The 57,671-nt window shown below is 63.7% G+C and carries 46 protein-coding genes and 2 pseudogenes (2 of these 48 cut by a window edge); 29 read left to right on the top strand and 19 right to left on the bottom strand.

The features are described 5' to 3' along the window. The 5 genes and pseudogenes from BGI01S_RS31070 to BGI01S_RS14990 all read right to left on the bottom strand — a co-directional run. Positions 1 to 224, bottom strand: a pseudogene (locus tag BGI01S_RS31070) (VOC family protein) (its annotated part extends 39 nt beyond the left edge of the window); the annotation flags it as partial. A gap of 34 nt (positions 225 to 258) precedes the next feature. Beyond that, positions 259 to 1,242, bottom strand: a complete 984-nt coding sequence (locus BGI01S_RS15005; protein WP_052400478.1) for a fimbrial protein — start codon at positions 1,240 to 1,242, stop codon at positions 259 to 261. 74 nt (positions 1,243 to 1,316) lie between these two features. Next, a complete protein-coding gene (locus BGI01S_RS15000; RefSeq protein ID WP_322786969.1) occupies positions 1,317 to 3,833 on the bottom strand; it encodes a fimbria/pilus outer membrane usher protein in 2,517 nt (838 codons plus the stop codon). 173 nt (positions 3,834 to 4,006) lie between these two features. Then, entirely contained in the window at positions 4,007 to 4,762 is a 756-nt protein-coding gene (locus tag BGI01S_RS14995; protein WP_042326534.1) for a fimbria/pilus periplasmic chaperone, read from the bottom strand. 79 nt (positions 4,763 to 4,841) lie between these two features. After that, positions 4,842 to 5,384: a fimbrial protein gene (locus BGI01S_RS14990; protein WP_084585376.1), complete on the bottom strand. Its 543-nt coding sequence runs from the start codon at positions 5,382 to 5,384 to the stop codon at positions 4,842 to 4,844. A 1,033-nt stretch (positions 5,385 to 6,417) separates the two neighbouring features. On the opposite strand from BGI01S_RS14990, the gene BGI01S_RS28995 reads away from it, so the two are divergent. After that, a complete protein-coding gene (locus tag BGI01S_RS28995; RefSeq protein ID WP_052400477.1) occupies positions 6,418 to 8,925 on the top strand; it encodes a hybrid sensor histidine kinase/response regulator in 2,508 nt (835 codons plus the stop codon). Between the two features lie 150 nt (positions 8,926 to 9,075). Here BGI01S_RS28995 and BGI01S_RS14980 read toward each other — a convergent pair whose 3' ends face one another. The 3 genes from BGI01S_RS14980 to BGI01S_RS14970 form a co-directional block, all read right to left on the bottom strand. Continuing rightward, positions 9,076 to 9,279, bottom strand: a complete 204-nt coding sequence (locus BGI01S_RS14980; protein ID WP_042326533.1) for a DUF3562 domain-containing protein — start codon at positions 9,277 to 9,279, stop codon at positions 9,076 to 9,078. A gap of 171 nt (positions 9,280 to 9,450) precedes the next feature. Then, a complete protein-coding gene (locus BGI01S_RS14975; RefSeq protein WP_042326850.1) occupies positions 9,451 to 10,518 on the bottom strand; it encodes a DMT family transporter in 1,068 nt (355 codons plus the stop codon). 88 nt (positions 10,519 to 10,606) lie between these two features. Continuing rightward, entirely contained in the window at positions 10,607 to 11,500 is an 894-nt protein-coding gene (locus BGI01S_RS14970) for a LysR family transcriptional regulator (protein WP_042326532.1), read from the bottom strand. A 210-nt stretch (positions 11,501 to 11,710) separates the two neighbouring features. On the opposite strand from BGI01S_RS14970, the gene BGI01S_RS14965 reads away from it, so the two are divergent. From BGI01S_RS14965 to BGI01S_RS31285, 8 genes are all read left to right on the top strand, one after another. Then, positions 11,711 to 12,331, top strand: coding sequence for a lipocalin family protein (locus tag BGI01S_RS14965; protein ID WP_084585375.1), 621 nt, complete (start codon positions 11,711 to 11,713; stop codon positions 12,329 to 12,331). Positions 12,332 to 12,407: 76 nt separating this feature from the next. Continuing rightward, positions 12,408 to 13,184 (top strand): DUF1295 domain-containing protein, encoded by a 777-nt coding sequence (locus tag BGI01S_RS14960; RefSeq protein ID WP_042326531.1) that lies wholly within the window; start codon positions 12,408 to 12,410, stop codon positions 13,182 to 13,184. Positions 13,185 to 13,240: 56 nt separating this feature from the next. After that, complete coding sequence (locus BGI01S_RS14955) at positions 13,241 to 14,335, top strand: SAM-dependent methyltransferase (protein ID WP_042326530.1); 1,095 nt, start codon at positions 13,241 to 13,243, stop codon at positions 14,333 to 14,335. A 370-nt stretch (positions 14,336 to 14,705) separates the two neighbouring features. Further along, the gene (locus BGI01S_RS14950) at positions 14,706 to 15,512 is read left to right on the top strand and encodes a class I SAM-dependent methyltransferase (protein WP_042326529.1); all 807 of its coding nucleotides are present in this window, start codon (positions 14,706 to 14,708) and stop codon (positions 15,510 to 15,512) included. A gap of 222 nt (positions 15,513 to 15,734) precedes the next feature. After that, positions 15,735 to 16,346, top strand: a complete 612-nt coding sequence (locus tag BGI01S_RS14945) for a cytochrome b (protein ID WP_042326848.1) — start codon at positions 15,735 to 15,737, stop codon at positions 16,344 to 16,346. 70 nt (positions 16,347 to 16,416) lie between these two features. Beyond that, entirely contained in the window at positions 16,417 to 17,868 is a 1,452-nt protein-coding gene (locus BGI01S_RS14940; RefSeq protein ID WP_042326528.1) for a glycosyltransferase family 2 protein, read from the top strand. 194 nt (positions 17,869 to 18,062) lie between these two features. Then, positions 18,063 to 19,325 (top strand): aromatic ring-hydroxylating oxygenase subunit alpha, encoded by a 1,263-nt coding sequence (locus BGI01S_RS14935; protein WP_042326527.1) that lies wholly within the window; start codon positions 18,063 to 18,065, stop codon positions 19,323 to 19,325. Between the two features lie 468 nt (positions 19,326 to 19,793). Next, positions 19,794 to 20,210, top strand: coding sequence for a rubredoxin (locus tag BGI01S_RS31285; protein ID WP_084585384.1), 417 nt, complete (start codon positions 19,794 to 19,796; stop codon positions 20,208 to 20,210). 146 nt (positions 20,211 to 20,356) lie between these two features. On the opposite strand, the gene BGI01S_RS14920 is transcribed toward BGI01S_RS31285, so the two are convergent. Together BGI01S_RS14920 and BGI01S_RS14915 are read right to left on the bottom strand one after the other, a co-directional pair. Next, positions 20,357 to 21,211: an oxidoreductase gene (locus BGI01S_RS14920; protein WP_042326526.1), complete on the bottom strand. Its 855-nt coding sequence runs from the start codon at positions 21,209 to 21,211 to the stop codon at positions 20,357 to 20,359. A 185-nt stretch (positions 21,212 to 21,396) separates the two neighbouring features. After that, positions 21,397 to 22,326: a LysR family transcriptional regulator gene (locus BGI01S_RS14915; protein WP_042326525.1), complete on the bottom strand. Its 930-nt coding sequence runs from the start codon at positions 22,324 to 22,326 to the stop codon at positions 21,397 to 21,399. A 113-nt stretch (positions 22,327 to 22,439) separates the two neighbouring features. On the opposite strand from BGI01S_RS14915, the gene lysA reads away from it, so the two are divergent. Further along, positions 22,440 to 23,678: a diaminopimelate decarboxylase gene (gene lysA, locus BGI01S_RS14910; protein ID WP_042326524.1), complete on the top strand. Its 1,239-nt coding sequence runs from the start codon at positions 22,440 to 22,442 to the stop codon at positions 23,676 to 23,678. Between the two features lie 25 nt (positions 23,679 to 23,703). On the opposite strand, the gene BGI01S_RS14905 is transcribed toward lysA, so the two are convergent. Continuing rightward, positions 23,704 to 24,624 carry a LysR substrate-binding domain-containing protein gene (locus BGI01S_RS14905; protein WP_042326523.1) on the bottom strand — a complete coding sequence of 307 codons (921 nt, stop codon included), beginning with the start codon at positions 24,622 to 24,624 and terminating at the stop codon, positions 23,704 to 23,706. 128 nt (positions 24,625 to 24,752) lie between these two features. Here BGI01S_RS14905 and BGI01S_RS14900 point away from each other — a divergent pair, with 128 nt between their 5' ends. Both BGI01S_RS14900 and BGI01S_RS14895 read left to right on the top strand, forming a co-directional pair. Then, on the top strand, positions 24,753 to 25,520 hold the full coding sequence (locus tag BGI01S_RS14900) for a transporter substrate-binding domain-containing protein (protein ID WP_042326522.1): 768 nt from the start codon (positions 24,753 to 24,755) through the stop codon (positions 25,518 to 25,520). A 39-nt stretch (positions 25,521 to 25,559) separates the two neighbouring features. Beyond that, positions 25,560 to 26,675 (top strand): succinylglutamate desuccinylase/aspartoacylase family protein, encoded by a 1,116-nt coding sequence (locus tag BGI01S_RS14895; RefSeq protein ID WP_042326521.1) that lies wholly within the window; start codon positions 25,560 to 25,562, stop codon positions 26,673 to 26,675. Between the two features lie 53 nt (positions 26,676 to 26,728). Here BGI01S_RS14895 and BGI01S_RS14890 read toward each other — a convergent pair whose 3' ends face one another. The 4 genes from BGI01S_RS14890 to BGI01S_RS14875 all read right to left on the bottom strand — a co-directional run bounded on the left by BGI01S_RS14890 (position 26,729) and on the right by BGI01S_RS14875 (position 30,315). Next, the gene (locus BGI01S_RS14890; protein ID WP_042326520.1) at positions 26,729 to 26,995 is read right to left on the bottom strand and encodes a cupin domain-containing protein; all 267 of its coding nucleotides are present in this window, start codon (positions 26,993 to 26,995) and stop codon (positions 26,729 to 26,731) included. A gap of 126 nt (positions 26,996 to 27,121) precedes the next feature. Further along, positions 27,122 to 27,349 carry a hypothetical protein gene (locus BGI01S_RS30205; protein ID WP_157004178.1) on the bottom strand — a complete coding sequence of 76 codons (228 nt, stop codon included), beginning with the start codon at positions 27,347 to 27,349 and terminating at the stop codon, positions 27,122 to 27,124. Between the two features lie 260 nt (positions 27,350 to 27,609). Further along, complete coding sequence (locus BGI01S_RS14880; protein ID WP_042326518.1) at positions 27,610 to 29,757, bottom strand: phosphocholine-specific phospholipase C; 2,148 nt, start codon at positions 29,755 to 29,757, stop codon at positions 27,610 to 27,612. 60 nt (positions 29,758 to 29,817) lie between these two features. Beyond that, on the bottom strand, positions 29,818 to 30,315 hold the full coding sequence (locus BGI01S_RS14875) for a hypothetical protein (RefSeq protein ID WP_232624427.1): 498 nt from the start codon (positions 30,313 to 30,315) through the stop codon (positions 29,818 to 29,820). A gap of 67 nt (positions 30,316 to 30,382) precedes the next feature. Between BGI01S_RS14875 and BGI01S_RS14870 the strand changes: the two genes are divergently transcribed. From BGI01S_RS14870 to BGI01S_RS14850, 5 genes are all read left to right on the top strand, one after another. Further along, entirely contained in the window at positions 30,383 to 32,377 is a 1,995-nt protein-coding gene (locus tag BGI01S_RS14870) for an amylo-alpha-1,6-glucosidase (protein WP_042326516.1), read from the top strand. 50 nt (positions 32,378 to 32,427) lie between these two features. Continuing rightward, entirely contained in the window at positions 32,428 to 35,259 is a 2,832-nt protein-coding gene (locus BGI01S_RS14865; RefSeq protein ID WP_042326515.1) for an MGH1-like glycoside hydrolase domain-containing protein, read from the top strand. A gap of 154 nt (positions 35,260 to 35,413) precedes the next feature. After that, a complete protein-coding gene (gene zwf, locus BGI01S_RS14860; RefSeq protein ID WP_042326514.1) occupies positions 35,414 to 37,024 on the top strand; it encodes a glucose-6-phosphate dehydrogenase in 1,611 nt (536 codons plus the stop codon). A gap of 63 nt (positions 37,025 to 37,087) precedes the next feature. Then, a complete protein-coding gene (locus BGI01S_RS14855) occupies positions 37,088 to 37,900 on the top strand; it encodes an ROK family protein (protein WP_042326513.1) in 813 nt (270 codons plus the stop codon). Between the two features lie 37 nt (positions 37,901 to 37,937). Further along, positions 37,938 to 38,501 (top strand): YbhB/YbcL family Raf kinase inhibitor-like protein, encoded by a 564-nt coding sequence (locus BGI01S_RS14850; RefSeq protein ID WP_042326512.1) that lies wholly within the window; start codon positions 37,938 to 37,940, stop codon positions 38,499 to 38,501. Between the two features lie 92 nt (positions 38,502 to 38,593). Here the strand turns inward: BGI01S_RS14850 and BGI01S_RS14845 are convergent, their stop codons facing one another. Beyond that, complete coding sequence (locus tag BGI01S_RS14845; RefSeq protein ID WP_042326511.1) at positions 38,594 to 39,589, bottom strand: aldo/keto reductase; 996 nt, start codon at positions 39,587 to 39,589, stop codon at positions 38,594 to 38,596. 457 nt (positions 39,590 to 40,046) lie between these two features. Here BGI01S_RS14845 and BGI01S_RS14840 point away from each other — a divergent pair, with 457 nt between their 5' ends. The 6 genes and pseudogenes from BGI01S_RS14840 (at position 40,047) to BGI01S_RS14815 (ending at position 50,216) form a co-directional block, all read left to right on the top strand. After that, on the top strand, positions 40,047 to 42,275 hold the full coding sequence (locus BGI01S_RS14840; RefSeq protein WP_042326510.1) for a TonB-dependent receptor: 2,229 nt from the start codon (positions 40,047 to 40,049) through the stop codon (positions 42,273 to 42,275). Positions 42,276 to 42,344: 69 nt separating this feature from the next. After that, on the top strand, positions 42,345 to 43,028 hold the full coding sequence (locus BGI01S_RS14835) for a Fe2+-dependent dioxygenase (RefSeq protein WP_042326509.1): 684 nt from the start codon (positions 42,345 to 42,347) through the stop codon (positions 43,026 to 43,028). Continuing rightward, positions 43,025 to 43,744, top strand: coding sequence for a PepSY-associated TM helix domain-containing protein (locus BGI01S_RS14830; RefSeq protein WP_042326508.1), 720 nt, complete (start codon positions 43,025 to 43,027; stop codon positions 43,742 to 43,744). Before BGI01S_RS14835 ends, BGI01S_RS14830 begins: the two co-directional genes overlap by 4 nt. Positions 43,745 to 44,172: 428 nt before the next feature. Further along, positions 44,173 to 49,088 (top strand): annotated as a pseudogene (locus tag BGI01S_RS14825) (response regulator). A 72-nt stretch (positions 49,089 to 49,160) separates the two neighbouring features. Next, positions 49,161 to 49,850, top strand: coding sequence for a nitroreductase (locus tag BGI01S_RS14820; protein WP_042326507.1), 690 nt, complete (start codon positions 49,161 to 49,163; stop codon positions 49,848 to 49,850). Positions 49,851 to 49,904: 54 nt separating this feature from the next. Further along, positions 49,905 to 50,216 carry a high-potential iron-sulfur protein gene (locus tag BGI01S_RS14815; RefSeq protein WP_042326506.1) on the top strand — a complete coding sequence of 104 codons (312 nt, stop codon included), beginning with the start codon at positions 49,905 to 49,907 and terminating at the stop codon, positions 50,214 to 50,216. 12 nt (positions 50,217 to 50,228) lie between these two features. Here BGI01S_RS14815 and BGI01S_RS14810 read toward each other — a convergent pair whose 3' ends face one another. Continuing rightward, positions 50,229 to 50,579 (bottom strand): DOPA 4,5-dioxygenase family protein, encoded by a 351-nt coding sequence (locus tag BGI01S_RS14810; RefSeq protein WP_042326505.1) that lies wholly within the window; start codon positions 50,577 to 50,579, stop codon positions 50,229 to 50,231. 58 nt (positions 50,580 to 50,637) lie between these two features. After that, the gene (locus tag BGI01S_RS14805) at positions 50,638 to 51,111 is read right to left on the bottom strand and encodes a GNAT family N-acetyltransferase (RefSeq protein ID WP_042326504.1); all 474 of its coding nucleotides are present in this window, start codon (positions 51,109 to 51,111) and stop codon (positions 50,638 to 50,640) included. Between the two features lie 664 nt (positions 51,112 to 51,775). On the opposite strand from BGI01S_RS14805, the gene BGI01S_RS14800 reads away from it, so the two are divergent. Together BGI01S_RS14800 and BGI01S_RS14795 are read left to right on the top strand one after the other, a co-directional pair. After that, entirely contained in the window at positions 51,776 to 52,048 is a 273-nt protein-coding gene (locus BGI01S_RS14800) for a DUF1488 family protein (protein ID WP_042326503.1), read from the top strand. A 776-nt stretch (positions 52,049 to 52,824) separates the two neighbouring features. Beyond that, a complete protein-coding gene (locus BGI01S_RS14795) occupies positions 52,825 to 53,298 on the top strand; it encodes a hypothetical protein (RefSeq protein WP_042326502.1) in 474 nt (157 codons plus the stop codon). Positions 53,299 to 53,414: 116 nt separating this feature from the next. Here BGI01S_RS14795 and BGI01S_RS14790 read toward each other — a convergent pair whose 3' ends face one another. After that, entirely contained in the window at positions 53,415 to 55,394 is a 1,980-nt protein-coding gene (locus tag BGI01S_RS14790) for a hypothetical protein (protein WP_042326501.1), read from the bottom strand. Between the two features lie 374 nt (positions 55,395 to 55,768). Here BGI01S_RS14790 and BGI01S_RS14785 point away from each other — a divergent pair, with 374 nt between their 5' ends. From BGI01S_RS14785 to BGI01S_RS14770, 4 genes are all read left to right on the top strand, one after another. Then, positions 55,769 to 56,122, top strand: a complete 354-nt coding sequence (locus BGI01S_RS14785) for a YciI family protein (protein WP_042326500.1) — start codon at positions 55,769 to 55,771, stop codon at positions 56,120 to 56,122. Positions 56,123 to 56,268: 146 nt separating this feature from the next. Then, positions 56,269 to 56,682, top strand: a complete 414-nt coding sequence (locus tag BGI01S_RS14780) for a YciI family protein (RefSeq protein ID WP_042326499.1) — start codon at positions 56,269 to 56,271, stop codon at positions 56,680 to 56,682. 102 nt (positions 56,683 to 56,784) lie between these two features. Continuing rightward, positions 56,785 to 57,312: an SRPBCC family protein gene (locus tag BGI01S_RS14775; RefSeq protein ID WP_042326498.1), complete on the top strand. Its 528-nt coding sequence runs from the start codon at positions 56,785 to 56,787 to the stop codon at positions 57,310 to 57,312. Positions 57,313 to 57,377: 65 nt separating this feature from the next. After that, on the top strand, positions 57,378 to 57,671 hold the 5' portion of the coding sequence (locus BGI01S_RS14770; protein ID WP_042326845.1) for a VOC family protein. The gene runs 120 nt beyond the window's last position; the window shows 294 of its 414 coding nt (coding positions 1–294); its start codon is at positions 57,378 to 57,380; its stop codon lies off the right edge, out of view.

Raw genomic sequence — 57,671 nt, 5'->3', positions numbered from 1 at the left:
GCCGGCGGGGTCGTACACGAACGCTGCATAGTAGTCGCGATGGTAGTGAACGCGGAGCCCCGGTTCGCCATCTGAACGTCCTCCCTCGGCGAGGCCGGCTGCGAAGAATCGACCTGTTCGCGCGACGCCGCCTTGAAGCACCAATGCCGCTTGTTCACGTCGATCCTGCCGGGCTCCAGGTACACGGCGAGGAATGTTGAATCCCGATCGTCGGACGTGCAACGATACTTGCTCGCCCGCTTTCGTCAAACGTCCCTTTTACTGATAGCCAATCGTGAACGTGGCTATGCCGTTCGCGGTGCCGGCGTTGATCGTAGCCGCTGTCTGCACGTAGCGCGCCGTCAACGGAATGTTGAAAGTGCCGTTACCGGTCTGTCCAGCCGCCCACTGGTTCTTGTTGCCAATCGTCTTGGAATCCGCGCCATAACTGACGACATTCGTGCCGTTCAGCACCTGGATACCGACGCCTTTGGCGGTTGACGCCGCCGTCAGCGATAGCGTGTCGGATACGTTCGACGGAGTCGTCTGGTCGGTCAAGGTCGTGTAGACGGTCGCCATGACACCTGTCGCACCACCTGTACAGTTCAGCCCGATATTCAGTGACTGCGCTCGCGAGGTCGAACCGACACCGGTGAACGAGTTTCGTGCAATGTTGCCTAGCGGCACCACGATGGACGGCGTCGTCACGGCACACGTGGGGATGGTCGGGTTAATGACGATCGGAGTACCGAGATAAACGTAGAGGATCGGATAGCTCCCACCCTGGGCCGCATACTGAACGATATTCCCGGTGATGGCGCCGCCCGAAGTCACCGTACCTGTCTTGATGACATCGATGTAGAAGGTAGCGTTCGTGGATAGCGAGTTGCTAGTTGACCAGACGGAAGTGTTGAGCGGATAGTACGATCCACTCGGGTCACTGATCCTCAGACCGATGCCGGGGACATTCGTCGAGAATGTCTTGTACGTGCTGTTGTACGAGCCCGTACCCGTCATGGTTACCGTGCCGAAGCCCCCGGTGCACGATAGCACGCCGGTGTCCACGGTGGCGTTGAGCATCGGCGAACTCCACAGGACCGTCCCGTTCGCCACGTCCGGCTTGAAGACCGGCACCTTGGGCTGGCCGTATACACTGAACGACTTCGGTGTGCCCGTGCACGCCGCCCAGCCCGTCGCAGGCAGGCAAAACGCCAGCATCAGGTAAAGCAAACCCGTCAATCTTCGCATCATCTTTTTCACCATTCAGTTATACAACCGGGACCATTCCATCCCGGCAGAACCGCCATCACGAAACAGGCCCCTGCCGCAGCGCGCGATTACCGGCACACCAGTTCGACCATGCTGTACCGCGCGCTCATTTTCCTGTCCATCTTCGGCAACGAGTAGTCCACCGAGCATTGTTCATCGGCGCTCTCGCCCCAGTTCACGAGCAGCTTGCCCGTGTCGTTCCTGAGGCCACGCGCAATCACCCGGCCGCCCTGTGCGACCGTGCCGATGCCCTGCCCCTGCTCGCCTGACACCTCCGCGCCAAACTGCATCGGTGTGCCGTCGGGTTTCCTGATGGTCAGGATCGCGGCGCGACCCGTGTCCTCGGTCTCGAACCTGACGCGCGTTATCGCGCCCGCGGTGGGGGCGATCGACTGTTGCGTCGATTTCAGTTCCACATTGATCGGCAGACCCTTCGGATCGATCTCGATCTGGTTGCTGGAAAACGGACTCAGGCTCGACACGATCGCGTGCCCCCACGGATCGACGCGCAGGCCGCTGCCATTGGCCACACGTGCTCCGGCCGCATCGCGTGCTTCGACGATGACCACCGTATCGCCCATCGACGGCGTGAAAGCCACGCCGCCCGAGTAGGCGACCACGCCGCCGCTCAACCCGACGCTGCCCTGGGTGTAGTTGCTGCTCCTGCTCACGCTTCCGCTCATCGTGGTGACTGGCGACATGTACGCCGCGTTCGCGCCCGCTGTCGTGTTGCTGCCTGCCCCGCCGCCGCCGCTGTGGCCCGCGTTCAGACCGTAGGTGAACGCGTAGTCGGAGCCGAGCGTGCCCGTGACGGTCTGCTGCACGCTGGCCGGCCCATTGCCGCCACCTTGCAGGGCGGTCGTCGAGTACGGCGCATGCGGACCGGAGCCGAGCGGAATGCCGACAGTCAGCATCGCGCGGTTGTCCCATTTGCCGGTGCCGACATTCAACTGGCGCGAGAACGCCACGTTGAAGTTAATCTGCCTGAAGCTGTTGTTGTAGCCCACCTGCAATTGAGTATCGGTGCCGCTCCGGTTCCAGTAGTTCTGTGTGGAGCCAGTCGCATAGAACGCCCCGAACCCTTGGGGCAGGGACTGGTTCATCGTGAGTTGCATGCGGTTACGCTGGATACCCTGCATGGCGGTGTTCATGCCGCGCTGATCGAGGTCACGCAGCGCGATCGCATTTGCCAGATCGAGATAGCCGCTGCTCGAATAGCGATAAGCCGCTACAGACAGGTTCGTGTCGGTGGACTCGATCAGCTTGCTATAGCTCAGGCGCAGACTTTGGCCATTGCGGCCGGGCTGATGATCGAAACGTGTGGTGGCGTGGGTGACGTCGAGGCCCACCGCACCCAGCTTCGTATTCAGCGCCGCGCCGATCTGCGCGGCCATATAGCCCGGTGTCGCGACGGCGCCACCGTAGCCCGTGAGCAGGTTCGTGAAGCCATGCTGAAGCGTGCCCTGGAACAGCAACGGGTGGTTATCCACCGTCGGATTGCGGTATTGGCCAACCGTCGCGCTAAAGCGCGTGATGCCGGCCCGCAGCGAATTCACCGCGGCCGCATAGGGCACCGTGAAAGTATGAACACGGCCATCGGCCTCGGTCACGGTCACGTCGAGGTTACCGCCGTAGCCGGTCGGATAGAGATCGTTGATCTCGAAGGCCCCCGGCGCCACGGTCGTTTCGTAGATGATGTTGCCGTTCTGGCGGATCGTCACTCGCGCATTGCTGTTGGCCATGCCGCGGATGACCGGCGCGTAGCCGCGCTGCGACTCCGGATACATGCGGTCGTCGCTGGCCAGTTGCACGCCGCGGAAACCGGCACTGTCGAACACCGCGCCATCGGTGAATGCGTCGCCGATGACCAGTTGACTTTTGAGCGGCGCAATCGAGCGCCACAGGTTGGTCTGCACGCTCTGGTAGTGGGTGCCGTCCTGGCTGCTGGACGTCAGGTTGCCGTTATGGCGAAAGCGCCACGAGCCGACATTGATCCCGCCGTTCAGCCCGACATAGGTCTGGGTGGAGTTCATGCCGGAGGAATCGGCATGATAGAGGTTGGCGTTGTACTGCAGGCGGGCGGCGTTCACTCCGTCGTCCCAGTAGCGCGGCTCAACATAACCGCGCGCCGTGCGGGCAAGCGCGAACTGCGGCACGCTCACATCGAGCCGCAGTTCGCCGTTATCGAATGTCACGGTCGCGCCCTGGATCAGCGACGGCAACGATGTACATGCATCGGTGCCCGCATCCAGACGCGCGACGGCTTCGGGCGGCAACTTCGTCAGATCCACGCCGACGCGCTCGAGCAATGCGCGATCGAAGCACACCTGCACATCGTTGCTGTCCGCGCCGGTCTGCTTCAGGCTGACCTGGGCGTGGCCAGTCAATCCGCCATTGACGTACAGATCGACCCGGTAGTCGCCGGGCAATGCAGCGTTACCCTTGTTGAAGCGCTTGAGGTCGACGCCCGCGGTACCGGGCTGACGGATAAACTGTTCGTTAAACTGAACCTCCGCGAGCTGGGTGGGAACGCCCGGCTCACCCGCAGCCCGCGCTCCGTTACTGGCGAACAGTGCCAGCGCCACTGCACCGATCGGTGACAGCGGCGGCGGGAAAGGACGAAATTGCGGTGAGCACATGGTTGATACCGTCGTTGCACGTTGTGTTCAAGACGAACGCTTCCCTGCTGCGCCGTGCAGCATGTTTCAAAAGGAAGCACCCGGATGTGTACGGGAGAGCCAGAAAGCCGGCTCGTGACTTACCTCGCCTGCGCTGCGTCGAGTACCGCGTCACCGTCGATGGCGCCGCCGTAATCGTTGATGGCGCGGTAACGCACCTTGCTGGCCGTGCCCTGGGACACGGCTGCGGAAAGAGGGAAGGTTTGGGTTTCGCCCGGTCTCACCATGCCGCTGTCTTCACTGCGAACCGTCTTGCCGCCCGCGCTCACCTCAAGCATCGAGAACGACACGTGGTACGGCGTCGGATTACGCGCTTCGAGCGCGGGATGGTCGCCGGCCTGAACCAGCCGCCAGGTGATCTGTGCGGGCGCATCTTCTGCACGGCCCTTCAGGCCTGCCGGACGGAAAAACATCTTGACGCGCGTGCGGAACGCCAGTTGCAGGTGGTTAGCGTCGGCCTCGCCACCAGCCTTGGGCGGCACTTCGAGAACGTTGAGCCAGAACACCGATTCCCGGTCCTGCGGCAATGCCTCTCCGGTATGCAGAATGCGCAACGTCTGTCCCTTGCCCGGATCGATGCGGGCAAGCGGCGGAGTAATGGTGAAGGGCACGTCGACGGCGGAAGGCGCCGCAGCCGGATCGCCCCTGTCGAGCCAGATCTGCGTCAATGCTGGCGACGTGCCTTCGTTGGTCAGCTTGACGGTTTGTTCGGTATCGCCGCCGCGATAGATGACCCGCGTGCCAGCGATGACGACGGCCGCCTGCGTCTGGAGCGTAGTCGCTAGTCCCAGCGCGAAAACACTGGCGGTCAGAAGAATTTTGAGCGTCTGTTTCATGTTGACTGTCGGAGCGGGAGCAGGAGAAACGCGGAGCGGATGACATCCGCCCCGCAACGCGGCGTGATTGCAGGACTGCTTATTCGTACGCGATGGAGTACATCACGCTCGAATTCGCTGATCCGGAACCCGCCACACCGGTTGTCACGTATTCCGCGAAGTACGGCAGCGTGGCTGCGCCGCCGACAAGGGCAACCGATTTGGAGCCTTGTGTACCGTCGGCAAAACCCGCCTTGATCGGTGAGGCATCGGAACCGTTCAGCACGCGGATCTTGACGTTGTCGGCACCGCCAGCATCCAGTGCGAGGTAGCCAGTGACCGGATCGGTCGTGGAACCCGATTCGAAAAACGTATGGACGTTACCCGTCGCCGTCGAGCAGCCCGACAGCGAGATGGAGAACGGCGTACGGCCGGCCGACAGGCCTGGGGCGGCAAGCTGGGACGACGAAACCGTCGGCAGGGTCACGGCAAAATCTTTTCCGCCCGTCGCGTTGATATTGCAGGTCTGGTCGGTAATGCTGCCGTTAAAGGTGATGGTGCCGTCAGCAGCATGTGAAACCATCGGCACGGCCGCAAACATGGCAACGGCTGCAGCGATGATCGCATTGCGATTGATTTTCATAAAAATCCTTTTTTCAAATAATGTTAAAGAGGACAGCGGAAAATGAAGTGCTTGCAATAGATCTTCTTTTGAAACTGTAAAAAAGTGGCAAAACTCAGGAAACAAATAGCACGAAAAACCGGCGATCCGCTTTCTCACGAATCGCGGAGCCTCACCGTCGTGAGCGCGATATTATTTTTTTATGTCGAGGCAGGACGCGGCTTTCGCACGGGCGCAGGAGGGTTCCACGCGCCACGCATGGCCCGCATGCCGCCGGCACAAAGGCAAACAGCAGCTATCTGATTTCACGAATACTTGAAGCTGCGGATTTGCTAAGCCTTGTCGGGCTTAACACGGTTTTCGTCGAAATCGAGATGGAAATCTCTGAGATGCTTGTCCGAAGCCATTTTATTGATACTAACGATTAATGCGCGTAATGTATCGGCTACCTGGAGGGGTGAATATCGAATCTTTTCGATTATGTCGTATCTGTTGCAATTTTGGAGTTATCTCGTAAATATCTCGCACGAAAATTCCTAAAGCGCTTTATCGCGGCCACCGTTTTCCTGCTGCCGTTATTAGTTGCGCGGTGCGCTGGTATTTCCGTTTTGCCGCCTGGCATCGCTTCACCGAGCCCACCGAGGATTCGTCCGCTTTCCGAGAGAATTCGCGCCGACGCTATTGCGTTGCTGACCTCGACGTGACAGCACCCCACCGAGTCGCAGCTCGGCGCGAGCCCCACCGATAGATGCTTTTTTACATTTCACGCGACGCTCTCCTCAATAATCATCTCTGTACAGGTGCTTCTGTACATTGACGAGCCGCACCTGGGGCACTGTTCTGAAAGAGTGCAGTGGCGCAGTCGTATCGAACGGCTCTCGGGCGTCCCGGCACTTTCGATCAACCGACGCATCGAGTCGTGTCATTGCCGCGTGCCCTCATTCATTGCGAGAGCTTTTGGAGGCTTTTCCAGTCCGCCGGATATGCAGTGCGCTTGTCACAGAAAGCACAGGACGCTTTGCTGCAAATTAATCCTGACCGGGAAAGAAGGCATATGAAGATGTCGGCCATCACGTGGGCGAAACTCCGTTCACTGCCACGCTACGTTTCCGGCGATTTCCGAACGTGGCGCCTCCGCCTGATTCATTCAGGCGCTGCGTTCCTGCTCGTGGGTTTCGCGATCTTCTGCGGCGCGTTGTCTTCGGCAGATGCGCAGACGTCAAAGGCGGTCGTCGTCGATCACAGCAGAGATACGATCGATCTGTGGAACAGCGTCGCTCTCCTGTCCGACCCAACCCACTCGTTGACGATCGACGACGTGCTGGCGAAGCAGGACCAGTTTCGCGGCCCGCTGCGCACGCCCCATGCGAACCTCGGCCAACGCAGCGACACGGTGTGGCTGCGCGCCGACATCGCCGTGTCCGAAGATGCGCCGCTCGACTGGTGGCTGAGTATCGACTTTATCTACCTCGACGAAATCGATCTGTACGTCGTGGAGAAAGGACGAGTCGTGCAGAGTATGTCGGTCGGTGAGGAGGAGGCCTCTGCGAAGCCCGCTTTCGCATTTCATCAACCGGTCTTTCAACTCGCGCTGGAGTCCGGCCGGCAATACGAACTGGTGATTCGCATCCGCAAGTATTCTCCGAATGCGATGCTGACGCCCATTTCGCTGATCCGAACCGGCAGCCTCATTGAGGACGAAGCGTCGACACAGTTCTGGCGAGCGATCATGCTGGGCGTCGGCGGATGCTTCGTTGCGTACGCGCTGTTTACCGCAGCGCTCAAGCGCGATCCGTTGTGTCTCTGGTTCGCGCTGTTCGCGATTTGCAGCACGGTATACGCGTCAGCCTATTACGGCTTTCTACACGCGCATTTGTGGCCGGGTTCGAGTGGTCGCTACGCTGACATCATCGCGCGCTATTGCATGCTGCTGCGCTCCATCAGTTGCTTCCTTTTCGTCGACCTCGTTCTCGACCTGCGAAAGCGAAGCCCGCGAACTAGCTGGCTGCTGAAATCGCTCACCGTTTTTTTCACGGTGTTGACCTCGCTGCTGGTGACCGGTCTGATCAGCAGAAGTCCGGTCGCATTGGCGTTCTCGTTGATCGGCACGTTGCCGCTGTTGCTGCTTGTGCCGTTCGTGTTGCGCCGCGCTGCTGAAGGCGATCCATTGTGGGACCGGGCGGTTGCCGGTGTCACGTGCTACGCGATCGGGATGATTGTCGGCGCCGGGCTGCACTACGGCTTATTCCCGTGGAACCGTTGGACCGAGAGCATCGAGCATCTGGGCGCCTTGCTCAACATGACGGCCTGGCTCGTGGTGATCAGCATACGAACGCACCGCCGGCAACGCGCGGCCGAAGTCACGGCGGTTCGCGAGCGGCAAGCCGTCGCGCGGCTTGCGGTCGACCTGAAGCGTCAAAAGGAAATTGCCGAAGAGGCGAGCCGCGCCAAATCGCGCTTTCTCGCCGCGGCGAGCCACGACCTTCGCCAGCCAGTTCACGCGATGAGTCTGTTTATCGGCGCGCTCCGCAATGTCCCGATGAACGACGAAGGGCAGCATCTGATCCGGCAGATCGAAATGTCGGCGGACGCAATCGACCGCTTATTCGCCGCGTTACTGGACATTTCGAAGCTCGATGCAGGCGTCGTGAAAATTTGCCGCCAGGCGTTCCCGATCGATACCGTGCTGGCCCGCGTCTGCGACGACTACTCGACTGAGGCCGCGGCCAAGGGCTTGACGCTCTCGTATGTGCGCAGTCGTGCGATCGTGGACTCCGATCCGGCGCTCGTCGAGCGGATTGCACGGAATCTCATTTCCAACGCGGTTCGCTATACCGATGCCGGCAGAATCGTCGTGGGATGCAGGCGGCGAGGTTCGTCGGTCGCGATCCAGGTGTGGGATACGGGCCGGGGCATTCCCCTCGATCAACAGGAGCTGGTGTTTCAGGAGTACTACCAGGTCCACAATCCCGAATCGGACAGAGCGAAAGGACTGGGACTCGGTCTCGCGATTGTCCGGCGCGTTTCCGACCTGCTGGAATGCGACCTGCGCCTGCGTTCGACGCCCGGGCAAGGCTCCTGTTTCGAAATCGCGCTTCCTCGTGTGAGCGAGGCGGTCACGCCAGTCGGCGAATCCGTCGACGAGCCCAGCGCGACGTCGGCAAGCGGCCTGGTGGTCGTCATCGACGACGAAAAAGCGATCCGCACGGGTATGTCCGCTTTGCTGAGCAATTGGGGTTACGAAGTGCTGACCGCCGGTTCGGCCGACGAAGCAATCCAACTTCTCGCCGGTCACACCGCGATACCGGATCTTCTGATTTGCGATCTGCGTTTGCGCGATGGCGAAAACGGTATTGAAGTGATCGAGAGACTGCGTACCGAATACAACTCAAGCATCCCCGCGATGCTGATTACTGGCGACACGGCCGCCGATCGTCTGGTCGAGGTTCAGGCGAGCGAGTTACTGGTGTTGCATAAGCCGGTGCCGAACAGCAAATTGAGGGCGGCGACCGTGCACCTCATGACGGCTGCGGCTTTATCGCGGGAAGCCAACACGGAATGAAGCGACACGCGCCGCGAGCAATTCTCCGCTCCACGGTTCAGGCTCGGAATCTCGCGGCGGCGCAAAGTTGGGTACGTGTGCGCAGGAAGCGGCTAGCCGGTTCGATGCGAAACATCGTCGGGAATACGGTGGTCTCTGTGCGCTGCCGTGTCAGTGTTTGCGGTTCGCGCCGTGGCGAAGCTGATCGCGCACCTTCTTCGCGGCGAACAGCGGCACATAATCGAATACGCGCGCATCGTGCCGGTAGTCGGCCAACGTGTCCGCGTACATGCGCGAAACCGTTTCGGTCGGCGTGTCGGTTTCTTCAGCGATGCTTTTCACCACTTCGTTGATATCGGGCTCGGGCTGCGACATGGATCTCTCCGGATAGGCCGGCAGGTTGGACGGAAATGCGGACAACAGGTGTCCATTACAGGATGCGATCCGCGAGCACGCCAATTGAATCGGTCTATCGCGCGATACGTTTCACAGAGATTTTTTTCTTGCGCTGCGCCAATCGCTGTTGCGGTGCGCCAGTGCACCAGGTCAATGCGTATGCCGGTGGTGAATGTCCGGGAAATGCGCATGAGCATGAGTGATCGGCCCATGGTGGTGCGGATGCGTGTGCGGCTCCTGCCCGTCCCACGCGAAATCGTGCTCGTGCTGATGATGCGCGTCATGCCGATGACGATGCGTGTGCGCGAGCGGCTCGTGCGTATGCGCATGCTCGTGACGTTCGCGGATGTGCAGCCACACGCCGAGCGTCATCAACGCGGCGGCGACCCAGAACAGCGGCGGCGGCCATTGCGGCCAGAGCAGCCATGACAGCGTCACGCCGAAAAGCGGCGCGACCGAGAAATAGGCGCCGGTACGTGCGCTGCCGAGATTGCGCAGCGCGACGACAAACAGCACGAGACTGACGCCGTAGCCCGCAAAGCCCGTGAGCATCGCGAGTGCGACGCTCGACAGCTGCGGCCAGCGCGCGCCGAGAGCGAGCGCGAGCGTCACGTTGACCGAACCGGCGACCAGTCCTTTGACGCAGGCAATGAACATCGCGTCATGCGTCGACACCTTGCGGGTGAGATTGTTGTCGACGGCCCAGCATGCGCACGCGCCGGCCAGCAGCAGCGTGCCGGCCGGCAAACCGGCCGCGCCCGGTTGCCACGACAAGGCCACGCCGCCCGCGACGATCGCGGCCATGCCGAGGAACACCTGTACGTCGACGTTCTCGCGAAACACGATCCACGCGATCAGCGCCGTGAATACGCCTTCGAGATTCAGCAGCAGCGAACCGGTGGCGGCCGGCGTCGTCTGCAGACCCAGCATCAACAGCGCAGGCCCGGCGATGCCGCCCGCCGCGATCGCGCCGGCCAGCCAAGGCGCCTCGCGCAACGGAAAGCGAGGATGAGCGGATTGCGTGTCGACGGCGGCGCGTGGTTTGAAGCGCCGCGCCAGAATCATGATGACAAGCCCGCCGCCGCTGCCGAGATAGAAAAGCCCGGCGAGCAGGAACGGCGATAGCGATCCGAGCAGCGCTTTGGCGAGCGGCGTGGTGGCGCCGAACAGCGCGGCAGCGAACAAGGCCGTGAACGCTGCGCTATGGCGGGAAGACATGGGCGGACCCTTGATGAGAACGGCGGCGACACGCACACGATAGCGCTTTCAGCGGACGACATGCGATGCCGTCGCATGATGCCCAGGGCTACGCTTCGCTGAACAGCCGCTCGGATAGAAAATCCACGAATGCCCGCAGCTTGGGCGAGAGTTGACGGCTCGACGGCCACACCACCGAAAACTGTCCCGCTTGCGCCAGATGGTCGGCGAGCACGCTGCGCAGCGTGCCCGCGCGGATCGCGTCGCGCGCGAGGAAGTCGGGCATATAGCCGATGCCCAGGCCGAGTTCCGCCGCCGCGCGCAGCGCCTCCATGTTGTTGCAGGTCAGCGCGGTCGGGAAGCGCGCGGCGGCGTCGTCGGGCAAGCCGCGCAACGCCCAGGGCTGCAACTTGCCCGAGGTCGGAAAGCGGAACCGCAAGCACGCATGCTGCGTGAGATCGGCGGGCGTGAGCGGCTCGCCGCGCCGTTGCAGATAGGCCGGCGACGCGCACAGCACAAAGCGGAACGGGCCGAGCCGGCGCGCCATCAGTTGCGAGTCGGGCAGTTCGCCGCTGCGGATCGCGGCGTCGAAGCCGCCTTCGATCACGTCGACGATGCGGTCGTTGAAATCCAGTTCGAGGTCGATCTCCGGATAGCGCTCGGCGAATTGCGGCAGGATCGGCAGCAGAAAGCGGTAGCCGATGGTCGGCAAGCTCACGCGCAACCGGCCGCGCGGCGCGGCGTTGGCTTGCAGCATCATCGATTCGGCTTCGTTCAGCGCGTCGAGAATCTGCCGGCAGCGCTCGTAGAAGCGCTCGCCGTCATCGGTCAGACTGACGCGCCGCGTGCTCCGCTGCAGCAGCCGCACGCCGAGATGCTGTTCGAGCCGCGCGACGCTCTTGCCGACCGCCGACGGCGACAGGCCGAGCCGCTGTGACGCGCCGACGAAGCTGGACGCCTCGGCCGTTTGCACGAAGGCGACGATGCCGCTCAGGTTTTCCATTCGTTTGATTCAGGAGCTGAAGTCCGGAGTGGGGTCAATGTAGCACTATTTGCGGGGTTTCATTCCGCTATGGGCGCGCGTTTAAGCGTGGTTTCGGGCAAGGTAGCGCGCAGGCTCAGGCACGCCCGTCGAATCATCATCGCCGTGCGCATCCATCCGGCAGGCTCGAACGTAATAGTTAGCACCAACGCTATGTCCGAGGCCTTCGCCATGCGCCGCGCCGTTTATGCCACCGCCACCGTTGCAGTCGTCGCCGCCGCCGCATCCGTGCTGCTGTCGAGCATCGCAGGCTGCTCCAACGGTCCGCCGAACCCCAACCCGCGCGCGGGCGAGCCGCTGTCGACGGTGCCCGTCGACTTGCCGCGCTACATGGGGCGCTGGTACATCATCGCGAACATTCCGTATTTCGCTGAACGCGACATGGTGGCGAGCCGGGCGGAATGGACCTTGCGGCAGGACGGCAAGATCGACGATTCGTACTACGCCCGCAAGAAGACCTTCGACGCGCCGGAAAAGCACTATCAGTTCCTCGACACGCCAGTGCCCGGCACAGACGGCGGCGAATGGCGCGTGCAACTGTTCTGGCCGGTGCGCGTCACGCAACTGACGCTGTACGTCGATCCCGACTATCGCTACACGATCCTCGGCTATCCCGGCAAGAACCTCGGCTGGATCTTCGCGCGCGAACCCGACATCGGCGACGACACGTACCGTGCGCTGCTCGCCCGGCTCGACGCGATGGGCTACGACACATCGCGTTTCAGGCGCGTGCCGCAGCGGCCGGATCAGCTCGGCAAGGAAGGATTTGCTTCACCCGGCGACGCGGACTGAAAACTGCGGCTGCCGTGCCGTGCCCTGCCCGCCGGGATTCACGCAACCGCATCGTCATCGAACGAATGGGAGTCACATGTCGCCACTTGCCGTCGTCGTGATTGCGTTGGTTGGGCTCGTCGCGATCTTCAGCGGCGTGTGGGCCTGGCAATTGAAGACCGAAAACGCCGGCATGATCGATCCCGTCTGGGCGTATTCGCTCGGCCTTGTCGCGGTGCTCTATGCGGTACTCGGCACCGGCGATCCGCTCGGCCGCGCGCTGGTTGCGCTCGGCGGCCTCGTATGGGGCGTGCGGCTCGGCACGCACCTGTGGAAACGCAATGCCGGCAAACCGGAAGACGCGCGCTATCGGCGCTTTCGCGAGCAATGGGGCGACAAGGCGGCCAGCAAGATGTTCTGGTTCTTTCAGTTGCAGGTCGCGATCTCGATGCTGTTGTCGATCGCGTTCCTCGTGCCGGCATACCGCGGCACGCAAGCCGCGCCAGCATGGCTCATGCTGGCTGCCGCGCTATGGATCGCGTCGGTGGCCGGCGAGGCCAGCGCCGACCGGCAACTGCGACGCTTCAAGGCCGACCCCGCCAATCGCGACGCCGTGTGCCGGGTTGGCTGGTGGCACTACTCGCGGCATCCGAATTACTTCTTCGAGTGCGTGCATTGGCTCGCGTATATCGCGTTGTCGATCGGCACGCCGTGGGGTTGGTTCACGCTGTTGCCGCCGCTGCTGATGGCGTTTCTGTTGCTGAAGCTCTCCGGCATTCCGCTCGTCGAAGCGAGCATGGCGCAACGGCGTGCCGGTTACGCCGATTACATGCGTACCACCAGCGCGCTGGTTCCGTGGCCGCCACGGCACTGAAGCGCCTGTTCGGAAAGCCGCCAATAGCCTGCCAACCACGCCAGGGAGCCGACGCGATGAGCCTGTCCACCACCGAACACCGAACCATGCCCGTCAAGTCCGCCGACGGCTGGCTCATCCGCGGCTGCGAGCGCGGCTGGCTGCCCGATCGCGCGATCCGCTTCGGCATGCGGCAGTTGCTGCGCCAGCGTCTGCGGGACGAAGCGCTCGATGACGGCGAACAGCGTTCGCAACGCCTGAACCGGCTGCTCGACGATTTGCGCGCGAGTCCGATCGCCATCGAAACGCAAGCCGCCAACACGCAGCATTACGAAGTGCCGGCCGCGTTTTTTCACGCGCATCTCGGGCCGCATCTGAAGTACTCGTGCTGCCTGTACTCCACCGGCAACGAGACGCTCGCGCAAGCCGAGGCGGCGATGTTCGAGCGCTACGCGGAGCGCGCGGAACTGACCGACGGTCAGCGGATTCTGGATCTCGGTTGCGGCTGGGGTTCGCTGTCGTTGTGGCTGGCGGCGCGCTATCCGCGCGCGCGGATCGTCGCGCTGTCGAATTCGCACGGACAGCGCGCGTTCATCGAAGCACGCGCGGCCGAGCTGGGTTTGCACAACATCGCGGTGGTCACGGGCAACATCGTCGATTTCGAATTCGACGACGTGCAGATCGGCGACGGCTTCGATCGCGTGGTGTCGATCGAGATGTTCGAGCATATGAAGAACTATGGTTTGCTGCTCGCGAAAATCGCGCGCTCGATGCGCGCCGGTGCGAAGCTGTTCGTGCACATCTTCGCGCATCGCACGCTCGCGTATCACTTCGAGGTGCGCGACGGCGGCGACTGGATGTCGAAGTACTTTTTCACCGGCGGCACGATGCCGTCCGAAGCGCTATTGCTGAACTTCCAGGACGATTTGCGAATGGAGCGGCAGTGGTGGGTGAGCGGCGGGCATTACGAGCGCACCGCGAATCACTGGCTCGCCGCGCTCGATGGCGCGCGCGACCGGGTGATGCCGATGCTCGCCGACACGTACGGCGCGCGCGATGCCGCTGTGTGGTTGCAGCGCTGGCGCATGTTTTACATGGCGGTGGCCGAGTTGTTCGGGTACGCGAACGGCAACGAGTGGGGCGTCGGGCATTACCGCTTTGTGAAGCGTTGAGCGGCGATGGGCCGATTCGCCTAACATGACGCGCAGTGTCGCGAGCGAGGTGCGGGCGCGAGTCGTCTTTCATTCGGGTTTCGATTGGGGTGTTAAGGGCTTACGGTCGCCGCGAATTGCCGGATGCCGGAAACTGCGCGAACGCGGAGCCATCAAACTGCATACGTTGCAGCGTGGGACTGCTGATCGAATGGCCTGCTTCGGGCATGGGCGTGAAGCCGAGCAGCGGGCGCGTCGAGCGCCGTAGACGCACCGGGCTTTGACCCACCGGGCCTCGTCGCAGCAATGGCTATAGCATGCTGTCCGCCGCTCTCGCAGCCACCTCGCAAGCGACCCTTGCCGCTCCCCACCCACCCGCCAGGAACCGCCCATGACCGCTCCGATTCCCTTCATCCCCGATCGCTTCAAGACCAATGCCGCGCACTATCTCGCCGGGCGTCCCGCGTATTCGCCGCAACTGATCCGGCGCGTCGCGCAGGCCTGCGGGCTGAGCGGGTCGCATCGGCTGCTCGATCTCGGCTGCGGGCCGGGGCAGTTATCGCTGGCGTTTTCGTCGTGGGTGGGCGCGGGTCTTGCGCTCGATCCCGAAGCCGAAATGCTGCGCGTCGCGGCCGGCCTCGGCGCGGGCATTGCGCCGAACATCGAGTATCGCGAGGGCAGTTCGTACGATCTGTCGCCGGCGCTCGGACGCTTCCGGCTGGCCGTCATCGGCCGCGCGTTTCACTGGATGGATCGGGCCGATACACTCGCGCGGCTGGACGCGCTGATCGAACCGGAAGGCGCAGTAGCGCTGTTCTCGACGGCCATCGTCACCGACGCGCCGATTGCCTGGCTCGCGCCGTATCACGCGTTGCTGGAGGAGTACGCGCAGAGCGATCCGGCGCGCCTGCAGCGCAAAGCCGACGACTGGGAGAGCCACGACGCGGTGCTCGCGAAGTCGGCGTTCGCGGCGCTGGAGCGTGTGTCGATTGTCGAAACGCGGCGCGTGTCGGTCGAATCGCTGAGCGCGCGGCCTTTGTCGATGTCGAGCCTGACGCGCGAGCGGCTCGGCGGCCGGCTCGACGAACTGCTGGCGCGCATCGCGGAACTGCTCGATGCACATGCAACCGATGGCTGGCTCGACGAGCGGATCGAATCGACCGCGTTGATCGCGCGGCGTGCGGGGGCGCGCAGTTAGATGGCAAGCGCGACAACCGCACTTGCAAGTCACGCGCGTGACAATCGCATTCGCACGGCACGCGTCGCCGAAACAATCGGAAATATGCCGTTAAGCGTGTGGAGGAATAAACCGGCACACTGAGGCGTTAGCTTGATACCGGCTGCGCGTGTGGCGCCGCCGCGTGCGGGCCGGATTTTCGCCGCTTTCGCAGCACGTACCGTACTCGTGAACCAAACCACCATGAACACTCACGCCGATTCACTGACCGATTCACTGACCGATTCGACCGGCGCGCCGCTGCCGACCCGCTACACCCGCATCGCGATCACGCTGCACTGGCTGATCGCGCTGCTGATGATCGGCAACGTCGTGCTCGGCCTGAGCGCGGATTCGTTGCCCGACGACTGGGTGCGTCCGGTGATCGATACGCACAAGTCGATCGGCATCACGGTGCTCGGGCTCGCACTGCTGCGCATCCTGTGGCGCCTGTCGCACAGGCCGCCGCCGTTGCCGCGCGAGTTTCCGTCGTGGGAGAAGATCGCCGCGCACGTCGCGCATTTCCTGCTGTATCTGCTGATGATTGCATTGCCGCTGTCCGGTTGGCTGCACGACTCCGCGTGGAAAGATGCGGCGACGCATCCGATGCATCTGTTCAACCTGTTTCCGTGGCCGCGCATCGGCTACGTGATGAATCTCGATCCGGCGCTCAAGGAGAGCCTGCACGACCGCTTCGGCGCGCTGCACACATGGCTCGGCTATGCGCTGTACGCATTGCTGGCGATGCATATCGGCGGCGCGCTCAAGCATCAGTGGATCGACCGCAAGTCGGTGCTCAAGCGCATGGTGCCGTGAGCATCAGCGCCGCGCCGCTTGCATGTTTCCTTTCCCGACAACCGCAGCATCGACGAACCCGGCAGCCACTTTGAAGAAAACTCTGGAACAGGCGCTCGCGCTCGCATCGCCGCGCATCCTGCCCCGTCCCGCGACATTGTCGAGCACGTTGATTCATGTCAGCGTCGTCGCCGTGTGGCTGCTGCTGTTCGCGCGCGCGTTCTTTCTGAAAGGGGCGCTGGCGTGGTCGACCGGGATTGCGTATGTCGTCTACGACACGCTGCTGCTCGCGTTCGTCACGTGGAAATCGCTGCCGCTGATGCGGCGCACGGCGCCGCTCGAAGCCGACTATGAACAGCGCGACTTGCCGGGCATGGGCGTGATCGTCGCGTCGCATAACGAGGCGGCGGTGTTGCCGGTGACGCTCGCCGCGCTGCTGCGTCAGACGCACGGCCCGGCGCAGATCGTGATCGCCGACGACGGCTCGACGGACGCCACTCGCGCGCTGCTCACCGAACGCTTCGGCCTCACGCCCGCGGCCGACGGCGTACTGAGCGCGGCGAGTTCGCTGCATCCGAACCTGTACTGGCTACGCGTGCCGCACGGCGGCAAGGCGCGCGCGCTGAACGCGGCGATCAGCGTGATGACCACCGACACCGTGATGACCGTCGACGCCGACACGCTGCTCGACGACGATGCCACCTACGCGATGCGCGCCGCGTTCGCGAGCGAGCCGAAGCTGGTCGCCGCGGCCGGCATTCTCGTGCCGGTCTGCGGCAAGTCTGTGTCGGGGCGCGTGTTCCAGTGGTTCCAAACTTATGAGTACATGCGCAACTTCATCGCCCGCTTTGCGTGGATGCGCGCGGACAGTTTGCTGCTGATCTCGGGCGCGTTCGCGTCGTTCAGGCGCGACGCGCTGCTCGACGTGGGCGGCTTCGATCCGCAATGTCTGGTCGAAGACTACGAGCTGATTCACCGGCTGCGCCGCTACTCGGTCGATCGCAACCTCGGCTGGGACGTGCGGGTGGTCGGCGAAGCGCATGCGCACACCGACGCGCCGGATAACCTCGGCAGTTTTCTGCGGCAACGCCGTCGCTGGTTCGCGGGCTTCCTGCAAACGCAGTACTGGAACCGCGACATGACCGGCAATCCGCGCTACGGCGCGCTGGGCATGCTGATGCTGCCGGTCAAGGCGATCGACACGATGCAGCCGATCTACGGCCTCACTGCGTTCGTGTTGCTACCTGGGTTTCTGTTCGGCGGGCATGGCGCGATCGTGGTGTCGATCTTTAGCGTGATCGGCGTGAAGACCGCGATCGATCTCGCGTTCTACCTGTGGAGCATCCATCTTTATCGCCGCTGGACTGGCGAGCGCAGCGGCAACAGCCTGGGGATGGCGATGCTCGCGGCGATCGCCGAGCCGTTCACGTTTCAGCTCGTGCGACATGTCGGTGCGGCGCTCGGCTGGCTGCAATTTCTGCGCGGCGGACGCGCGTGGGGCGTGCAACGCCGCTCCGGGCTGGTGGCGCGCGACGAGGGCTGACGGCGCCGCGCGGATTCCGCAACGTGCAAGCGCGCGGACCGGCGCGCTCGCACGCGAGCCAACGCATCGTGACCACCGCCGCGCGTGCCGTGGTCCGACCCGGACGGCGGCCGCTTCGAGTAGACTGGCGACGATGCCGGCCTCGACATGCAGGGCGGCGACCTTCTATCTGCTCGTGCATGGAGGCTTCACGTATGCATGCTGTTCCCCCGCTCGAACAAGACACCGTCGATGCAACCGTCGATGCGGCGCCTGCTCAGGCAGCGTCGCAGAATGCCGCTTATGCCGCCGCTCAAGCCGCCGCGCCCGCAGCGGCTCATGCGCACGCACCCGCCCAGGCCGCCGGCGGTGCGCCGGTGCGCGATCTGCGCCGCGTCGGCATTCACCCGGACTACTGGTATCCGCTCGCGTGGTCGCATGAAGTGAAGCGGGGCAAGACGCATGGCGTGACCTTCGCCGGCGACCCGATCGTGCTGGCGCGCACGGAGTCCGGCAAGGTGTTCGCGCTGGAGGATCGCTGTGCGCATCGGCAGGTGCCGTTGCATCAGGGCGTCGTCGAGGGCGAATCGATTCGTTGCGGCTATCACGGCTGGACTTACGACTGTTCGGGCAAGTGCATCGACGTGCCGTACCTCGGGCGCGAGCGTCTGCCGAACGGCGTGCGCTCGTATCCGTGTCAGGAGATCGAAGGGTTGATCTTCGTGTTCCCCGGCGACGCCGAACTCGCCGAACAACGGCCGCTGCCCGCGTTCACCTCGGTGGCGGACCCGAAGTACAAGACGCGCCGGTTCGGCCGGCCGGTGAATTGCCACTATTCGTTCATGCACGAGAACCTGATGGACATGAACCATCAGTTCCTGCACCGCAAGCAGATGGGGCAGATGCGCGCGCGTTCGCTGGGGCGGCGTAAAGGTGAAGGCTGGGTCGAAGTCGATTACACGTTTGCGCGCATGGCGGGTCAGCAGCCGATCGGCGAAGCGATCGTGTTCGGCCAGAGCCGCAAGACCGGCGGCGATAACGACAAGGACGTGATGACGATCCGCACCGAGTATCCGTATCAGACGCTGCAGATCCGCACGTCCGAACAGACGCTGGTGATGGATCTGTGGATCGTCTATGTGCCGCTCGATCGCGAGCAGCGCATCAACCGCACCTTCGGGTTGCTGTCGATTCGCAAGCCCGGCATTCCCGGCGTGCTGAATCTCGCCTGGCCGCTGCTCGTGTGGTTCACCGAGCGCATCTTCAAGGAAGATCGCGAGATCGTCGAAGCCGAACAGCGCGCGCACGATTCGCAGGGCGCCGACTGGAACCACGAGGTGTTTCCGGTCATCAACGACCTGCGCGCATTGCTGCGCGAACGTGGCGCGCCCGATCAGGTGGTGGGCGCCGGCACCGGCGACACCGCGGTGATCCGTTTCTGGGATTCGCGCCAGGGCAATCCGCTGGCGAAGACCTGAGTTGCGTGTTGTGTGACACCGCGCACGTCGAGGCGCGGTGCGGGGTGTGGGGTGCGGGGTGCGTCGCCACGCTCGCCCGCCATGCGGCGAGTCGGCGCAACGGCAGGTGAGCTTTGCGCCTCTTCCGGAATTAATCCATCTCCACACGGTGAGCAATGCAACGCGCGCGAGCGGCGATAATGTCGGCCGATACGCGCGGGTTTGCGCTAATCGGCATGTGCCGCGCTCACACCCGTGTACCATTTCGCTTTTTCCGACTTTCAAGAATCTCTCGTGAACACGCAACAAGCCACTACCGCACCGCGTAAATCGCTCACTCTGCTGCAATTGCTTGGCCTCATCGGCGCTGCCGGCCTGATCGCCTCCATCCTGCTGAACCATCTGGTCTAAATCCACCGCCTGCCTGCGCATCGCGCGTGCGGCTCCATGCCGGCACTCGTTGCCGGCTTCATCGATATTCCGAGTGCCATGTACAAGAAGGGCGTAGCCGTAGAAATCCAGTTTTCCCCCGCGCGGCTCAACGACGGCGCCGGCGATCCGTACTGGATCGACCTGACGCAGGACGAAGCGCAACGCTTGCTGGAAAGCTTGCAGGCGCGCCTCGCGAGCGGCGGCGGTGGCACGGTCGCGCCGCTGGTCGTGAGCCTCGACGACACGCCGGTGCAGCCTGCGGCAGAAGCGCCAGTGTCGGCAGCCGACCAAGCCGTTTCGGCGGACGACTTCAAGCAATGGGTCTGCGTGATCTGCGGCTGGGTCTACGACGAAGCGGCCGGTTTGCCGGAAGAAGGCATCGCGGCGGGCACGCGCTGGGCGGACGTGCCGGCCGACTGGCGCTGCCCGCTGTGCGACGTGGGCAAGGAAGATTTCGCGCTGGTCGAGTTTTAAACCCGGTAGACGGGTTTGACGGAATCGGTTTGGATTTGAGCAAATCAAACCGGCTTCGATAACGACCGGACCGAACGGTCCGGTGCTCCCATCGCTCGATTGCAACGGCGCGGCCCCTGTTGAAGAAGCCGCGCGAGCCCGCCTGATCAGGCGCTGCCTTCCGGATAATCCGCGCCTTCGCTCGCGGCTTTCCACGTGTCGAAGTCGCCGCGCATGAAGTCGAGCTTCTTGTACGCGAGATCGACTGCGGTCTTGCCGAGCAGCAGACGCAGCGGCGGCTGCTCCGACAGCGCGGCGTCGATGATCGCCTGCGCGGCCCGCACCGGATCGCCCGCCTGCTTGCCGCTGCGCGCTTCGGTCTGCTTGCGGCGCTCGCCGGCGGTGCCCGCATAGTCGTCGATCACGGTGGCCGATTGTTTGATCGACGGTCCCGCCCAGTTCGTGCGGAACGGGCCGGGCTCGACGATCAGCACGTCGATGCCGAGCGGCTTCACCTCCAGCGCCAACGATTCGGACAGACCTTCCACCGCGTACTTGGTCGCGTGGTAATAGCCGGTCGCCGCGAAACTCGCAATGCCGCCGATCGACGACACGTTGACGATCAACCCGCTGTGCTGCTCACGCATGATCGGCAACACGGCCTTCGTCATGTCGATCAAACCGAACACATTGGTCTCGAACATCGCGCGGACTTCGTCGTCCTCGCCTTCCTCGATCGCGGCCAGATAACCGTAACCCGCGTTATTCACGAGCGCGTCGATGCGGCCGAAATGCTGCTTCGCTCGTGCGACCACGTCCTCGACCTGCGCGCGGTTCGTCACGTCGAGCGGCAAAACCAGCGCGCGTTCGCCGTGCGCTTCGGCGATGTCCTTTACTTTCGACGCGTCGCGCGCGGTAACCACCGCACGCCAGCCGCGCTCCAGCACCAGCTTCGCCAGTTCACGGCCGAAGCCGGTGGAACAGCCGGTAATCAGCCAGACGGGATTGTCTCGATTCATCATTTGGGAAACTCCTGTTGATGGTCTACGAAGAGTGAAGAGTCCGTCACGACGCGATGGCGCGATGTGCGCCGTTCGCGTTCGCGATCGGTTTGCTAGTGATGTTCAGCATGAAGCGTGCGCGGCCTGATAGCGGAGAGAATCCGCGCCGGCTCGCGCAAATGCGCGTGGTTTTGCGGGCAATACCGTTATTGCCGCCTGGGTCCGGTATGGCATTTCAATTGTAGCCGCAGCGCGGCAGCTTCGCTTTGCAGCGCCGTGACGAACGCGCCGGCCAGCGGGTGGCCAGGACGGTGCTCCGGATGAATCACGCTTACGCGAAATGGCAGCGACACGGCGAGCGGCCGGATATGCAGATGACGATCGGCGAAATCGACAGCGGTCAGCGGATTGACGATCGCGATACCGAGTCCCTGGCGCACGAAGCTGCATACGGAGACGGCGGTCGGCGTCTCGATGAGCTGGCGGCGCGCAATGCCCGCTTGCGCGAAGGCTTCATCGATCTGAAGCCGGTACGGATCGTTCGACGACAGGCTGATGAAAGCCTGATCCGCGAAATCCTTCAACGCGAGCACGCGCTTCTTGAGCAACGGATGCCCGTCGGGCAACACGCACACCTCATCGACTTCGAGCAAGGGCGTGAGCCGCGTGCCGGGCGGCGGCGCGCCGTGTTCGGTCAGGCCCAGGTCGTAGCGCTGCGCGCTCAGCCATTCTTCGAGAAACGGCGACTCCTGCGTGGCGATCGACAGGCTCACGCCCGGCTGCGCGTCGTGAAAGCGCTTCGACGCGCCCGGCAGGATCGAATGCGAGAACGCGGGCAGCGCGATGATCGAAAGCTGGCCGCCCTGGAATTCGCGCAGGCTGGCCGCCGTCGACGCCACCCGTTCGAGTCCGACATACGCGCGCTTGATTTCGTCGAACAGCGTCAGCGCGGACATCGTCGGACGCAGGCGGCCTTGCGCACGCTCGAACAGCGCAAAGCCGATGCTCTGCTCCATGCGCGCCAGTTCGCGGCTGACGGTGGGCTGCGACGTGAACAGCATCTTGGCCGCTTTGGTGACGCTGCCCGCTGTCATCAACGCGCGGAAGATTTCGATGTGTCTGTGCGTGAGCGCCATGACGGGTATATCAGCAATGAATGGGGGAGCGAAGAATTGGTATTTTACCGAATGACCGCTTCTCAGCATCATATCGGTCACCGTAATGTTTCGACACCGAGAGAAGAAGCGTGATGCCATTCAACCCCCGACAACTCGTCAAACTCGCCCAGCAGCACGGTACGCCGCTGTGGGTGTACGACGCCGACGCGATTCGCCAACGTATCGCCGAGCTCCGCAGTTTCGACGTGATCCGTTACGCGCAGAAGGCGTGTTCGAACGTGCACATTCTGAAGCTGATGCGCGCCGAGGGCGTGGTGGTCGATGCGGTTTCGCTCGGCGAAATCGCGCGCAGTCTCGCAGCGGGTTTCTCTCCCGACGGTGACCCCGAAGGCGTGGTGTTCACCGCGGATCTGCTCGACCACGCGACGCTCGCCGACGTGCTCGAACATCGCGTCACGGTCAACGCAGGCTCGCTCGATATGCTCGAACGGATAGGACGCCATGCGCCCGACGGCCACCGCGTGTGGCTGCGGATCAATCCGGGTTTCGGTCACGGCCACAGCAACAAGACCAACACCGGCGGCGAGCACAGCAAGCACGGCATCTGGCTCGACGACGTACCGCGCGCGCTGGAACTGGTGCGTCGCTATCGCTTGACGCTCGTCGGGCTGCACATGCACATCGGCTCGGGCGTCGACTATGCGCATCTGGCGCGCGTCTGCGATGCGATGGCCGATGCGGTGACCGGTCTCGGCCACGATATCGAAGCGATCTCGGCGGGCGGCGGCTTGTCGGTGCCGTATCGCGACGGCGAGCCGCGTATCGACGTCGATCACTACTTCCGGCTTTGGGATGCGGCGCGTCGGCGGATCGAATCGCACGTCGGGCATCGCGTGCGGCTCGAAATCGAGCCGGGGCGCTTTCTGGTCGCCGAGGCGGGCGTGCTTGTCGCCGAGGTGCATGCGTTGAATCGGCGTCCGACGCGGCAATTCGCGCTGGTCGACGCGGGCTTCAACGACCTCGTGCGGCCGTCGTTTTATGGCAGCCACCATCGGATGAGCGTGGTGAAACGCAGCGGCGAGCCGAGCGCCGCAGCACTCGACTCGTTCGCGGTGGCCGGCCCGTTGTGCGAAGCGGGCGATGTGTTCACGCAGGCCGAAGGCGGCGTTGTCACGAGCCGGTCGATGCCCGCGCCGGAAGTGGGCGACTTCGTCGTGTTCCATGACGCGGGCGCGTATGGCGCGTCGATGTCATCGAACTACAACAGCCGGCCGCTCGCGCCCGAGGTGTTGCTCGACGCGAGCGAGGCGCGGTTGATTCGCCGCCGTCAAACCATCGGCGAATTGATCGCGCTCGAAAACGTGGAGTGAGAGTGCGCGGAAGTCCCCGCTAAAGTCACCTTGCGCGCACCGTGCGCGTGTACGACGCGATCATCGTCGCCAACTCCTGCGCGGCGGGCGTGAGCGGAATCGCCGCGCGTTGCAGCAGACACACGTTCTGTTCGACCGCCCGCTCGCGCACCGCGATCGACGCGAGCGTGCCCGCCAACGGCCCGCGCTTCGCCACGATCGACGATTCCAGCGACAGGCAATCCGTCGCGCCGACCAGGTGCAGCGTCTCGTACAGACCTTCGACCGTCGCGATGATTTTCGGCGGCGGCAAGCCGTGGCTTTCGAACAGATGACTCAGGCGGTTCACGTGCGGCTCTTCGGTGAGATTCGGCGAGCGCGTCGCGACCCACGTGCAGTCGACCAGTTCGGCAAGCGACGTCGCGCCCGCTTTCGGATGGCCCTGGCGGCATACGATCACCGGATCGGACGGGTACAGCGGCGTGACCGACAGGTCGGCCGTGTCGGTATGCTTCGACACCAGCGCGACCGCGAAGTCGAGCGTGCCTTCGCGAATCCACGAAATCATCATGCGCGACGTGCCGGTGCGCAGGTGCACCGCGACCCGCTCGAAACGCGTGCGAAAGTCCATCAGCACGGGGGCGAGCGCATCGACGAGCGGCTCGGTCGTCATGCCGAACGTCACTTCGCCGACGTAATCACCGCGCAATTGCTGCACTTCCTGCTCGGCGCGCTCGCATTCGCCGATGATCGCGCCGGCCCGTTGCAACAGCCGCTGACCGAGCGCGGTCAGCGCAATGCCACGATTCGTGCGGATGAAGAGCGTCGCGCCCAGCATCGATTCCAGGTTCTGCAACTGCTGCGTGATGCCGCTCTGCGCGATGCCGAGCGCGCGCGACGCCGCGCGGATGCTGCCGTGCTCGGCGACCGCCGTGAACGCACGCAGTTGGGAGATCGTCAACGCCATGAGGATTCCGTTCGATGATCCGGTGATCGGTAAAGGTGATCATGATAGTTCGAATGGGCCTTCTTTGAGGCGCGGCGGCGTCATACGATGGCGCGGTCCTCCTCCGTCCCTCCCACACTCGGTCTCCCATGAAAATTGCGCTGATGATCCTGAGCGCCGCGCTGACTTTCAGCAGCGGTGCGTTCGCCGCCGACGCCGGCACGCTGCGCCTCGGCATCGACCCGAGCTATCCGCCGATGGACGCCAAGGCGCCCGACGGCAGCTTCAAAGGTTTCGACGTCGACCTCGGCAACGAAATCTGCCGGCGTATTCACGCGCGCTGCCAGTGGGTCGAACTCGAATTCTCGGGGATGATTCCGGCGCTGCAGGCGCGCAAAATCGACGCGATCCTGTCGTCGATGGCGATCACAGAGAAGCGCGAGCAGCAGATCCTGTTTTCGTCGAAGATCTTCCAGTTCAAGTCGCGATTGATCGCGCGGCAGGGCTCGCCGCTCGCGGGCGGCACGAACGCGCTGGCCGGCAAACAGATCGGCGTGCAATCGGGCACGCAGTTCGAGGGCTACGCGCTGAAGAACTGGGCGCCGCTCGGTGCGCACGTGACCGCGTACAAAAGCCAGGACGAAGTGTTCGCCGACTTGCAGAACGGGCGGCTCGACGGCGCGTTGCTCGGTTCGGTGGAAGCGGACATCGGCTTCCTGCGCACGCCGGCGGGCAAGGGCTTCGCGTTCGTTGGCGAGCCACTCTCGATGGGCGATCGCGGCGTGGGCATCGGCCTGCGCAAGGACGAGACCGCGGTGCAGGCGTCGATCAATGCGGCGATCGCGTCGATGCTCAAGGACGGCACGTACGCGCAGATCGCGAAGAAGTACTTCGACTTCGATCCGTACGGCAATTGATTCATCGACTCCCGACACTTCTTCTTCAGGTTTCCGTTCATGAACAGGCAATCGATTCCGCTTCTCTCGCCGGCTATCGGCACGCACCGCGAACTGGTGTCGTTTCACTTCGGCCCGACGAATAGCGGGCAGAAGATTTATATCCAGTCGTCGTTGCATGCCGACGAAACGCCCGCGATGCTGACGACCGTGTTGCTCAAGCGCCGCCTGCTCGAACTGGAAAAGCAGGGCGCGCTGAACGCGGAGATCGTGCTGGTGCCGGTGGCGAATCCAGTTGGGCTCGGACAGTACGTGCTCGGTCAGTTTCTCGGGCGCTTCGATCTCGGCAGCGGCAAGAACTTCAATCGACACTTCCTGCAGTTCTCGAAGCTGGTCGCGCGCGCGAAGGAGGCATTGGGTTCCGATGCGACGGAGAATCGGCGTATCGTGCGTGAACTGATCGCGGCCGAGTTGGCCGAGCAGAAGCCGCTGACTGAATTCGAGTCGCTGCAACTGGCGATGCTGAAACTCTCATTCGATGCGGACGTGGTGATCGATCTGCATTGCTCGCTCGAAGCGGCGATGCATCTGTACACGAGCGAAGCGGCGTGGCCCGAGTTCGAGCCATTGTCGCGCTATCTGGGCGCGCAGGCGTCGTTGCTCGCAACCAACTCGGGTGGCGAGTCGTTCGACGAAACCCATAGCCTGCTGTGGTGGACGTTGCAGCAGCAGATGCCGGCCGGCAAGCCGGTGCCCACCGGCACGATTGCGGTGACGGTGGAGTGCCGTGGTCAGCGTGACGTGTCGTACGAAGTGGCGCAACGGGATGCCGACGCGCTCGTCGATTACCTCGTCTGGCGCAATGCGATCCGGCAGGACGCGCGGCCTTTGCCCGCGTTGCTGTCGCCGGCGACGCCGCTCGCGGGGAGCGAGCAGTTTTACGCACCTGTCAGCGGGATTCTGATTCATCGCGCGAAGATCGGCGAGACGATTCGTGTCGGGCAGGCGTTGTTCGATATCGTCGATCCGCTCACCGACGAAACCACCACGATCACGAGCAACACAGAAGGCGTGCTTTATATGCGCCGCGCGATCCGCTTCGTGACGGCGGGGGCGCCGCTGGGGCGCGTGACCGGAGCGCGGCCGTTCAGAACCGGCGTGTTGCTGGGAGCCTGATTTGTTACGCGCGGCGCGGTACTTCTCTAGCCGCGCATACGCCGCGCGCCTTTCTATTTCCTTCCGACCAGATAAGTCACGCCATTCGGACCGTAGCGTTCCGAATGCGCTTTGTCGGGCGGCAAATGGAATACGTCGCCGACCCGATAGGTTCGTTCTTCATCGCCAATGCGTATTTGCAGTTCGCCTTCGAGGATCAGCGCTTTGGCCTCGAACGAATGCGAGTGGATGTCCATCGCGGCGTTGGCTTCGCGCGTGACGACCACGGCGTCGGGAAAGCCGTCTTTCGTCAGGCTTTCGGTGAAGGTGTTGCGGTCCATGTGGGTCTTCCTTGGCGGGGCGATGGGGGGAGGACTTAATGTAACGCTATGCGGGGGATTTTGCAGGGGATGCTTTTGATGTGGATGATATACAGCCGGGAAGCGTACGAGTGCGGGCGAATCTTTCTAACTGCCGGGCAGAAGCAGGCGGTTGAGGAAGGTAAAAAATTTGCTCAACGTGCCTACGCTGACGTGTGGGCTCGCGATGCCGCCCTCGTTCAGCGCGTGCGCAACTTCCTTGGCGGCAACTTTCACTGGCACGGGCGTCTTTTGCAACGAGGCACCGACCTCGAGGTTATCCAGACCCTTTAGTCGATGATCCGTGGCGAGAGCGTTGTACTCGTTGCCGAGCAATCGCGCTCAGGCGGCTCGACTGCCACCATGACGCAGCCACCCGTAGCAATGCCCAGTTTTCGCGAATCGTTGATGACCGGCTACGGGATGACTTACGAAGCGGCATCGAATTACATCGACGGTTATAACGCGATGGTGGATCGCGGCAGGAAGGTGGCGGCGCGTTATGCGAACAGGGCTGTGTCGTTCATGCCGCCGCCGAACGCTTCCAGTCGGGGCTCCGCTCACGCATCGCGGCAGCGAAGCCCCCGCCCCTCACCTCAAACCAGCACCGGCGCCACCGCCGCCGGATCGCTGATGCTCGGCCGCCCATTCTCGACGTGACCCGCGAGACGCCGCGAGAAGCTTGCGTCGTCATTGCTCGTCACCGTCAGGTCGTACCAGTGATGACTCGCCGCGAGTACCCATCCCTCTTCGATATGCACGCCGGCCGGCACGAGCACCGGACGCGTACGCGCGCCGTACGCGTTGTCGGTCACCGTCAAACGGGCGATACCGCCGCCGCTGTTGCTGAACTTCAGGAACAGGTTGCCATTCGCGACGTCGTATTGCGCCTTCACCTCGGGCTGCGCCGGCTTGTTGTTGCCAAACAGGCCCAGGCCGTGCGACGGATGCGTGGTGGTCTGCTGCGTATTGCCCGCGAACTTGCGCACGAAGCCGTTCGGCCCGAACACTTCGAACGCGTACACGCCGTTCGTCGTCGTCAGGTCGAACGTTTCGCTGAGCGACTTGCCCGCTTCGACCGTATAACGCCACGGACCGTCGGTGCGATTCGTCGAGTACACGTAGAAGTGCGCGCCCTGGTCGCCCGTATTGCCGAGCGAAATCTGGAACGTGCCCTTGTTCGCGTCCGCTTCGCCGTTTACGTGCAGCTCGTACGGCAACGCGCGCGCGAACCGAATCCCGCTTTCCTGCGGATCGACGACGCCCGGCGTCGCGGGTACGGTCGGCTTCGGCTGCGTCGCGCACTGGTTGTCGGCGATGCTCTTGTAGTTGCTCGTGTCCGGCAGCGGCGGCACTTTCGAGTCCGGCGTGCGGAAGTCGAACGCGGTGGTCAGGTCGCCGCACACCGCGCGGCGCCACGGCGTGATGTTCGGTTCGTGAACGCCGAAACGCGTTTCGATGAAGCGAATCACCGACGTGTGATCGAACACCTGCGAGCACACGAAGCCGCCCTTGCTCCACGGCGACACGATCGTCATCGGCACGCGCGGGCCGAGACCGTATGGCAAACCGTCAGCGGTATAGCTGCCGCCGCGCCCCGGATTCACCACCGTGTGAATTTCGCCTTCGGTGCTGACCGTCGACTTGCCTTGCGCGGCCGTCGTCGCCGGTTGCGGCGGTACGAGGTGATCGAAGAAGCCGTCGTTCTCGTCGTACATGATGAACAGCACGGTCTTGCTCCACACCTCGGGATTCGACGTCAACGCATCGAGAATCTGCGACGTGTATTCGGCGCCGTATGCGGGCGTATATTGCGGGTGCTCGGAGTACGCGGCCGGCGGGCACAACCACGACACTTGCGGCAGCTTGTTCGCGAGCACGTCGGCTTTCAGATCGTCGATCGTGCGCACGGTTTGCGCGCGCTCATACAAAGGCGAGCCCGGTTGCGCGTTGATGAAGTTCGTGAAGTTCTGCAGGATGTTGGTGCCGTAGTTGCCGTTCAACGGATCGGAGCCCGACGTGCCCTGCTGATAAACCTGCCACGAGATGCCCGCCGCTTGCAGACGCTCCGGATACGTGGTCCACGAGAGCAACTGATAATTCGGCGGGCCGTCGCCGTCGACCCAGTCGTTATTGTCGAGCAGCGGCCCGCCGAGCGTACCGGTCGGATCGACCGTGCCGCTCATCAGATACGAACGGTTGGGGTGCGTCGGTCCCGGCAGCGAGCAGAAGTACGCGTCGCAGATGGTGAACGCATCGGCCAGCGCGTAGTGAAACGGAATGTCGCTGCGCAGGTGATAGCCCATCGTCATGTTGGTCTTGTTGGCCGGCCACTGATCGTAGCGGCCGCCGTCGATCGCGGCATGGGTCTTGTACCACGAGTGATCCAGGTCGCCGACGCATTGAGCGCTGGTGGTCGACGTGTCCAGATGGAACGGCAGCACCGGCTTGGTCGCGTCCGCTTTCGACGGCTGATACCAGACCGGCTTGCCGTTCGGCAGCGGAATCGGGAAGCGGTCGTTGTAGCCACGCACGCCGCGCATGTGGCCGAAGTAGTGGTCGAACGAGCGGTTCTCCTGCATGAACACGACGATGTGCTCGACATCGCGGATCGTGCCCGTGCGCGAAAACGCGGGCACGGCCAACGCATTGCGAATCGACTCGGGCAGCGCGGTCAGCGCGGCGGCAGCGCCGGCGGAAGATGCGACGGTCTGCAGGAAACGGCGACGGCTAGTTGATGTCATCGAATATCACCTTCTGCGGAGGGAAAGAATAGCGCGCGTCGGCGCGCGGGGAAAAGCAGGTCAGTTGTTGCTGGCGTTGTCGCCGGGTGCGTAGCGCATGACGGGCGTGACTTGCTGGCTATCCGCCGCGAGACTGGCCTGCATGTTTTGCGTGATCGGATCGGATGCGGCGGCGGCGACCGCCGCGAGCGGCGCCGAGGCGTCTGGCAACGCGGCCGATAAAGACGCCTGACGTGATGCGGCGTTGCTTGCTGCGTTGTTTTCCGCGTTGCTCACCGAGGGGTTCGCCGCATCGTTCGCGGAAACGCCAGGCGACGACGTCGCCGTCGATGGAGAGTCATCCGCGCCGCAAGCGCTCAGCGCAAATGCCGTGAGTGCGAGCAACACGACACTCGCGAGGCGTTTGTCTCTTCTCATGTCTGCATCCGTTTTGTGAAAGCGGGTGCAGTCTCTAATCCTTTCAAGAAATAATTGTGAAACGTTTGCGAGTAGCAGAACTTTCGCGCATTCGTTTGTTTTTCGAAAGGGAATGGAAAGTGATAAGAAGGACAATGTCACCGTAATGCCATAGGCGTGATGCTTTTGGCATACCGAACGATTAACGGCTTTGCATAACGGTTAGTCCATGACACGCATCGAACGACCCTTCGACCTCACGCGTCTCGAAGATGAATGGCTGGAAGCGGACGGCTTCGGCGGTTTCGCATCGGGCACGGTGGGCACGTTGCGCACGCGGCGTTATCACGCGCTGCTGTTGAGCGCGACGCGCGCGCCGGGTGGACGCATGGTGCTCGTCAACGGTGTCGAGGCGTGGCTGGAGGCGGGAGGGCAGCGCTATCCGTTGAGTATGCAGCGGTATGTGCCGGATGTGATTTATCCGGACTTGAGCGCGAGTCTCGTCGGATTCGACACTATGCCGTGGCCGACATGGCGTATTCAATGCGAGTCGTTTGGCGTGGTGAAGGCGGAAGTCTTCGTCAGCAAAGCGACATGCGAAACGGTTTTGCGGTGGCGGCTCGCGGGCGCTCTGGCAGCGGCGGCGGCTGCTGAAACGAATGCGCTTGTGTTGAAGGTCAGGCCGCTGTTGTCGGGCCGCGATTATCACGCGCTGCATCATGAGAATGGCGCGTTCAACTTCGACGCACACACCAGCGACGATCGCTCGTGCGTGAACTGGCAACCGTATGGCGACTTGCCGGTCATTCATGCCGCGACGGATGGCGTCTACACGCATGCGCCCGATTGGTATCGTCACTTCTGCTACGTACGCGAACAGGAACGCGGCCTCGATTTCAGCGAAGACCTCGCGACGCCAGGCGTATTCAGCTTCGACCTGAACGAGCGCGATGCGGTGATGATTCTCAGCGCGTCGAGCGCAACGGAATGCGCCCACGCGCGAGCTACCACCAAGCCCAGCGCAACTCACGCCACGGAGCTCGCCCGTCTCGAACAAGAACGCCGCACGGGATTGGGCTCGCGTCTGCAACGTTCCGCCGACGCCTACGTCGTCTCGCGCAACGAAGGCCGCACGATTCTCGCGGGATTCCCGTGGTTTACCGATTGGGGCCGCGATACTTTCATCGCGATGCGGGGCCTGCTGATCGCAACGAACCGACTCGACGAAACCGCCGCGATCCTGCTCGAATGGTCGGGCACGCTGTCCGAAGGCATGCTGCCGAACCGTTTCCCCGACTACGGCGACACGCCGGAATACAACTCCGTCGACGCATCGTTATGGTTCATCGTCGCGGTGCACGACTATCTGGCCACGGGTCACGCGAACGCCGGGACCCGCGCGCGTCTGCAACAGGCCGCCGACGCGATCCTCACCGGCTACACGAACGGCACGCGCTTCAATATCCAGGCGAGCACCGGCGACGGCCTGCTGAGCGCCGGCATCCCCGGCGTGCAACTCACGTGGATGGACGCGAAAGTCGGCGACTGGGTGGTGACGCCGCGCATCGGCAAACCGGTCGAAGTGCAGGCGCTGTGGATCAACGCGTTGCGCATTGCAGCAACATGGAATCCACGATGGCAATCACCCGCGGAGCGAGCGTCGCAAGCGTTTCAGCAACGCTTCGTCGATCCAGCCACGCAAGCGCTGTTCGACAACATCGACGTCGATCACGTGCGAGGCGCGATAGACCGCTCGATTCGCCCGAACCAGATATTCGCGGTGGGCGGTCTGCCGTTTCCGCTACTCGACGGCGCGGCGGCGCGCGCGGTGCTCGCGCAGGTCGAAGCGCAGTTGCTCACGCCGCTCGGTTTGCGAACGCTCGCGCCGACCGACCCCGCGTATCGCGGACATTACGGCGGCTCGCCGTTGCAACGCGATGGCGCCTATCATCAAGGAACCGTCTGGCCGTGGCTGCTCGGTCCGTTTGTCGACGCTTGGCTGCGGGTTCACGGCAACACGGCGGAAACCCGCGCGCAAGCCAGGGCGCGTTTTCTCGACCCGCTCTACGCGCATCTCGATCACGCGGGCCTCGACCATCTGTGTGAAATCGCCGACGGCGACGCGCCCCATGCACCTGCGGGCACGCCATTCCAGGCGTGGTCGCTGGGCGAGTTGCTGCGCGTCGAAAACCTGCTTGCGCGGTTGGAGCCCATCGCCGCGTAAACCGCGCTACGATGTGTGTCCCGCCGCCAGGCTGAAGCAAGGACGAAGTCATGCCACCGCTGCGCGCTGCCAATCTGCTCGCCACCATCGAAGGCTCACGCCTGCACTCGGCCGATTGCGCCCACTGGCAACGCTGGGGCCCGTATCTGAGCGAGCGCCAATGGGGCACGGTGCGCGAGGACTACAGCGCGGACGGCACCGCCTGGGACTCCTTCCCGCACGACCATGCGCGCAGCCGCGCGTATCGCTGGGGCGAAGACGGCATCGCCGGTTTCGGCGACGACAAGCTGAGCTGGTGCGTGTCGCTCGCGTTGTGGAACCGCAAGGACCCGATCCTCAAGGAGCGCCTGTTCGGCCTCACCAACTCGCAGGGCAACCATGGCGAGGACGTGAAGGAACTGTACTTCTACCTCGACGGCACGCCGACCCACTCGTACATGCGAATGCTGTACAAGTACCCTCACGCCGCGTTCCCGTACGAAGATCTGGTGCAGGAAAACGCGCGCCGTGGCGGCGACATGCCGGAGTACGAGATTCTTGACACCGGCGCGTTCGACGACCTGCGCTATTTCGACGTGCAGGTCGAATACGCGAAGCACGCGGCCGACGACATCGTGATGCGCGTGACGATCGACAATCGCGGGGACGAGTCCGCGTCGCTCGACGTGCTGCCGCAAATCTGGGCGCGCAACTCGTGGTCGTGGAAGGAGAATAAGGACAAGCCGTCGCTGGTCGCCGGCACGGACCATAACGGCGACGCGCACCTGATCGGGCGTCAGCACGGTCACGAGCCGATTGTCGTGACGGCGTGGTCGAAGGACACGCCGCAACTCGCGTGGCTCTTCTGCGAGAACGACACCAACGTCAAGCGTCTGTTCAACATGGACGGCGCGGGTCCGTTCAAGGACGGCTTCAACGACTATCTCGTGCACGGCGATCAGCAGGCGATCCGTCACGACGCCGGCACCAAGGCGGCAGCGCATGCCGCGCTCGAACTCGGTCCGCATGGGCGCGCGGTGGTGTACCTGCGCTGGCGTCCGCAGTCGGCGCCCGACGACGTGCGGTTCGACGCCGACGCGCTGTTCGCGCGCCGCATCGCCGAGGCCGACGAATTCTATGGCGCGTTGCAGCACGAGATCGCCGATCCCGACGCGCGCCTCGTGCAGCGCCAGGCCCTCGCCGGCATGCTGTGGTCCAAGCAGTACTACCAGTACGACGTGCAACGCTGGTTCGAAGGCGATCCGCTGCAGCCCGCACCACCCGCGAGCCGCAAGCACGGCCGCAATGCGGACTGGCGGCATCTGTGCAATGCGGACATCGTATCGATGCCCGATAAATGGGAGTACCCGTGGTACGCGTCGTGGGACCTCGCGTTCCATGCGACCGCGTTCGCGCTGATCGATCCGGCGTTTGCGAAGCGTCAGTTACTGCTGCTGGTGAAGGACCGCTATCAGCATCCGAATGGTCAGCTGCCCGCGTACGAATGGGCGCTCAGCGACGCCAACCCCCCGGTGCATGCGTGGGCCGCGTGGCGCGTGTATGAGATCGATCGCGCGCTGACCGGCAAAGCGGATCGCGATTTCCTCGAACTGGTGTTTCATAAGCTGCTGCTGAATTTCTCGTGGTGGGTAAACCGCAAGGACGCCGATGGCCACAATATTTTCCAGGGTGGCTTTCTCGGGCTGGACAACGTCGGCATCTTCGATCGCTCGTCGCCGCTGCCGACCGGCGGTCATATCGATCAGGCCGACGGCACCGCATGGATGGCCGCGTATGCGCTCGACCTGATGCGGATCGCGCTCGAACTCGCGTACGCGAACCATGTGTTCGTCGATATCGGCGTGAAGTTCTTCGAGCACTTCCTGTACATCGCCGAAGCCGTGAGCTGCGAAGACGGCTGCGATACGGGCCTGTGGGACAGCGAAGACGAGTTCTTCTACGACAAGCTGCGCCTGCCCGACGGCAGCAACGTGCCGATGCGGGTGCGCTCGATCGTCGGGCTGATTCCGCTCTTTGCCGTGCACGTGCTCGAAGAACGTCTGCATGGCGGCTTGCCGTGTCTGCGCGAGCGGCTCGTGTGGTTCCTCGAACATCGGCCGGATCTCGCGCGGCTGGTGTCGCGCTGGAACGAGCCCGGCAAGGGCAACGCGCTGCTGCTGTCGCTGCTGCGCGGTCATCGGATGAAAGCGCTGCTGCGGCGTGCGCTCGACGAAAGCGAATTCCTGTCCGATCACGGCGTGCGGGCGCTGTCGCGCTTTCATCGCGATCAGCCGTTCGTGTTCAATCACAACGGCAACAGTTTTTGCGTCAAGTATCTGCCCGCGGAATCCGACACGCGCGTGTTCGGCGGCAATTCGAACTGGCGCGGTCCGGTGTGGATGCCGGTCAACTATCTGCTGATCGAATCGCTGTACGAATTTCACCGCTATTACGGCGACGAATTCCGCGTCGAGTACCCGACCGGCTCGGGGCAAAAGTTCTCGCTCAGCGAAATCGCCGACGAACTCGCGCGCCGCGCGACCACGCTGTTCCTGAAGAACAAGGACGGCGAGCGGCCGGTGATGGGCGCGTATCCGCTGTTGCAGGCCGATCCGAAGTCGGCGGATCTGGTCCTGTTCCACGAGTACTTTCATGGCGACAACGGGCGCGGTGTCGGCGCTTCGCACCAGACCGGCTGGAGTGGGCTCATTGCGTTGCTGCTGCAACCGCGAGCGATGGCGGCATCTGGCAATGTGCCGTTGGCGGGGGAACCGGCGCGGGCGCCTATTCCTACAGCGCCATCCACCGCGACGACGGCTGCTGCGCAAAGCGTCGCGCCAGCGTGCGCAACCGAGCCCGCGCCTGAACCGGCGTCCGCATTCGCCACCCCGGTGACAAAGTAGCGCGTCACGGCCGACTCGCATGCGGCGAGGTTACATCGGCCCTACAACGCAGCGTGCCGTGCAATTCGCGTGATCGTTTTTGAACTGTGCGGGTTCAAGCGTGGTCTTTCATGTACCGCCACGTCCGTTTCATTGGCTTCCTCAAGTGAATCCCATGTCGACTACACCGAACACCCAGACCTCCGATCACGCCGCCGCCCAGGCTCCGAGCTGCAAGGTCAGCGCGGGTCCGCACGATGCGCCCGCGTCACCGCCCGGCAAGCGGCCCGCGCCACCCTGCACGCTGGTGATCTTCGGCGCCGGCGGCGACCTCACGAAGCGGCTGCTGATGCCCGCGTTGTACAACCTCGCGGTGGACGGCCTGCTCGACGGCGCGATGAAGATCATCGGCGTCAATCATGGCGAGCGCGAGACGGCCGAGTGGCGCGAAGACCTGCACAAGTCGTTGCAGCAATTCGCCGCCGACAAAGCCAGCACCTTCCACGCGGGCAAGCTCGACGACCACGCGTGGGACTGGGTCGCGCAACGCCTCGAATACGTGGCCGGCGAATTCGAAACCGACGACACCTTCACGAAGCTCAAAGAGAAGCTCGCGCGGTCGCCCGGCGGCAACGTGATTTTCTACCTCGCGGTCAGCTCGCGCTTTTTCAAACCGATCGTCGAGCATCTCGGCAAGGCGGGTTTGCTGAAGGAAGCAGAAGGCGAGAGCGGCGGCTTCCGCCGTCTCGTGATCGAGAAACCGTTCGGCACCGATCTCGCGACGGCGCGCGATCTGAACGCGCACATCCTGTCGTACGCAAAGGAAGAGCAGGTGTATCGCATCGATCACTTTCTCGGCAAGGACACCGTGCAGAGCATTCTCGCGGTGCGCTTCGCGAACGCGTTGTTCGAACCAATATGGCGGCGCGAATATATCGACAGCGTGCAGATCACGGCGGCGGAAACGATCGGCGTGGAAGGACGCGGCAAGTTCTACGAACAGACCGGCGCGTTTCGCGACATGGTGCCGAACCACCTGTTCCAGTTGCTCGGCATGGTCGCGATGGAACCGCCCAATTCGTTCGACGCCGAAGCCGTGCGCGACAAGAAGGCCGAGATCTTCGACGCGATCAAGCCGCTGACACCCGACGACGTCGTGTTCGGCCAATACGAAAAAGGCCCGGCGGGCGTCGGCTATCGCGAAGAGCCGGACGTCGCGCCCGGCAGCACGACCGAGACTTATGCGGCGGCGCGCGTGTTCGTCGAGAACTGGCGCTGGGCCGGCGTGCCGTTTTATCTGCGCACAGGTAAGCGGCTCGCCGCGCGCCGCACGGAAATCTCGGTGCAACTGAAGCCGGTGCCGTTCCGGCTGTTCCGCGATACGCCGGTCGACGCGCTCACGCCGAACGTGCTGACCTTGCGCATCGATCCCGCGCACGGCACGAGCTTCGACTTCAACGTGAAAACGCCGGGGCCGGTGATGCAAATCGGCGCGGTGCAATCGTCGTTCGACTATGCGGACTTCTTCGCGGCGAGCGCGAACGTCGGCTACGAGACGCTGTTGTACGACTGCATGCTTGGCGACGAGACGTTGTTCCAGCGGGCCGACAGTATCGAAACGAGCTGGTGCGCAGTCGACGACGTGCTGCATCCGAAAGACGGCGGCGCGATGCCGGTGCACGGTTACGCGGCCGGCAGCGAAGGTCCTGCGGAGGCGGACGCGTTGCTCGCGCGCGACGGCCGCGCGTGGCGGCCGTTGCAGAAGAAGGCAGCCGGAACGAAGTGACGCCGGCACGGGTGATGCCAGCAAGTAACGCCAACATGCGCATCAATATGAACGGGGGACATTGTGGCAACACGCAAGACAACGGGTAACACGAAAGTAGCGGGCAGCGCCGAGCGGATTCTCGCCATCGACGTCGGCGGCACCGGCCTGAAAGCCGCGATCATCGATGCGGACGGGCAGATGAAGACCGAGCGCGTGCGCGTGGACACGCCGCATCCGTGCACGCCGGATCAACTGGTGGATGTGCTGGCGAAGCTGGTCGCGCCGCTCATCAAACAGGCGCCGCCCACGCTGATGTCGATCGGCTTTCCGGGCGTGGTGCGCAACAACCGCATTCTGACCGCGCCGCACTTCGGCATCGAAGGCTGGCACGACATTCCGCTCGCCGACTCGCTGGCGCAACGTCTTGGTGGCTTGCCGGTGCGCATGATCAACGATGCCGAGATGCAGGGCTTCGCCGCGATCGAAGGACGTGGCCTCGAATTCGTGCTGACGCTCGGCACGGGCGCGGGCACGGCTATGTTCCGCGACGGCGAGTTGATGCCCCATCTCGAACTCGCCCATCATCCCGTGAGCAAGAAGGGTGTCGCGTACGACGAATACATCGGCGAGGCCGCGCGCGAGAAGGCGGGGAATAAACGCTGGAACCGGCGCGTTCATAAGGTGATCGGCATTCTGGAATCGCTGGTGAACTACGACAAGCTGTGGATCGGCGGCGGCAACGCGACGCGCCTTAAGTTCGAACTGCCGCCGAACGTGGCGACCGTTTCGAACGATGCGGGTATCGAAGGCGGCGCGCGCTTATGGCATCCGCGCTCGGTGCGCGAAACGCGGCAATTGCCGGAAGCCAACCAGCGTACGGGACCATTCAAGTGACAGCGGTGCTATGAGCGCCCGACAAGGAGTGTTCGCGATGACGCGAAGCAGCTTTGACATTGCCCGACGTTTGCTCTGCGCCAGTGCCTGCGCGGTGTTCGCGTTGGCGAGCGCGCACACCTATGCGGTGGAGGCGTTCGCGGTGGCGTCGCCGGGTTTGGCCGACGGCGGCGCGCTTGATGCGAGCCACGCGGCAAGCGCCAACAACTGTGGCGGCGGCAATGTGTCGCCGGCGCTGCAATGGCGCAATGTCCCCGCCGGTACGAAGAGTTTCGCGGTCACGATCTTCGATCCGGACGGCGCGAAAGGCTTGGGCATCGTGCATTGGGTGCAGTACGGCATCGCGCCGTCGACCATGGGACTCGCGGCGGGGGCCGTGCCGCCCGGCAGCATCGCCGGTACGAATCGGACCGGGGGCACGGGCTACTACGGACCGTGTCCGCCGGTTGGGGACGTGCCGCATCACTACGTCGCGCAGGTCTATGCGCTCGATCTGCCGCCCGATGCGTTGCCGGCCGGCTTGACCCGCGACGCGTTCCTCGCGGCCATCAAGGATCATGTGATTGCCGCGACGAGTACCGTGTTGCGGTACGGGCGGTGACGTCGTCTGTCTTGACGGCGGCGTGAAGGCGAGGCGGCGCATCGCGTCGCTTCACCTCGCTGCCTCATGCCGCCGTGAAAACCCAACGCCGCTTACCTGGCGGCATCGCCCCATCGATATTGCACGCTGGCCTCATCGAGTTGCGTCTTGATCTGTGTATCGAGCACGAGCTCGGAGGCCGCGAGCGTATCGCTCAACTGCTCTGCGCGGCTTGCGCCGATAATCGCCGAGGTCACGAGCGGATTGGCCAGCACCCACGCAAGTGACACTCGCGTCAACGACTCGCCGGTCGACGCCGCGATCGCCTTGAGTTGCTCGATCGTTTCGAATTCACGCTTATGCCAATACCGCTCCTGGTACATCGCCCCAGCCTTGCCGACGCTTTCGGTGAAACGCCCACTCGCCGGCGTCGCGTCCAACTGGTGCTTGCCCGTCAGCAAGCCGCCCGCTAGCGGGTTGTAGGGCATCACCGCCAATTGCTCCTCGGCGGCCAACGGCAACAGCTCCCGTTCGATCTGACGGAACAGCAGGTTATAGCGCGGCTGCACCGACACGAAGCGCGCGACGCGCAGCACGTCGGCGCGTCCCAACGCGCGCGCGAGCCGGTACGCGAGAAAGTTCGATACGCCGATATAGCGCGCTTTGCCTGAGCGCACGATCGTATCCAGTGCTTCGAGCGTTTCGTCGAGCGGCGTGCTCGCGTCGTCGGAGTGGAGCTGGTAGAGGTCCACGTAGTCGGTGCCGAGCCGACGCAGCGAAGCGTCGATGGCATCCAGTAAATGCTTGCGCGACGCGCCCTGGTCCCACGTCGACGGTCCCATCTTGCCGACCGCCTTGGTCGCGAGAATGAAGCGCTCGCGCTTGCCCTTCAACCAGCGTCCGACGATCTCTTCCGTGCGCCCGGCAATCTGCTCGCCGCCGCCGAGCGGATAAACATTGGCCGTGTCGATGAAGTTCACACCGGCGTCCGCCGCAGTATCGAGGATGCGATGCGAGGCATTTTCCTCGGTTTGCAGACCGAAGGTCATCGTGCCGAGACACAGTCGCGAAACAGTCAGGCCGGTGCGGCCGAATTTGCGGTATTGCATGGTCAACAACTCCGAAGAAGGAACGGAACAAGGGGAATGTAGCGAGTGTTGCAAAAAGGATAAACCGTATTGCAAATAAATATTGGCTGTGTGTTTTGGTGTGATGTTATTAATTTGAAAGTTTAAATTTCGACGAGGTGAGAAGCCTGCCTTATGGGTGCTTGAAATTCTGAGTGCATAAATTACGAGTCGTAATAAACGCAAACTGTCAGTCGAATAAAAATTACGAACGCCATACGCTCGTAAAGGCCGGAAATAATTCCCTTACGAGAAGTAACCAACGGCGCGATTGATGCACTTTGACGCATGTGGAATGATAGCGATTCTCATTTGACCACCAGCCAGCCATCCCGTCCCGCTGCGTCATTAGGCGACCGGAAGCCAGCCAATTGCAGCTTGCCATTCATTCCATGGGAGACATGCGAATCGGGCAAGCGCACACCTGACGGGATTTCCAATGTTCAACCACACGCCGCTTGCGACTGCGTTAGCGCTAGCTTTTGCCATTCCATTTGCGACACCGGCCGTCGCGCAGACTGCTCCTCAAACCGCGTCGCAACCTGCGGCCGATAAGAACCCGGCAAACGGATCGGCAAACGCACCGACCAACGCACCAACCGGCACCGCCACCGAGAGCGGCACGCTGCCGACCATCGGCGTCGCGGCGCAGGCTGAACAACAGGACTTCCAGGCGGAACGCTCGACCGTCGGTGCAAAGACGCCGACCGCCTTGCGCGATATTCCGCAGACCGTCACCGTCATCAACAAGAGTCTGCTGGCTTCGCAAGGCGCGACGTCGTTCACCGACGCGCTGCGCAATGCGCCCGGCGTGACGATCGGCGCGGCCGAAGGCGGCCAGATCGGCAACAACATCAACCTGCGCGGCTTCACCGCACAAAACGACATTTACCTCGACGGCTTCCGCGACCGCAACCAGTACTATCGCGACACGTTCGATCTGGAGTCGCTCGAAGTGCTGTACGGCCCGTCGTCGATGCTGTTCGGCCGCGGCTCGACAGGCGGCGTGATCAATCAGGTCTCCAAGAAGGCGCAGTTGAAGGACTTCGCGGAAGTCTCGGGGATGGTCGGCACCGACGACCGCTACCGCACCACCGTCGACGTGAACCATAAGCTGACGGATACCGCGGCGATTCGCCTGAACGCATTCGGCCAAAGCCTGGGTTCGACGCGCGACGTGATGAAGAACAAGGACTTCGGCATCGCGCCGGAAGTGCGCTTCGGCATCGGCACGCCGACCGAGATCACGCTGTCCGCGCTGATCCAGCACAACCACGACATGCCCGACTACGGCATCCAGGCGTTGAACGGCCGTCCGTCGCCGGTGCCGAGAAATACCTTCTACGGTCTGACCGATGACCGCACGATCCAGGACGTGCAGATCTTCACGGCTGCAATCAAGCACAAGTTCTCGGACGCGCTCACCCTGACCAACCAGACGCAGTTCTCGCATTCGGAGACCGACGCGCGCGAAACCGCGCCGCAATCGGTGCTGACCGGGCCGCTGTCGTCGAGCACCGCGTTGACCAACGGCAACTTCACGACGCTGTCGCCATCGCAATTGTTCATCAAGCTGCAGAGCCACGATCGTGTGATCGAGAACCGCGCGATTTACAACGACACGATGCTCGAATACAAATTCGACACCGGGCCGATCAAGCATGACCTGATCGCCGGCTTCGAGATCGGGCACGACAGCTATACGAACCAGGCGTACACGCGCGGCAACCTGCCGATCGTGCCGATGCTGAATCCGCCGATCATGAGCACGCCGGGCAACGTGACGACCACGGTCGGTAACTACGCCGACTCCGGCGCCACCGAACTCGGCGCGTACCTGAACGACACCGTGTCGCTGAACCAGCACTGGAAGGTGATCGGTGGCTTGCGCTGGGATCGTTTCCAGGCGGCGATCAACAACTCGATCAGCCTGCCGGCCTACGCGAGCCAGACCAACTTCTTCACCAGCGTGCGCGCGGGCGTGATTTATCAGCCGACCGACTGGCAGTCGTACTACGTGTCGTACGGCACGTCGTTCAACCCGTCGCTCGAAAACCTGACGGTGACGAACCTCACGCAAAACCTCGCGCCCGAATCGACCAAGTCGTATGAAGTCGGCGGCAAGTGGGATCTGTTCGGTGGCAACATCTCGGTGACGTCCGCGCTCTTCCGCGAAGAAAAGGACAACGCCCGCACACAGGTCTCGCCGACCGAGTACGAACTCGCCGGCGACATCCGCGTGGACGGTTTCCAGGCGGCCGTGACCGGCCACATCACCGACAAGTGGCAGGTGTTCGGCGGCTATACGTACATGGACGCCGTGATCCTGAAGGCGCTCGACGGCACGCAGGGACACACGCCGGCCAACACGCCGCGCAACACGCTGACGTTCTGGACCACCTACGCGATCACCCCGCATTGGGAAATCGGCGGCGGCCCGATCTACATGTCGCCGCGCTATGCGTCGAACACGAACTACGTGCGGGTGCCGGGCTACACGCGCTGGGACGCGACCGCGGCTTATCACGCGAAGAAGTTCGACGTGCGCCTGAACCTGTTGAACCTGACCAACAAGGAATACTTCGACGCGCTGATTCCGTCTGACGGCGGCCGTTCGGTGCCGGGTATCGGGCGCACGTTGCTGGCGACCTTCGATTACCGTTTTTGATATAGGCGGCGTGGACACTACGTTAGGCTGGGTTCTCCTGACACGGTAAGCCGACGCAAAGGAAACATCATGTTGCTGCAGATTCCGAAAGTACTGGACGCCGACCGCTTGCGCTTCGTGCGCGAACGGCTCGCGCAGGCCGGCGACGCCTGGGTCGACGGCCGCGCGACCGCCGGCTATCAGGGCGCGCCGGTCAAGCGCAACCAGCAGATCGCCGAGCACACGCCGGTGGCGCGCGAACTCGGCGACGTGATCCTCGCGGCGATCGAGCGCAATCCGCTCTTCATCAGCGCGGTGTTGCCGAACCAGGTCTATCCGCCGCTGTTCAATCGCTACGAAGGCGGCATGCAGTTCGGCAGTCACGTCGACGGCGCGGTGCGTGTGCTACCCAACGGCGTGAAGCTGCGCACCGACGTGTCGGTGACACTGTTCCTTTCCGAGCCCGACGAGTACGACGGCGGCGAGCTGGTGATCGAAGACACCTACGGCGTGCAGCAGGTGAAGCTGCCGGCGGGCGACATGATCGTCTATCCGGCCACGAGTCTGCATCAGGTCACGCCGGTCACGCGCGGCGCGCGCATCGCCAGTTTCTTCTGGGTGCAAAGCCTCGTACGCAGCGACACGCAACGCGCACTGCTGTTCGACATGGACACCGCGATTCAACGGCTGAATGCCGCCCACGCCGACGAGATTGCACGCCGCAGTCTGGTCGGCTGCTATCACAATCTACTGCGTACCTGGAGCGAAACGTGAGCGTCCCCGACACTATCGACATGCAACCGGCAGCGGACGAGCGCGCGGCGCGCGAGCCGCAGCGGTTCGACAGCGACGAGCTGAAGTCGCGGCAGCAGCGCTCGCGCCGCGCGACCTTCGTCAAATGGCTGCGCAAGGTGCATGGCTGGATCGGCTTGTGGGGCGCGGCGCTCGGCTTGCTGTTCGGCACCACGGGCTTCTTTCTGAACCATCGCGCCGGTCCGCTCAGAGTGTCGACCGGTGAGCCGCAAGTGTCGGCGCTGCAGGTGCCGCTGCCGCAACCCGCGCCGGAAACGCCGCGCGAGTTGGCCAGGTGGCTCAAGCACGAATTGAAGATCGCCGGCAACCCGGGGCGGGTGCAAAAGGAGCCTGCGCATCCGGTCGCCTGGGGCGACCGCAGCGTGGTCCAGCCCGAGCACTGGCAACTGAACTTCGCGTCGCCGCGCGAGAACACGTCGGCCGAGTACTGGGTCGGCAATGGGTATGTGACGGTCAAGCGCAGCGAAAACACGTTCCTCGCGATGCTGACGAATCTGCATAAAGGCGTCGGCCTGAGCATCGGCTGGGTGCTGCTGATCGACACGCTCGCGGGCAGCATCATTCTGCTGTCGCTCACGGGCGTGCTGCTGTGGACGGAGCTGAACAAGCGCAAGACGGTCGGCGCGGTGCTGGTGCTGGGATCGATCGCCACAGCAATCGCCGTGGGGTTGATGTAACTATTGGCCTCGGCTGACTGAAGCAAAAGAAGCAAACGAAGCAAACCGGTCGGCCGCGCTTGCCGTCCGACCGGGAAATTCGCCTTGTCCGCGCCATGCGTCGAGGTATCTTCGAGGTACGTTTTACCCGGCACGACGCCGTCTGACGCCAGCATTTCACCGGCACCGCTCGCGCCGCATCTCCCTTCTCTCCGACGCCTTCCATGTGGCCTCTCCCCATCGGCGGGCGGCGCTGAAACCCTGCTATTTCGGGCTTCAGCGGCCATCTTCTCTTCCTGCTCCACACCGCGACATGCGAGAATCGCGCTACACCAAGTGCGCTGTTCCTTAGTCATCCGTTGTATCGGGCACCGCTTTTGCTATAGCGGTCGCACGATTGTGTGACCCGTCGCGCCGAGGAGATCGCGTTGAAAGAGCCGGACCGCTTCATGTCGGATGTACCGCAAGCCGGCTTGGCCGCGCCGTCGTTTCTTGCCGGCGGGGGCGAACTCGGCGCGCTGATCCGCGCCTACGACTGGAACCGCACCGCGCTCGGCGCGCCCGATTCCTGGCCGCAAGGGCTGAAGATCGCGATTCGCATCATGCTCACGTCGCGGCAGCCGATCTGGATCGGCTGGGGCAGCGAGCTGCTCTACTTTTACAACGACCCGTACAAATCGATCATTGGCGGCAAGCATCCGGACGCGCTCGGTCAACCGACGCGCGTCGTGTGGCGCGAATCTGGCCGGACATCGAGCCGCTGCTGAACACCGCGTTGAATGGCGCCGAAGGCACCTTCGTCGAACAGAAGCTGCTCATCATGGAGCGCAACGGCTTTCCCGAGGAGACCTATTACACCTTCTCGTACAGCCCGATTCCCGGCGACGACGGCCAACCCGGCGGCATCATCTGCGCGAACAGCGACGACACCCTGCGGGTGGTCGGTGAGCGGCAACTGGCGTTGCTCAAGGAGCTGGCGGCGGCGAGCCCCGACGGTCGCGACTGGCGCGAGGCCTGCGAGCTGAGCGCGCGTGCGCTGCGCACCAACGCGCAGGACCTGCCGTTCGCGTTGCTGTACGCGGACGAACCCGGTGGCGATACGGTCACGTTGGTCGGCGCGAGCGGTATCGAGCCGGGTCATCCGGGCGCGCCCGAGTCGATGCGCATCGACGGCGACATGCCTTGGCCGCTGGCCGACGTCCTCAAGATTCAGGTGCCGCATATGGTGCGCGGGCTGACGCAGCGCTTCGGCACCGCATTGCCGGCCGGCCCGTGGCATCTCGCGCCGCAGCAGGCGGTGATCCTGCCGGTGTCTCCTGGCAGCGAAACCACTCATGCGGTGGTGTTGATCGCTGGCCTGAATCCATGCCGTCTCTACGACGACGCGTATCGCAGCTTCCTGAGCCTTGCCGCCGGGCAGATCGGCTCGGCAATCGGGTACGCGCAGGCCTACGAGGAAGAGCGGCGGCGCGCGGAAGCGCTGGCCGAAATCGATCGCGCGAAAACCACCTTCTTTTCCAACATCAGCCACGAGTTCCGCACGCCGTTGACGTTGATGCTAGGGCCGCTCGAAGAACTGCTCGCGAGGCCGCAGCCCGACCTCGGGGCGGACCCGGACAAGGATGAGCCGGGCACCGACGTCGACGACCGCGCGCTGATCGAGATCACGCATCGCAACGGCTTGCGTCTGCTGAAGCTCGTCAACGCGCTGCTCGATTTTTCGCGGATCGAGGCGGGGCGCATGCAGATCGACACGCAGCCCACCGACATCGCGTCGTTCACGGCCGAACTCGCGTCGCTGTTCCAGTCCGCGATCGAGGCGGCCGGCTTGCGGCTCGAACTGGAGATTCCGTCGAGTCCCGTGATCGTGCAGCTCGACCGCGAGATGTGGGAAAAGGTCGTGATGAACCTGCTGTCGAACGCATACAAGTTCACGTTCTTCGGCACGATCCGGGTCGCGGTTCGCGTGCTCGACGGCGCCGGCGTCGAAGTCAGCGTGAGCGACAGCGGCATCGGCATCGCGCAGGAAGAAGTGCCGCGGCTATTCGAACGTTTTCACCGCGTGGCGGGCGCGCCGGGGCGCTCGGTCGAGGGCAGCGGCATCGGCCTCGCGATGGTGCAGGAACTGGTGAAGCTGCATGGCGGCACCGTGCGGGTCGACAGCACGTTGGGCGAGGGCGCGTGTTTCATCGTCGCGTTGCCGCGTGGCGCGATGTTGCCGTCGGTGCACGACGACGCCGTGCATGCGGAGATGAGCCGGCACGCGCGGACCTATGTGGACGCCGCGTTGCGCTGGAGCCCGGAGAACGAGATTCTCGTCGAGACGCCGGCATCGGCGTCGGGTTCCGCTTCCAGCGATGACGGGTCGGCGGCGGGCGTCAAAGCGGCGGGTGCCGCGCAACTCCTGATCGTCGACGACAACGCGGATCTGCGCGAATACATGAGCCGCATTCTGCGTACGGCGGGTCACGAAGTACGGCTCGCCGCCGACGGTGAGGCCGCGCTCGAAGCGGCACGCGCGCAGCCGCCCGACCTGGTGCTGTCCGACGTGATGATGCCGCGCCTCGACGGCTTCGGCCTGCTGCGCGAACTGCGCGCCGATCCTGTCCTGCGCGACACGCCGGTGCTGATGCTGTCGGCCCGCGCGGGCGAGGAAGCGCTCGTCGACGGTATCGAGCATGGCGCGGACGACTATCTGACCAAGCCGTTTTCGTCGCGCGAATTGCTGGCGCGCGTGTCGGGCAATCTGCAACTGGCGCGGCTGCGTCGCGAGACCGAGATGAAACTGCGCGAGGAATCGCGCACGCTCGAAATCCTCAATCGCGTCGGCTCGACGGTCGCGGCCGAACTCGATCTGAAGCGCGCGGTGCAGATCGTCACCGACGCGGCCACCGAACTGACCGGCGCCGCGTTCGGCTCGTTCTTCTACAACGTGCTCGACGACAGCGGCGGCAGCTACATGCTGTACACGCTGTCGGGCGTGCCGCAAGACGCGTTCGAGCGCTTCCCGATGCCGCGCAACACGGCGGTGTTCGGACCCACGTTCAACGGCGAAGGCATCGTGCGCGTCGACGACATCACGCAGGACCCGCGCTACGGCCACAACGTGCCGTATCGCGGCATGCCGGAAGGCCATCTGAAAGTGCGCAGCTATCTGGCCGCGCCGGTGCTGTCGCGTAACGGCGAAGTGGTCGGCGGACTGTTCTTCGGTCATCCCGAGCCCGGCGTGTTCACCGAGCGCGCCGAACGGATTCTCGCCGGCATCGCGGCGCAGGCGGCGATCGCGATCGACAACGCGCGCCTGTACGAAGCCGCGCAGCGGGAAATCGCCGAACGCACCAAGGCGCAAAGCGCGCTGCACGACCTGAACGAGACGCTGGAACGTCGCGTGATCGAGACCGTGGCGGACCGCGATCGTCTGTGGGAACTGAGCGAAGACTTGCTGGTGGTCGCCGACATCGAGGGACGCTTGCAGCGCGTGAGTCCGTCATGGAGCAGCGCGCTCGGCCACAACGTGCACTGGTTGATGTCGCGTTCGTACGTCGAGCTGGTGCATCCGGACGATGTCGGCATCGTCGGCGCGCATCTCGCCGAATTGCGCCGCACCGGTCTGCCGGTGCGTTATGAAAACCGCTTCAAGCGGATCGACGGCACCTGGCGCTGGGTCGCCTGGACGCTCGCGCTCGATCCCGCGACGTCGCGGATTCACGGCGTGGGCCGCGACGTCACCGCCGACAAGGAAACCACCGAGGCGTTGCGGCACGCGGAAGAAGCGCTGCGCATGGCGCAGAAGATGGAAGCGATCGGCAAGCTCACGGGCGGCGTCGCGCACGACTTCAACAACCTGCTGCAAGTGATCGGCGGCAATCTGCAGTTGCTCGCAAAAGACGTCGCTGGCGCCGAGAAGCCCGAGCAACGCGTGCGCAACGCGCTGGCCGGCGTCGCGCGCGGCGCCAACCTCGCGTCGCAATTGCTCGCGTTCGGGCGGCGTCAGCCGCTCGCGCCGAAGGTCGTCAACCTCGGCCGCTTCGTGCGCGGGCTCGACGATATGCTGCGGCGCGCGCTCGGCGACGGCGTCGAAATCGAGACCATCGTGTCGGGCGGTTTGTGGAACACGCTGGTCGATCCGTTCCAGGTCGAAAACGCGTTGCTCAATCTCGCGATCAACGCGCGCGACGCGATGAACGGTCACGGCAGGCTCACGATCGAAGCCGGCAACGCCGCGCTCGACGACGCCTACGCGAAGCGCAACGCAGAGGTCACGCCGGGTCAGTACGTGATGCTGGCGGTCACCGATACCGGCTCTGGCATGTCGCCGACCGTGCGCGAGCGTGTGTTCGAACCGTTCTTCACGACCAAGCCGGAAGGCCAGGGCACGGGTCTCGGCTTGAGCATGGTGTACGGCTTCGTCAAGCAGTCCGGCGGCCATGTGAAGATCTACAGCGAAGAAGGGCACGGCACGACGATCCGCATTTATCTGCCGCGTGTGCGTCAGGAAGAAGACCTCGAAACGAACGTCGAGGCCGGTCCCGCGAAAGGCGGCACGGAAACGATCCTGATCGTCGAGGACGACGAGGAGGTGCGAGCGACGGTAGTCGAGATGCTGTCCGACCTCGGCTATAGCGTGCTGAAGGCGAAGGATGCGCAGAGTGCGCTGGCGATCGTCGAAAGCGGCGTGCCGATCGACATGCTGTTCACCGACGTGGTGATGCCCGGTCCGTTGCGCAGCACCGAACTCGCACGCAAGGCGCGCGAGCGTTTGCCGACCATCGCGGTGCTGTTCACATCCGGCTATACCGACAACGCGATCGTGCACGCCGGCCGGCTCGACGAAGGCATCGAACTGCTCAGCAAGCCGTACACGCATGAAGCGTTGGCGCGCAAGGTCCGCTATGTGCTGCAAACGCAGAACCCGCAGGCGGCCGATGTCGCCGAAGCAGAGCGCCAGCTTCTGCAAACCGATCCGCCGGCCGCGGAGAAGGGCGCGGATCTGCCCGCCGTCGACGGGCGGATGCGCATTCTGCTGGTGGAAGACGACGAGATGATCCGCGTGAGCACCGCCGAATTGCTGCGGACTTTCGACTTCGACATTCTGGAAGCCGAGGGCGAGCACGACGCGAAGCGGATTCTCAGCGAGCACGCGATCAACGTGATGCTGACCGACGTGGGGCTGGCCGGCAAATCGGGCGTCGATCTCGCATTGGACGTGTGCCGCGAGCGGCCCGATCTGCGCGTGATCTTTCTGACGGGCTACAACCTCGTGCTGACGCCGGAGCAGCGCAAGGTCTTACCGCACGCGATTTCGCTGCGCAAGCCTTACGAGGTGCTCGACCTGATCGATGCGCTGAAGACGCCGCTGGGTTGAGCGCCGGTTAGTCGACGCTCGCGCTAGAATCCTCGCAGACCGCCACCTTGCCGGCTCTGCCGGAATTCGCCGATGACCTTACCTGCCAATCCCGTCGACGCCGCGCTCATCACGCGGCGTTCGATTCGCGCGTTTCTTCCCACGCCGGTGCCGCGCGCCGAGATCGAAGCGATCCTCGAAGCTGCCAGCCGCGCGCCCTCGGGCACCAACACGCAGCCGTGGAAAGTGTACGTGGTGACAGGCGACGCGCTCGCGCGCCTGTCGCGCGAACTGCTCGCGGCCCACGACGATCCGCAACGCGACGCGCTCTATCGCGAGGAGTATCCGTACTATCCGCGACAGTGGGTGTCGCCGTATCTCGACCGGCGCCGCAAGATCGGCTGGGATCTGTATGGCCTGCTCGGCATCATGAAGAGCGACAAGGCGCGCATGCACGCACAGCATGCGCAGAACTACCGCTTCTTCGGCGCGCCCGTGGGTTTGTTCTTCACGATCGATCGCGTGATGGAGCGCGGCAGTTGGCTCGACTACGGCATGTTCCTGCAGGCGATCATGACGGCCGCGCGCGGGCGCGGTCTCGACACCTGTCCGCAGGCTGCCTTCACGCAGTTTCACCGGCTGATCGCGGATCATCTCGGTTGGGCGGAAGACGAGCAGCTGGTGTGCGGCATGTCGCTCGGTTTCGCCGACGACACCGCGCTCGTCAACACGCTGCGCACCGAACGCGAACCGGTGGAACGCTTCACCCGCTTCGTCGATTGAGCGGCAGGTAGACGATTCTCCGGCTCGCGTCCCCCCCACTTGCATCGGATCCTTATGAAAACATCGCGCCGCCATTTTTTGCTGTTGAGCGTGGGCGTCGGCTCATCGCTCGTGCTGTCCCGCGCCGCGTTCGCCGACACCGCGAACCGGCTCAGCGAAACCGATCCGACGGCGCGAGCCGTGGGCTATGTGGAAGACGCATCGAAGGTCGACAAAGCGAAGTTCCCCAGCTATGCGGCGGGGCAAACGTGCGCGAACTGCTCGCTGTTTCAGGGCACGGCCAAGGACGCTTACGGCGGCTGCACGCTGTTCGGCGACAAGCAGGTCGCCGCGCGCGGCTGGTGCAGTTCGTATTCGAATATGTGAGCGGGTTGCCGCTTACATCAACGCCTTCAACACCAGCTCATGCGAGTGGCCGATCCACACGGCCGCATCGCGATGATCGCGCAGCGCGTCGCCGGTATTCGGATGCAGGAAGACGTCGAGCGCGCCGTGATTCAACGTGAGCCAGCCAACCACGTCGGCGAACTGTGCGTGCGTGAAGGCCAGCTGATACGACCACATCGGATGCGGGCCGACCGGCCGTTCGTGAAAGCGGCCAATCTGCAACTGACCGTTCCAGTGCGCTTCGATTTGCTCGCGGAAAGTCCACGCGGCGTCGCGGCTGCTCGAATCGAAATAGATGTGGGCGTGCCAGCTTTCGATGGCGGAGGTGTCGCGAAAGGTCATATCAGAGTCCATTGCATAGAGCAGTCGATTGCGGTCGGCATCAGTCTTTATCCGACATTCATTCTGCTTCGGTGTCCGACGCCGCGCGCACTGCGCGCCTCATGTGAAACTGTGCATCATCCTCGCCGACGATCTCGAAGCCGAGCCGATCGTACAGGCGTTTCGCGGGATTGCCTTTGATCACCTTCAACGTGACCGGCAACGCGTCGGCCTGGGCGGCACGCAAGACCGTGCGCAACGCGCGTTCGCCGATGCCGCGCCCTTGCAGCGCCGGCGTGATCTGCAATTGCACGACCACCCATTCGGTATCGGTGCGATGCGCTTTCAGCAAGCCGGCCGGCGCGCCGTCGATGCAGATCACGCATGCCGAGTCGTAACGATGCAGCAGACGCGCACGATGCTCGGCGTCGTCGGTCGGTTCGCCGACGCGCTCCAGATGCTCGGTCATCGTGTCCTTGCGCAGTGCGAACAGAAAGGGTTCGTCGTCGGGCAGCGCTTGGCGCAGGGTCAGGGCAGGTTCTTGAACGGACATGTCGGTAACGTTTCACGCGCGAGGCGGTGAGTAAGATTTGTCGTGAATTGTCTCGCCAGCGATGCATTTTTACCACGCGATTATGTTTCGGGTTCTCCAACTCAGTGCTTGCTGCGAACGGCCGCTCTCCCGGCCGGGCGTTCGCGCGGCTGCGGATCGGTGCATGGCGAGGTGCGTCGCCTCAGACGCCATCGGCGTTTGCGGCTTGCCGGGTGCGTCGCGCGTGGGGAGCGTGCTTGTCGCGAGACGCTTGCTGCGGCACTCGCGAAGACCGGTGGCATGTGCTTTGCTTTTGCCTCATCCGCATCGTGCTCGCGCGAGCAGGTCTGACTGCTCGTGCGCAACACGTCCACCCGGCGACGAATGGCGCCGGCCTGGCATAAGAATGAAAAATAAGAACGAAAAATGCAGAACGCGAAACCACACACTGTCATGCGCGGAGCCGATGGCGAAGCCGTCACGCTCGCCCTTTATCCTGACACCGGTCGTTGGCGCGTTGCGCAGACACGCGGCGTTGGCCATGCCGCGATCGCTGCACGCGGGTTAGCCGTCGCGCGCATTGCCCAATCGAAACAAGCGGGTGACCGGTCTGTGCTCCATTCAGTTTTTGCGGTGACGTTCGTTCAATACGGCGAACGGTTTAACGAACTTTGCGAGGTGAGCTATGGAAGTTGTCGAGCTTGAGCCCAGCGTCTCGGCAGACGGACGCGCGGTCCTTTTCCTGCTTTCGACGCGCGGACGTGACCTCGAATGCGCAGTCACGCGTGAGGCGCTGGAAGAGTACTTCTGGTTGGAACGCGGCGCGGGCGAGGCGCGCGTCCTGAAGACATTCGCGGACGGACGCAAACGCATTACCGCGGTGGCGGAAAGAAAAATGCTCGCACGTCCCGGCGAAAAAGTGCTGCTGACGATCAGCGATTTTGCCGCGCGCGGTTGATGAGCGTCGGACGGATCCTGTCGCGCGCGACGGCGCTCGAGCCGTCGCGCGCGTGAGCGCTATCGGTGTACGTCGTCGAGCGCCGACGAAACTCCCCTGTTACATCCATTCGCCAAATTAGCCCGCCAAAGCCCCTCGCTTCGCGCAATTGCATGCGGAGGCGCTCGCATAAACTGTTTTCCGTGGCGCGACAAAACACCGAGCCCATCGACGCGGTCTTCCCCCGCGTTGTTTTGAACCGTACCGTTGATCGCAGTTTGCCGTGGGCGTCCAACGCGGCAGGGCAATAAAGCAGTAGGCAGGTGAAGCAATGCAAACAACGCGCGATCGATGCAATACGCGCGAATCAGCAGGGGTTTGTGCGGCCAGGTGGAGTTGAAGGCGAGGGGCCGGGCTGTGGTGTGGCGGTAGCAGCAACAGCAATACAACCGAAGTTGCCGTTGAAACGGCAGCACGTAGAAGCGGCAGAATTTCACGCAGCAACAGCTTGATAGTTTTAGGTGGCAAAAGGTCGGCAGGCATCCACGCGCGTGTACGATTGTTCCATCCTGTCCGACCCTGTTCCTTTACCGGAGCAGGGTTTTTTTTCGTGTTCACACATTGCGCGGCTTGTATTTAGCGGGTTCGAACCGATATGCGGGCCTTGTCACTCGCGATACGGTGCAATATCGGCCGATCGCGGATTGCGAACCGCCGGGGCATCGGCGGTGTCGGTCGCCGGAACGCACGCGTGTTCGGCGGCGAAGTGGGAAGCAAGTGAAGGAGATTGAATCGATATGTCCAGTAAATCGCGAGTCCGCAAGCACGGCCAATCGGCCATCTCCCCACTGTTGCGCGCGTTGACCTTTAGCCGCACCGCGCACGAGCCGGTCACCTCGGCGATGCTGTTGCAGGGCTATGCGGCCCTCGACGCATTCCGGCGTGGTCAGGGTTCGCGTCATCTGCACACGACGTTGAGCCGGCATCTGCTGGTGTCGCAGGAACTGGCGCGGCTCGGCCTCGGCGAAGACGTGCTCGCCGACATCGAGAGCGCGCATGCTGCGATGGTTCGGCTCGACGCGCGCGAACACGAAGACGGCCGCTGGACCCTCGACGACCATGAATACGCGTGCCTCTGCACGGCGTTGGCGATTCTCGACGGGCAACTGGCGGTGGCGTCGTTGAGCGAGATTGCGAGCGCGGAAGCGAGGATGATCGAAGGTCTGATGCGGTCCGCGCAGGTGCGGGCCGTGGCCGAAGCGCCGGTCTGAAAGACGAATACGCGAATGCGCCGCATCGATCGCGGTGCGGAAACGAAGTGCGAAAAAAACGCCCCACGTGGGGCGTTTTTCGTATCCGGCGACTCTTACCGTGTGTTCGACGCGCCTCAGTCGTTGTACTCCGTACTATCGATGAACGCGACCCCACTCTGTCCGCCGTTCAACTGTACGCTCCGGGAATTGCCCGTCGTCAATGGCGGGAACGGGCAGTTCGTGCAAGTCTGCACGCCGCTCGCGTTGACCCCCGCGCTCACCGTCGTTTGATACTGTCCGACGGTGGTGTTATTCGGCGTGCCCACCGAAAAGCCGTCGACGGTGCCGGTCGAACCGCCCGCCTGAATCTGCACCGACGTCACCGGATACGCGAGGTTCTGTCCGTTCACGAGACTCGACCACGTGACACTCATCGCGTACTGCGTGCCCGCGAGCGAGCCGGCCGGCGTCAGGAACTGTGTGGCGAAATCCGCCAGCAGCGTCGGCCACGCAATCGAGCCGCCCGCCGCCGCGTTCAGCGGACTGCCGGGATTGACGATCGACGACTGGCCCAGCTGCGCGCCGTTCTTGTCGAAGAACGTGACCGTGTAGGTCGAGTAGAGCGGCACGCTGCTCGCGTCGATGGCCTGCTTCGCGTAGTAGCCGCTCGAAGCCGGCGCCGTGAAGCTCGCCGTCGACGATAGCGATTGCCACGACCACCGGTACAGCGCCGTATTGCTGCCGGTCGTCGCGGGCGTGACGGGCGCGGCGCTCAACGCCGCATCCGACAGCGCCAGCGCGCTGTTGCCGAGCCCGCTGCGCGGCATCAGCCAAACCGGCGCAGCGAGACCGGGCCCCGTCACCGAAGCCGAATACACCGTGGGATTCAACGCCGTCGGAATCGTGATCGCGAGACCGGATTCGTAGCGGTTCACGTCGTTCAGCTTCGTATCGAGGAAGCTGCGGCGCTGGACCTGCGACTCGATCGCCACCGCGAATTGCGACTGATCGCCGATCAGATCCCAGCCGAGTTGCGTGCCGCCGGCGAGCGTCACCGGTGTCGCGAGTTGTTGCGCGATGCTGTAGAGCGCGCCGCTAGCGCCGCTCGCGAGCGTGAACGGCAACTGCACGAGCGCCTGCTGCTTGCCGTTGCGTGTGAAGAACGCGAGCGTCTTCGGCGAACCGAACACGGCGCCGGTGAAGCGCGCGTCCGTCGAGCCGTGGCCCAACGCGAGATCGGTCGAACCGCCTTCGAGGAACGCGCTGTCGATCGCCGGCGAGCAGGTCGCGTTGAGTGTGCCGTTCGCGGCACACGCGGTCAGCAACGACGCGAGCGGTTCAAGATAATTCGCCGCGACGCTGGGCGCCGCGAGCGTCACCGATTGCGCGGTTTTGTTGTTCAGCGCGACCGTTGTGCCCGGCGCCGCGTTCGACACCAGCAACGAGCCGCCGTTTGGTGCGGTCACGACCGATACCGTGTCGATCACCGCGTCGGCGCCGGTGTGATCCGGCGTGAACGCGGTGCCGATCGGATCGAAGCCGGACATCTGCAGACCGTTTTGCGCGAGGATGTTCGCCAGCATCGTGTCGAGCGTGATCGTGGCGATCTGCACGGACGGCAGCGTCACTTTGGCGAGCGCGGTGCCCGACGCGAGGTCGGCCGGATTGCCCGAGGCGGTCAGCATCGCGGCGATCGCCGTGGTCAGCGTGGTGGCGTTGGCGACTGCCGGCGCGCTGCCGTTCGGCAACCTGGCCAGCACGGAAGCGAGCGGCGCGGAGATGCCGCTCGCGTCGGTGGCGGAGATGAAGAACGGCGCGGTCATGCCCTTCACCGGGATCGTGTACGCGCCGTGCGTGTCCGTGGTGGCAGTGGCCTGGGCGCCGGTCGCGTCGATCAGCGTGACGGTCGCGCCCACTAGCGCGCTGCTGGCGGCGACCGTGCCGCCCACCGAGGTCGCGGTGACCGCCGGTGTGCCCGACGATCCCGAGCCCGAATCGCCTCCGCTGCCGCAACCGGCGAGTTGCAAAACGGCGCAAGCCACGGCCGCCGCCATACCGGTTCGCACCGACGACCGATGCCTGAACTTCCCCGATGCGCTGATTGTTCGATTCATGTGTGATGCCGGCAGATGACGCCGATGGATTGATTTTGTCCGCCGCGCCATGTCGTCGGATTGAAAGCCGGTCGTCCGGCGTGACCAATCGATCGACGGCAATTTCATCGCGGGCTTTAGCGAGTTCGGAGAATACTTCAAAGCGCGGGTCGTGTGTCGCGCCGCAAAAAGAGGGTTCGCGGCCGCGCTTCGGTTACGAGTCCCCGTAGCGTCCACGTCGCAAACGCGCCGGGTCGTAAGGCGCTCCGCGCGGCCGGTTTGCCGACGTCATCCACGCTTGCTAGACTGGCTCTCGCCAATTTGCCGCAAGCGCGTGTGTTGCCGTCCGGCGCCTGCCGGACGTCGTCGTGGGCGGCGCGATCAATGGAGACGCCATGTCCTACCTGCTGCTCATCGTCGAACCCCCGAATCAGCGCGTCGAGCGCGGCGAAGCCGCGGGTCGCGAAGTCTACGACCAGATGGTGCGTTTCGCCGCCGACCTCAAGGAGCGCGGCAAACTCGTTGCAGTCGAGTCTCTTACTTCCCAGAAGGACGCCGTGCGTGTGCAGGTCCGCGACGGCCAGCCGAAACTGCTCGACGGCCCCTTTGCCGAAGCGAAGGAAATGATCGGCGGCTTCTTCCTGCTCAATTGCGACACCCGCGAGGAAGCGGTGGCAATCGCGCAAGCGTGCCCGGCGGCGTCGTGGTGCACGGTCGAAGTCCGCAAGCTCGGTCCGTGTTTCATGTAGCGCGGCAGCGCATCGCCAGGCAGAGTGCCGGGGTTTTCCCTGGGGCGTCGGCCTCGCTGTCGATCTCGCTCGGCATTGCTCGTCGTGTGAGTAAGAGCCGGCCATCGTGCGCGGCTCTCCACTCGACAAAAAAAGGAGCAACGGCGATGCGATTCATGATTCTGGTTAAAGCGACCGCCGCCAGCGAAGCGGGCGAGATGCCGGAAGCGTCCCTGATGGCCGCGATGGGCGCGTACCACGAAGAGCTCGCGAAGGCGGGCGTGCTGCTCGACGCCACCGGTTTGCAGCCGAGTTCGAAAGGCTGGCGGATTCGCTACAGCGGCGGCAAGCGCACGGTCGTCGACGGGCCGTTCACCGAGAGCAAGGAACTGGTTGCCGGCTACACGCTGATCCAGGTGCGCTCGCGCGATGAAGCGATGGAATGGGCGCGCCGCTTTCCCGCGCCGTTCGGCGAGCAGGCCGATGGTGAAATCGAAGTGCGGCAATTGTTCGAACTCGACGACTTCGAGCCCGGTCCCGAGGTGGAGCGGTTCCGCGATCTGGAAGCGTCTCGGCGCTGAGCCCTGAGCCGGGCGTGTCGATACGCGCGCCGTCGCACCGTCCAGCATCGCTCCCATGCGAATCCCGCATGGAGCCGAACAACGCTCCCGAAAGGAACCATCATGTTCAGGAATTTGCCGATCGTCGTGCTCGCGGCGGCGGCCCTGCTGCTCGCTTACGCGGCGACCCGGCCCGACAGCTTCCGGATCGAACGCAGCGTGCGCATTCAGGCGCCGCCCGAGCGGGTTTATGCGCTGATCGACGACTTGCATCGATTCAATCTGTGGAATCCGTTTCTGCGCAAGGATCCCACCGCGCAGGGCACGTACAGCGGCACGCCCGACGGCAAAGGCGCGCGCTATGCGTGGCAAGGCGAAAAGCTCGGCGAAGGGCAGATGGAAATCGTCGCTACGAAGGAAGCGGCAAACGTGACGATGAAGCTCGATGTCGTCACGCCCTTCGAAGCGCACAACATGGCCGAATTCACGTTGAAACCGGAAGGCAACGCCACCGAAGTCACCTGGGAGATGCACGGTCCCGCGCCCTACCTGTCGAAGCTGGCGCAGGTGTTCGTGAGCATGGACCGGCTGGTCGGCAAGGACTTCGAAAACGGGCTGAGCCAGCTGAAGACGCTGGCCGAGGCCAGTTGAGTCGAACCGCGCCGAGTCGTACTGAGCCGAACTGAACGGCGCGCAAACGTTGAATGGATTTCATCATGCACAAGCAGATTTACGTGAATCTCGCTGTCGACGATCTCGAACGGTCGAAGGCCTTCTTCAGCACGATCGGCTTCAGTTTCGAGCCGCAATTCACCAATGAGCAGGCGGCCTGTCTGATCCTCGGCGAAAACCTCTACGCGATGCTGCTGGTCAAAGACCTCTTCAAGTCCTTCACGCGCAAGTCGCTCTGCAATCCGAAGGAAAGCACCGAGGCGCTGCTGGGTTTGTCGTGCGAGAGCCGCGGCGAGGTGGACGCGCTGGTCGCCAAAGCGCTCGCCGCTGGCGGCACG

It is taken from the genome of Paraburkholderia ginsengisoli NBRC 100965, assembly GCF_000739735.1.
Taxonomy (GTDB): Bacteria; Pseudomonadota; Gammaproteobacteria; order Burkholderiales; family Burkholderiaceae; genus Paraburkholderia; species Paraburkholderia ginsengisoli.
Note: the sequence above shows the minus strand (reverse complement) of the source record. Positions and strands in the feature narration are given on the sequence as shown.

Excerpts from the sequence above, each read along its gene's own strand:
- BGI01S_RS14890 (WP_042326520.1), bottom strand. The coding sequence starts at position 26,995 with ATGGACCGCAACACCTTCACCGAAAGCCTGACGAAAGACGGCTTTCCC.
- BGI01S_RS14800 (WP_042326503.1), top strand. The coding sequence starts at position 51,776 with ATGGAAGTTGTCGAGCTTGAGCCCAGCGTCTCGGCAGACGGACGCGCG.
- BGI01S_RS14785 (WP_042326500.1), top strand. The coding sequence starts at position 55,769 with ATGTCCTACCTGCTGCTCATCGTCGAACCCCCGAATCAGCGCGTCGAG.
- BGI01S_RS14935 (WP_042326527.1), top strand. The coding sequence starts at position 18,063 with ATGCATGCTGTTCCCCCGCTCGAACAAGACACCGTCGATGCAACCGTC.
- BGI01S_RS14895 (WP_042326521.1), top strand. The coding sequence starts at position 25,560 with ATGAACAGGCAATCGATTCCGCTTCTCTCGCCGGCTATCGGCACGCAC.
- BGI01S_RS14950 (WP_042326529.1), top strand. The coding sequence starts at position 14,706 with ATGACCGCTCCGATTCCCTTCATCCCCGATCGCTTCAAGACCAATGCC.
- BGI01S_RS14965 (WP_084585375.1), top strand. The coding sequence starts at position 11,711 with ATGCGCCGCGCCGTTTATGCCACCGCCACCGTTGCAGTCGTCGCCGCC.
- BGI01S_RS14905 (WP_042326523.1), bottom strand. The coding sequence starts at position 24,624 with ATGGCGTTGACGATCTCCCAACTGCGTGCGTTCACGGCGGTCGCCGAG.
- BGI01S_RS14915 (WP_042326525.1), bottom strand. The coding sequence starts at position 22,326 with ATGGCGCTCACGCACAGACACATCGAAATCTTCCGCGCGTTGATGACA.
- BGI01S_RS14865 (WP_042326515.1), top strand. The coding sequence starts at position 32,428 with ATGCCACCGCTGCGCGCTGCCAATCTGCTCGCCACCATCGAAGGCTCA.
- zwf (WP_042326514.1), top strand. The coding sequence starts at position 35,414 with ATGTCGACTACACCGAACACCCAGACCTCCGATCACGCCGCCGCCCAG.
- BGI01S_RS14920 (WP_042326526.1), bottom strand. The coding sequence starts at position 21,211 with ATGATGAATCGAGACAATCCCGTCTGGCTGATTACCGGCTGTTCCACC.
- BGI01S_RS14945 (WP_042326848.1), top strand. The coding sequence starts at position 15,735 with ATGAACACTCACGCCGATTCACTGACCGATTCACTGACCGATTCGACC.
- BGI01S_RS14795 (WP_042326502.1), top strand. The coding sequence starts at position 52,825 with ATGTCCAGTAAATCGCGAGTCCGCAAGCACGGCCAATCGGCCATCTCC.
- BGI01S_RS14880 (WP_042326518.1), bottom strand. The coding sequence starts at position 29,757 with ATGACATCAACTAGCCGTCGCCGTTTCCTGCAGACCGTCGCATCTTCC.
- BGI01S_RS14960 (WP_042326531.1), top strand. The coding sequence starts at position 12,408 with ATGTCGCCACTTGCCGTCGTCGTGATTGCGTTGGTTGGGCTCGTCGCG.
- BGI01S_RS14790 (WP_042326501.1), bottom strand. The coding sequence starts at position 55,394 with ATGAATCGAACAATCAGCGCATCGGGGAAGTTCAGGCATCGGTCGTCG.
- BGI01S_RS15005 (WP_052400478.1), bottom strand. The coding sequence starts at position 1,242 with ATGGTGAAAAAGATGATGCGAAGATTGACGGGTTTGCTTTACCTGATG.
- BGI01S_RS14815 (WP_042326506.1), top strand. The coding sequence starts at position 49,905 with ATGAAAACATCGCGCCGCCATTTTTTGCTGTTGAGCGTGGGCGTCGGC.
- BGI01S_RS14995 (WP_042326534.1), bottom strand. The coding sequence starts at position 4,762 with ATGAAACAGACGCTCAAAATTCTTCTGACCGCCAGTGTTTTCGCGCTG.
- BGI01S_RS14980 (WP_042326533.1), bottom strand. The coding sequence starts at position 9,279 with ATGTCGCAGCCCGAGCCCGATATCAACGAAGTGGTGAAAAGCATCGCT.
- BGI01S_RS14820 (WP_042326507.1), top strand. The coding sequence starts at position 49,161 with ATGACCTTACCTGCCAATCCCGTCGACGCCGCGCTCATCACGCGGCGT.
- BGI01S_RS28995 (WP_052400477.1), top strand. The coding sequence starts at position 6,418 with ATGAAGATGTCGGCCATCACGTGGGCGAAACTCCGTTCACTGCCACGC.
- lysA (WP_042326524.1), top strand. The coding sequence starts at position 22,440 with ATGCCATTCAACCCCCGACAACTCGTCAAACTCGCCCAGCAGCACGGT.
- BGI01S_RS14850 (WP_042326512.1), top strand. The coding sequence starts at position 37,938 with ATGACGCGAAGCAGCTTTGACATTGCCCGACGTTTGCTCTGCGCCAGT.
- BGI01S_RS14810 (WP_042326505.1), bottom strand. The coding sequence starts at position 50,579 with ATGACCTTTCGCGACACCTCCGCCATCGAAAGCTGGCACGCCCACATC.
- BGI01S_RS14975 (WP_042326850.1), bottom strand. The coding sequence starts at position 10,518 with ATGTCTTCCCGCCATAGCGCAGCGTTCACGGCCTTGTTCGCTGCCGCG.
- BGI01S_RS14870 (WP_042326516.1), top strand. The coding sequence starts at position 30,383 with ATGACACGCATCGAACGACCCTTCGACCTCACGCGTCTCGAAGATGAA.
- BGI01S_RS14835 (WP_042326509.1), top strand. The coding sequence starts at position 42,345 with ATGTTGCTGCAGATTCCGAAAGTACTGGACGCCGACCGCTTGCGCTTC.
- BGI01S_RS14775 (WP_042326498.1), top strand. The coding sequence starts at position 56,785 with ATGTTCAGGAATTTGCCGATCGTCGTGCTCGCGGCGGCGGCCCTGCTG.
- BGI01S_RS14840 (WP_042326510.1), top strand. The coding sequence starts at position 40,047 with ATGTTCAACCACACGCCGCTTGCGACTGCGTTAGCGCTAGCTTTTGCC.
- BGI01S_RS14990 (WP_084585376.1), bottom strand. The coding sequence starts at position 5,384 with ATGAAAATCAATCGCAATGCGATCATCGCTGCAGCCGTTGCCATGTTT.
- BGI01S_RS14970 (WP_042326532.1), bottom strand. The coding sequence starts at position 11,500 with ATGGAAAACCTGAGCGGCATCGTCGCCTTCGTGCAAACGGCCGAGGCG.
- BGI01S_RS14955 (WP_042326530.1), top strand. The coding sequence starts at position 13,241 with ATGAGCCTGTCCACCACCGAACACCGAACCATGCCCGTCAAGTCCGCC.
- BGI01S_RS14900 (WP_042326522.1), top strand. The coding sequence starts at position 24,753 with ATGAAAATTGCGCTGATGATCCTGAGCGCCGCGCTGACTTTCAGCAGC.
- BGI01S_RS14805 (WP_042326504.1), bottom strand. The coding sequence starts at position 51,111 with ATGTCCGTTCAAGAACCTGCCCTGACCCTGCGCCAAGCGCTGCCCGAC.
- BGI01S_RS14845 (WP_042326511.1), bottom strand. The coding sequence starts at position 39,589 with ATGCAATACCGCAAATTCGGCCGCACCGGCCTGACTGTTTCGCGACTG.
- BGI01S_RS31285 (WP_084585384.1), top strand. The coding sequence starts at position 19,794 with ATGTACAAGAAGGGCGTAGCCGTAGAAATCCAGTTTTCCCCCGCGCGG.
- BGI01S_RS14780 (WP_042326499.1), top strand. The coding sequence starts at position 56,269 with ATGCGATTCATGATTCTGGTTAAAGCGACCGCCGCCAGCGAAGCGGGC.